General features: G+C 72.0%; 43 protein-coding genes and 1 pseudogene. 13 read left to right on the top strand and 31 right to left on the bottom strand.

Translation table 11 applies throughout. The annotated features are described in order from the left end of the window. On the bottom strand, nucleotides 1-240 hold a 240-nt coding region (locus MKK60_RS11390), incomplete at its 3' end, for a transposase (protein ID WP_409567389.1). Nucleotides 241-408: 168 nt separating this feature from the next. Between MKK60_RS11390 and MKK60_RS11385 the strand changes: the two genes are divergently transcribed. Beyond that, entirely contained in the window at nucleotides 409-1,377 is a 969-nt protein-coding gene (locus tag MKK60_RS11385; RefSeq protein ID WP_243985827.1) for a TniQ family protein, read from the top strand. Between the two features lie 45 nt (nucleotides 1,378-1,422). Then, nucleotides 1,423-2,238 carry a hypothetical protein gene (locus tag MKK60_RS11380; protein WP_243985825.1) on the top strand — a complete coding sequence of 272 codons (816 nt, stop codon included), beginning with the start codon at nucleotides 1,423-1,425 and terminating at the stop codon, nucleotides 2,236-2,238. Between the two features lie 374 nt (nucleotides 2,239-2,612). Here MKK60_RS11380 and MKK60_RS11375 read toward each other — a convergent pair whose 3' ends face one another. Next, on the bottom strand, nucleotides 2,613-3,503 hold the full coding sequence (locus MKK60_RS11375) for a LysR family transcriptional regulator (RefSeq protein WP_243985823.1): 891 nt from the start codon (nucleotides 3,501-3,503) through the stop codon (nucleotides 2,613-2,615). A gap of 108 nt (nucleotides 3,504-3,611) precedes the next feature. Between MKK60_RS11375 and MKK60_RS11370 the strand changes: the two genes are divergently transcribed. Continuing rightward, nucleotides 3,612-4,496, top strand: coding sequence for an SDR family oxidoreductase (locus tag MKK60_RS11370; protein WP_243985821.1), 885 nt, complete (start codon nucleotides 3,612-3,614; stop codon nucleotides 4,494-4,496). Nucleotides 4,497-4,505: 9 nt separating this feature from the next. On the opposite strand, the gene MKK60_RS11365 is transcribed toward MKK60_RS11370, so the two are convergent. The 4 genes from MKK60_RS11365 to MKK60_RS11350 all read right to left on the bottom strand — a co-directional run bounded on the left by MKK60_RS11365 (nucleotide 4,506) and on the right by MKK60_RS11350 (nucleotide 9,798). Next, nucleotides 4,506-5,390, bottom strand: coding sequence for an MBL fold metallo-hydrolase (locus tag MKK60_RS11365; protein WP_243985819.1), 885 nt, complete (start codon nucleotides 5,388-5,390; stop codon nucleotides 4,506-4,508). A 97-nt stretch (nucleotides 5,391-5,487) separates the two neighbouring features. Beyond that, nucleotides 5,488-6,093, bottom strand: a complete 606-nt coding sequence (locus tag MKK60_RS11360) for a cyclase dehydrase (protein WP_243985817.1) — start codon at nucleotides 6,091-6,093, stop codon at nucleotides 5,488-5,490. After that, on the bottom strand, nucleotides 6,090-7,262 hold the full coding sequence (locus MKK60_RS11355) for a zinc-dependent alcohol dehydrogenase (protein ID WP_243985808.1): 1,173 nt from the start codon (nucleotides 7,260-7,262) through the stop codon (nucleotides 6,090-6,092). The genes MKK60_RS11360 and MKK60_RS11355 overlap by 4 nt, the downstream gene beginning before the upstream one ends. 439 nt (nucleotides 7,263-7,701) lie before the next feature. Further along, nucleotides 7,702-9,798: an OPT family oligopeptide transporter gene (locus tag MKK60_RS11350; protein WP_243985806.1), complete on the bottom strand. Its 2,097-nt coding sequence runs from the start codon at nucleotides 9,796-9,798 to the stop codon at nucleotides 7,702-7,704. A gap of 394 nt (nucleotides 9,799-10,192) precedes the next feature. Here MKK60_RS11350 and MKK60_RS11345 point away from each other — a divergent pair, with 394 nt between their 5' ends. Genes MKK60_RS11345 through MKK60_RS11335 form a run of 3 tightly spaced genes read left to right on the top strand, consistent with a single transcriptional unit; the run spans nucleotide 10,193 to nucleotide 12,335 of the window. Next, nucleotides 10,193-10,453, top strand: a complete 261-nt coding sequence (locus MKK60_RS11345; RefSeq protein ID WP_243985799.1) for a hypothetical protein — start codon at nucleotides 10,193-10,195, stop codon at nucleotides 10,451-10,453. Continuing rightward, the gene (locus MKK60_RS11340) at nucleotides 10,450-11,400 is read left to right on the top strand and encodes a methyltransferase (protein WP_243985796.1); all 951 of its coding nucleotides are present in this window, start codon (nucleotides 10,450-10,452) and stop codon (nucleotides 11,398-11,400) included. Before MKK60_RS11345 ends, MKK60_RS11340 begins: the two co-directional genes overlap by 4 nt. Further along, nucleotides 11,397-12,335 carry an L-histidine N(alpha)-methyltransferase gene (locus tag MKK60_RS11335; RefSeq protein ID WP_243985794.1) on the top strand — a complete coding sequence of 313 codons (939 nt, stop codon included), beginning with the start codon at nucleotides 11,397-11,399 and terminating at the stop codon, nucleotides 12,333-12,335. Before MKK60_RS11340 ends, MKK60_RS11335 begins: the two co-directional genes overlap by 4 nt. Here MKK60_RS11335 and MKK60_RS11330 read toward each other — a convergent pair. Continuing rightward, the gene (locus MKK60_RS11330) at nucleotides 12,310-12,600 is read right to left on the bottom strand and encodes a hypothetical protein (RefSeq protein WP_243985792.1); all 291 of its coding nucleotides are present in this window, start codon (nucleotides 12,598-12,600) and stop codon (nucleotides 12,310-12,312) included. The two genes, MKK60_RS11335 and MKK60_RS11330, sit on opposite strands and share 26 nt — an antisense overlap. Before the next feature lie 63 nt (nucleotides 12,601-12,663). Beyond that, nucleotides 12,664-12,846, bottom strand: coding sequence for a hypothetical protein (locus MKK60_RS11325; protein WP_243985790.1), 183 nt, complete (start codon nucleotides 12,844-12,846; stop codon nucleotides 12,664-12,666). Nucleotides 12,847-13,006: 160 nt separating this feature from the next. Here MKK60_RS11325 and MKK60_RS11320 point away from each other — a divergent pair, with 160 nt between their 5' ends. Continuing rightward, nucleotides 13,007-13,180 (top strand): hypothetical protein, encoded by a 174-nt coding sequence (locus MKK60_RS11320; RefSeq protein ID WP_187274918.1) that lies wholly within the window; start codon nucleotides 13,007-13,009, stop codon nucleotides 13,178-13,180. A gap of 471 nt (nucleotides 13,181-13,651) precedes the next feature. Here MKK60_RS11320 and MKK60_RS11315 read toward each other — a convergent pair whose 3' ends face one another. Continuing rightward, the gene (locus tag MKK60_RS11315) at nucleotides 13,652-14,146 is read right to left on the bottom strand and encodes an Hsp20 family protein (protein WP_243985788.1); all 495 of its coding nucleotides are present in this window, start codon (nucleotides 14,144-14,146) and stop codon (nucleotides 13,652-13,654) included. Nucleotides 14,147-14,295: 149 nt separating this feature from the next. Here MKK60_RS11315 and MKK60_RS11310 point away from each other — a divergent pair, with 149 nt between their 5' ends. After that, on the top strand, nucleotides 14,296-15,300 hold the full coding sequence (locus MKK60_RS11310) for an alpha/beta fold hydrolase (RefSeq protein WP_147860009.1): 1,005 nt from the start codon (nucleotides 14,296-14,298) through the stop codon (nucleotides 15,298-15,300). Between the two features lie 200 nt (nucleotides 15,301-15,500). Here the strand turns inward: MKK60_RS11310 and MKK60_RS11305 are convergent, their stop codons facing one another. The 11 genes and pseudogenes from MKK60_RS11305 to MKK60_RS11255 form a co-directional block, all read right to left on the bottom strand. After that, complete coding sequence (locus tag MKK60_RS11305; protein ID WP_147729250.1) at nucleotides 15,501-15,929, bottom strand: hypothetical protein; 429 nt, start codon at nucleotides 15,927-15,929, stop codon at nucleotides 15,501-15,503. 205 nt (nucleotides 15,930-16,134) lie between these two features. Next, on the bottom strand, nucleotides 16,135-16,395 hold the full coding sequence (locus MKK60_RS11300; protein WP_243985779.1) for a hypothetical protein: 261 nt from the start codon (nucleotides 16,393-16,395) through the stop codon (nucleotides 16,135-16,137). Between the two features lie 111 nt (nucleotides 16,396-16,506). Continuing rightward, nucleotides 16,507-16,833, bottom strand: a complete 327-nt coding sequence (locus MKK60_RS11295; protein ID WP_147729248.1) for a DMT family transporter — start codon at nucleotides 16,831-16,833, stop codon at nucleotides 16,507-16,509. Then, complete coding sequence (locus MKK60_RS11290; protein ID WP_243985777.1) at nucleotides 16,830-17,984, bottom strand: SDR family oxidoreductase; 1,155 nt, start codon at nucleotides 17,982-17,984, stop codon at nucleotides 16,830-16,832. The genes MKK60_RS11295 and MKK60_RS11290 overlap by 4 nt, the downstream gene beginning before the upstream one ends. Nucleotides 17,985-18,165: 181 nt before the next feature. Further along, complete coding sequence (locus MKK60_RS11285; RefSeq protein ID WP_243985774.1) at nucleotides 18,166-19,065, bottom strand: MipA/OmpV family protein; 900 nt, start codon at nucleotides 19,063-19,065, stop codon at nucleotides 18,166-18,168. 426 nt (nucleotides 19,066-19,491) lie between these two features. Next, a complete protein-coding gene (locus MKK60_RS11280) occupies nucleotides 19,492-20,646 on the bottom strand; it encodes an endo-1,4-beta-xylanase (RefSeq protein WP_243985766.1) in 1,155 nt (384 codons plus the stop codon). Nucleotides 20,647-20,708: 62 nt separating this feature from the next. Continuing rightward, the gene (locus MKK60_RS11275; RefSeq protein WP_147860278.1) at nucleotides 20,709-21,029 is read right to left on the bottom strand and encodes a nitrile hydratase accessory protein; all 321 of its coding nucleotides are present in this window, start codon (nucleotides 21,027-21,029) and stop codon (nucleotides 20,709-20,711) included. Then, on the bottom strand, nucleotides 21,026-21,691 hold the full coding sequence (gene nthB / locus MKK60_RS11270; protein ID WP_147729730.1) for a nitrile hydratase subunit beta: 666 nt from the start codon (nucleotides 21,689-21,691) through the stop codon (nucleotides 21,026-21,028). Before nthB ends, MKK60_RS11275 begins: the two co-directional genes overlap by 4 nt. Further along, entirely contained in the window at nucleotides 21,688-22,317 is a 630-nt protein-coding gene (gene nthA, locus MKK60_RS11265) for a nitrile hydratase subunit alpha (protein ID WP_243985764.1), read from the bottom strand. Before nthA ends, nthB begins: the two co-directional genes overlap by 4 nt. A 17-nt stretch (nucleotides 22,318-22,334) precedes the next feature. Then, the gene (locus MKK60_RS11260; protein ID WP_147729728.1) at nucleotides 22,335-22,520 is read right to left on the bottom strand and encodes a hypothetical protein; all 186 of its coding nucleotides are present in this window, start codon (nucleotides 22,518-22,520) and stop codon (nucleotides 22,335-22,337) included. 999 nt (nucleotides 22,521-23,519) lie between these two features. Then, nucleotides 23,520-25,208: pseudogene (locus MKK60_RS11255) on the bottom strand (methyl-accepting chemotaxis protein). Between the two features lie 422 nt (nucleotides 25,209-25,630). Between MKK60_RS11255 and MKK60_RS11250 the strand changes: the two are divergent. Both MKK60_RS11250 and MKK60_RS11245 read left to right on the top strand, forming a co-directional pair. Further along, nucleotides 25,631-26,128 carry an Hsp20 family protein gene (locus MKK60_RS11250; RefSeq protein ID WP_243985762.1) on the top strand — a complete coding sequence of 166 codons (498 nt, stop codon included), beginning with the start codon at nucleotides 25,631-25,633 and terminating at the stop codon, nucleotides 26,126-26,128. Nucleotides 26,129-26,249: 121 nt separating this feature from the next. Next, nucleotides 26,250-26,783: a hypothetical protein gene (locus MKK60_RS11245; RefSeq protein WP_243985754.1), complete on the top strand. Its 534-nt coding sequence runs from the start codon at nucleotides 26,250-26,252 to the stop codon at nucleotides 26,781-26,783. Nucleotides 26,784-26,829: 46 nt separating this feature from the next. On the opposite strand, the gene MKK60_RS11240 is transcribed toward MKK60_RS11245, so the two are convergent. Beyond that, nucleotides 26,830-27,669, bottom strand: coding sequence for an SDR family NAD(P)-dependent oxidoreductase (locus tag MKK60_RS11240; RefSeq protein WP_243985752.1), 840 nt, complete (start codon nucleotides 27,667-27,669; stop codon nucleotides 26,830-26,832). 139 nt (nucleotides 27,670-27,808) lie between these two features. On the opposite strand from MKK60_RS11240, the gene MKK60_RS11235 reads away from it, so the two are divergent. After that, nucleotides 27,809-29,317, top strand: a complete 1,509-nt coding sequence (locus MKK60_RS11235; RefSeq protein ID WP_243985742.1) for a serine protease — start codon at nucleotides 27,809-27,811, stop codon at nucleotides 29,315-29,317. 151 nt (nucleotides 29,318-29,468) lie between these two features. Here the strand turns inward: MKK60_RS11235 and MKK60_RS11230 are convergent, their stop codons facing one another. From MKK60_RS11230 to MKK60_RS11215, 4 genes are all read right to left on the bottom strand, one after another. Beyond that, nucleotides 29,469-29,624 carry a DUF3309 domain-containing protein gene (locus MKK60_RS11230; RefSeq protein ID WP_147729453.1) on the bottom strand — a complete coding sequence of 52 codons (156 nt, stop codon included), beginning with the start codon at nucleotides 29,622-29,624 and terminating at the stop codon, nucleotides 29,469-29,471. Between the two features lie 113 nt (nucleotides 29,625-29,737). Beyond that, complete coding sequence (locus MKK60_RS11225; protein ID WP_147844572.1) at nucleotides 29,738-30,796, bottom strand: cysteine synthase A; 1,059 nt, start codon at nucleotides 30,794-30,796, stop codon at nucleotides 29,738-29,740. A gap of 95 nt (nucleotides 30,797-30,891) precedes the next feature. Continuing rightward, a complete protein-coding gene (locus tag MKK60_RS11220) occupies nucleotides 30,892-32,889 on the bottom strand; it encodes a PAS domain-containing sensor histidine kinase (protein ID WP_243985739.1) in 1,998 nt (665 codons plus the stop codon). A 4-nt stretch (nucleotides 32,890-32,893) separates the two neighbouring features. Further along, nucleotides 32,894-33,694 carry an alpha/beta fold hydrolase gene (locus MKK60_RS11215; RefSeq protein WP_243985737.1) on the bottom strand — a complete coding sequence of 267 codons (801 nt, stop codon included), beginning with the start codon at nucleotides 33,692-33,694 and terminating at the stop codon, nucleotides 32,894-32,896. A gap of 266 nt (nucleotides 33,695-33,960) precedes the next feature. On the opposite strand from MKK60_RS11215, the gene MKK60_RS11210 reads away from it, so the two are divergent. Continuing rightward, nucleotides 33,961-35,436, top strand: coding sequence for an amino acid permease (locus MKK60_RS11210; RefSeq protein WP_147727626.1), 1,476 nt, complete (start codon nucleotides 33,961-33,963; stop codon nucleotides 35,434-35,436). Nucleotides 35,437-35,674: 238 nt separating this feature from the next. On the opposite strand, the gene MKK60_RS11205 is transcribed toward MKK60_RS11210, so the two are convergent. The 5 genes from MKK60_RS11205 to MKK60_RS11185 form a co-directional block, all read right to left on the bottom strand. After that, nucleotides 35,675-36,658, bottom strand: coding sequence for a sulfate/molybdate ABC transporter ATP-binding protein (locus MKK60_RS11205; RefSeq protein ID WP_243938825.1), 984 nt, complete (start codon nucleotides 36,656-36,658; stop codon nucleotides 35,675-35,677). Between the two features lie 58 nt (nucleotides 36,659-36,716). Further along, on the bottom strand, nucleotides 36,717-37,589 hold the full coding sequence (gene cysW, locus MKK60_RS11200; RefSeq protein ID WP_243985735.1) for a sulfate ABC transporter permease subunit CysW: 873 nt from the start codon (nucleotides 37,587-37,589) through the stop codon (nucleotides 36,717-36,719). Continuing rightward, nucleotides 37,582-38,436 carry a sulfate ABC transporter permease subunit CysT gene (gene cysT, locus MKK60_RS11195; RefSeq protein WP_147727628.1) on the bottom strand — a complete coding sequence of 285 codons (855 nt, stop codon included), beginning with the start codon at nucleotides 38,434-38,436 and terminating at the stop codon, nucleotides 37,582-37,584. The genes cysW and cysT overlap by 8 nt, the downstream gene beginning before the upstream one ends. Before the next feature lie 125 nt (nucleotides 38,437-38,561). Then, nucleotides 38,562-39,572, bottom strand: coding sequence for a sulfate ABC transporter substrate-binding protein (locus MKK60_RS11190; protein WP_147727632.1), 1,011 nt, complete (start codon nucleotides 39,570-39,572; stop codon nucleotides 38,562-38,564). A 411-nt stretch (nucleotides 39,573-39,983) separates the two neighbouring features. After that, a complete protein-coding gene (locus MKK60_RS11185) occupies nucleotides 39,984-40,187 on the bottom strand; it encodes a hypothetical protein (RefSeq protein ID WP_243985733.1) in 204 nt (67 codons plus the stop codon). A 108-nt stretch (nucleotides 40,188-40,295) separates the two neighbouring features. Between MKK60_RS11185 and MKK60_RS11180 the strand changes: the two genes are divergently transcribed. Further along, on the top strand, nucleotides 40,296-40,505 hold the full coding sequence (locus tag MKK60_RS11180) for a hypothetical protein (RefSeq protein ID WP_147844814.1): 210 nt from the start codon (nucleotides 40,296-40,298) through the stop codon (nucleotides 40,503-40,505). Nucleotides 40,506-40,525: 20 nt separating this feature from the next. Here the strand turns inward: MKK60_RS11180 and MKK60_RS11175 are convergent, their stop codons facing one another. Next, nucleotides 40,526-41,809, bottom strand: coding sequence for a hypothetical protein (locus MKK60_RS11175; protein WP_243985731.1), 1,284 nt, complete (start codon nucleotides 41,807-41,809; stop codon nucleotides 40,526-40,528). Nucleotides 41,810-42,662: the final 853 nt, after the last annotated feature.

The raw sequence follows: 42,662 nt of genomic DNA, 5'->3' as shown, positions 1-42,662 counted from the left end.
CTTGTCCAGCGTCAAATCGGCGATGGCTTTTCGAAGCCAAGCATTCTCGCGCTCCAGACTCGTCCTCCGTCGGACTTGATGCGACTTCAGGCCGCCAAACTCCCGCCGGCACTGGTAGTACGTCACCGAGCTCAAGCCGCGCGCGCGGATCGCATCGGCCACGGCCTGGCCCTGTGACATCAGCGCGTCCGCCTGACGGAGCTTGGCGACGATCTCCTCGGGCCTCGGGTGCTTTGCCATCTCGTCCGGCCTCCAGGCTCAAAGGCCATACCAAAGGGCGGACCACTTCAATGGGGGCTGACCAGTCGATGTCTGGCGCATGATTGTGGTCCGCGACAAGAAGGAGGCCAGCGACGAGCGGACCAAGCCCTCGATCAAGGGGAAGGACAGGTGATGACGTCCCTTCGCATGACCGTCCCCTACATGCCCTGCGAGACCCCAACCAGTTTCGTGTCGCGACTCGCCGCGCGCAACGGCATCCCCCTGGCGGGCTCGTTCTGCGAGGACCAGGGTATGCTGTTCCGCCAGGTCATCGACGGCGAGCCGGCCGCGATCCAACGTCTCGCAGAGCTCGCCGGTGTCGATCCGAACCTGTTGTTCGCGTCAACCTTCCGCAAGATCGACGAAAACGTTCGGCTCCTGGGCACCGAACGCTTCGATCGACAGTGGATGTCCCGCGCGCGGCTACGGGTGTGCCCTGCCTGTCTTCTGCGGGATGCGGAGGGCTCGACACTGCCGCCGGATGCCGCGATGTACTGCCGGACCTGGTGGCAGATCTCGTTCATCCGGACCTGCCACCTCCACGGCACTCCCCTGGCGATCCTCCCCTCGGAGCAGAGGACGGTTCACGACTTCGCGGCTTCCGTTCGACCACACGCTTCGGATCTATCCCGGCTGGTCGACACCACCGCGCCGGTGGAGACGACGAGGCTGGAGGATTACCTGCTCCGGCGCATCATCGGTGATGGCGGTGGGATACCATTGCTGGATGGTCTCGCGACCGGCGTGGCCGCGCGCTTCTGCGAAGTACTGGGAACGGTCCGGCTGCATGGCCGCAGCCAGCGGTCGAGCAAGCTGGACGAGAGCCAGCTCAGGATCGCCGCCCAGTTCGGGTGCGACCTGGCGACGGCCGGTGAGGACGCGATCCGGACCTTCATCCTCGATCTCGTTCGCGGCGACGTCACGAGGTCGGCCAACGGAGGGCCGCAAGCCGCCCTCGGCAGCCTCCATGCCTGGTTCTCCGACAACCGGGACACGCAGGACATGGAACGGCTTCGCGGCCTGGTTCGAGATGCCGTCGCAGCATCCCTGCCCATCGGCTCGGGTAAGGTATGCCTGGGACAGTCGGTTGATGAACGACAGGTCCACTCGATCTGATCCGCATCACGCGAAACGGGCGTCCATCCCAAGCGGCTCCGCAAGTTGCTGCGGGAAGCCGGATTCATCGGCGACGAACATGCCGACCTTGCGGATAACCTCGTGATGTTTTCGGCGGAGGCCAGCGCCCCGTTCCTGGCCGAGCTCTGCGGGACCAAGGGGCTGACGAAGGTGTCCGCCTATATCAACGCCCCGCGTGTCCAGGCCCAACTCCTGTTCCGTGCCGGCTTCCTGCGCCCGGTGTACCCCAACGGCGGCTCGACGAAGCGGCTGCTCGCGTTCAACATGAAGGAGGTCGATGCGCTGATGTTGTCGCTCTCGGACGGTGCCGAGGTTCTCGATCGCGAGGTCGAGGGGGCATTCTCCATTCCACGCGCGGCGAAGAGGGTGCCATGCGGTGCGATGGACATCGTCAGCCTCATCCAGAACCATCGACTTCCGTGGGTCGGTCGTCGCTCGGACGAACTCGGTTACATGTCGATACGGGTCAGGCCAGAGCAAGTGCGGCCCGCCCTGTTTTCAGGCGTCGGGATCAGCGTGGATCAAGCAGCCCGGAAGCTGAACCTACATTATGCATCGGCGCGCAGGATCATTAGATTGGGACTGATCAACGAGATACCTGCAGAATGCCCTCAGTATTATCATGAACGATACAATGTTAGCTCAGAGTCTGTTGATAATTTTATAAAGAATTATATCGCTCTCAGCGAAATTCAAATTGCATCCGCTACGAAAAGAAATCCGGTGAAGTCCATTTTAAGGAGAAATCAAATTCATCCCGTTACGTCTTCATATGATGTAGGTAAGGTTTATTACAAAAGAGATGAAGTTGAAGCGCTGCTAAATTCGAAGCTTCGATAAGTTTTTCGATTACGAAAATGCCCTGGTTATGCCGGGGCATTTTTTTGCCTTGTGGTCCAATGTCTATAATTGCACTATCAACCCCCCCCCTTCACTGCAACCGCACTCTATTGAAGATCAGGTAAAAAGCCAAGCAATTTCAATGTTTTAGACGTCGGCTTGCAACCAAACTCACCTGCTCTCTACAGCAGGGGACGGAACGCGGGACGATCGTCCCTCGGGTCGGGGCGGATGCGGGGGAACCCGTGCCCGCCCCGTCTTCGTTTTCGGAAGCGCCCCCGTCCACGTGAGCCTCGGCGACGATCGACCGGGCACGGCGGCCCGCGCGCGGTGGCCGATTCCGACGCGAAGGGCGGCGACCCGGCGGATCGACCTCAATCGGCGATGTAGGCCGCGAGCTCGTCCGGCGTCCCGCCGGGAAACGCCTGCTTGAGGTGGTCCAGGAAGGCCGACACGCGCGTGCTGAGCAGCCGGCGCGTCGGGTACAGGGCCCAGAGCACGATCTCGGGCGCGTCGACGTCGCCCCAATCGACCAGCCGGCCGTCGCGCAGATCGTGGCTCACCAGCGAGATCGGCAGCCGGCCCGCCCCGACGCCCGCCCGCACCGCGTCGCGGACCATGATCAGCGTCGACAGGCGCAGGACCGGCTCGACCGCGATCGCGGCCGGGCCGCCCGGCAGCCTCACCCGCCACGCCGCGTGCGCGCCGCTCCCCCGCACCACGGCCGGAACCGCCGCGCCGCCGACGGGCCGGGCGAGGCCGGGGCTCGCCACGACCACCAGGCGGTCGCGCAGGAACGCGCGGCCGACGAGACTCGCGTCCGGAGCGGGGTCGACCCGGATCACCAGGTCGAAGCCCTCCTCGATCATGTCGACGGTGCGATCCTCCGTCGTCACCTCGAGCCGGATCTCCGGGTACTTCAGGGCGAAGCGCGCCGCGAGCTTGCCCATCGCCGATTGCGAGAACAGCAGCGGAGCGTTGATCCGCAGCCGGCCCCGCGGGCGCTGGCCGCCGGAGGCGATCGCCGCGGCGGTCTCGGTCAGCTCGACGAGCAGCGCGCCGGCCCGCTCGAACAGCGCCCGGCCCTCCTCCGTCAGCTTCAGGGCGCGCGCGCCGCGCTCGAACAGGCGCAAGCCGAGGCTGGCCTCCAGCTCCGCCACCCGCCGGGACAGCGTCGCCTTCGGCCGCCCGGCCGCGTGCGCCGCCCTGCCGAACCCGCCATGGCGGGCGACGAGGGTGAAATCCTCCAGGGCGAGCAGGTCCATGGCGTTCCACCCGTGAGACGGTCCGTCCAGATATAGCGCCTATTGGCTCGAAAGTGGATCGCACATCTTGGGGTCAGCCGAACGGCGCAACCCACAGGAGCGACTTCCATGACCATTCTCGTCACCGGTGCCACCGGCCGCGTCGGCCGCCACGTCGTCGAGCAGCTCGTCGCGCGGCAAGCCCGGGTGCGGGTGCTGACCCGCGATCTCGCCAAGGCCGAATTCCCCGCCGGGGTCGAGGTCGCGACGGGCGACCTTCTCGACATCGACGCGCTGCGCCGGGCCTTCGTCGGCGTGCGCACGCTGTTCCTGCTGAATGCGGTGACCGGCGACGAGTTCACCCAGGCGATCGTCACCCTCAACCTCGCGCGCGAGGCCGGCGTCGAGCGGGTCGTCTACCTGTCGGTGTTCGGGGCCGACCGCGCCGTTGAGGTGCCGCACTTCGCGGTGAAGTTCGGGGCCGAGCGCATGCTGCGGCAGATGGGCTTCGGCGCCACGATCCTGCGCCCGACCTACTTCATGGACAACGAGGCGATGATCCGGGACGTGATCGTGGACCACGCGGTCTACCCGATGCCGATCGGCGGCAAGGGCGTCGCCATGGTCGACGCGCGTGACATCGCCGAGATCGCCGCGATCGCGCTGATCCGCCGCGACGCGGCGCCGGGCCCGCTGCCGGTCGAGACCATCAACCTCGTCGGGCCGGACACGCTCACCGGCGCGGGCCTCGCCGCGATCTGGAGCGCGGTGCTCGGCCGCCCGGTCGCCTACGGCGGCGACGATCCGAGTGGGTTCGAGCAGGCCATGGCCGGCACCATGCCGCGGTGGATGGCCTACGAGATGCGCCTGATGGCCGAGCGCTTCGTCGGCGACGGCATGATCCCGGAGGCCGGCGACCGCGAGCGGCTGACCGCGATCCTGGGCCGCCCGCTGCACGCCTACCGCGACGCCGCCGCCGCCCTCGCCGGTCCGGCCGCGCGGGCCGCCGGCTGAGCGGCCGGCTCACGGCGCGCGATAGGCCGATCCGTCGCCGGCGGTCGCCGGGTGGTCGACGTAGCGGCCGTGCCGGGGCACCGCGACGGTCTCGAAGTCCCGCGCCAGGACGTCGAGGCCGCGGCGCATCTCCGCCCCTTCCAGGGCGCGGCCGTGGCCGGTGACGACGCGCTCGGGCTGCAGGGCGGCGAGGCTGCGGACCGAGGCGGCGGCGGCGGGCCAGTCGATCGTCAGGTACATCGGCGGCCCGTGGATCTCGAGCTCCTGGACCGCGACCGCGTAGATCGATTCCTGTGCCGTCGTCACGAAGGCGTCGCCGGCGATCAAGGACCGGTCGCCCGGGCGCCAGAGCGAGACGTGGCCGGGGCTGTGGCCGGGGGTGTGGATCCAGCGCCAGCCCGGCATCGGCGGCACCGTCCCGTCCTCCGGCAGGGTGACGAGGCGGCTGGCCACGTCGACCGGCTTCGTCGGGTAGAACGGCGACAGCAGCGCCAGCGCGCCGCCGCCGACATTCGGATCGGGCCGCGGGTAGGCGGCGCTGCCGTCGAGGTAGGGCCGCTCCAGCGCGTGGGCGTAGACGGGCGCGTCCCATTCCGCAGCCAGATCCTCCAGCACCCCGACATGGTCGAAATGCCCGTGGGTGAGGACGATGGCCGCCGGGCGGGCGCCCGGGCCGAAGCGTGCCTCGGCCGCGCCCTCGATCAGGCCCTTCGTGCCGGGAATGCCGGCATCGACCAGCACCCAGCCGCGATCCCCGGCGCCGGGCGTGCCGACGAAGACGACGTTGACCATCATCAGGCGGCGATAGGCGAGATCGCCGGCGAGCGTCCTTGTGCCGTCCTCGGCGGCCTTGCCCGCCTGCGCCTCCGGGTCGACCGAAACCTGTTGGACCATGGCCGCGCGTCCTTTCGATGGGGGGCGATGACCGCCTGCCTGCCGACGCGGATCCGATCGGGCACGCGTCTCGCCTACCGTATCATTTGCCGGCAAATCAGATATTTTCCGCTGGCAAGGTTCTTGGCATGCCGCGCGACCCGGAGGCGTCGCCGGACCAGGGCCGCAGGGCCTCGGGAGTTCGGAAATCGTGCGGGACCGCGAAGTCGGCCGCCGCCCCGCGCATGGCCTGCGGCGGACGGGGGAAGCCGCTGCGGCCGCCGTAGTCGAAGGCACCGGGCCGGGAGAGGCGCTTGGCGGCGATCAGCCCCTGGGCACAGACGACGTCGAGCACCGTCACGCCCGCCACCGCCGCCGTCGCGGCGACGCGGTTGGCCCTCTGCCCACGATCGCCCTCGAAGCCCTGGGCCAGGGTCGCGAGGTCGAGGGCGTCGCCGACGACGCGGCCCAGGATCCACGGCGCCGGATCGTGGCTCGTCAGGATGGCGACGCCGGTCGCGACCTCGCGCACGCCGTAGCTGCGCACCAGCGTCTCCCGGCCCTCGAGGCCGAGGGTCCGGCACAGGCCCCGCGCCGCCGCCGTCTCCAGCAGCCCGAGGCCGATCGAGAACCAGCCGAGGCCGCGCGCGAGCGCGTGGTGGCCGGTCCGCGCGCCGCGGCCGGGCGCCGGGCGCGTCGGGGGGGAGGGACGCGCGCCGCTCATGGCCGGATCACCACCTTGATGCAGCCGTCCTGCTTGTCGCGGAAGGTGCGGTACATCTCGGGGCCGTCCTCCAAGCCGACCGTGTGGGTGATGACGAAGGACGGGTCGATTTGCCCCTCCTCGATCCGGCGCAGCAGGTCGTCGGTCCAGCGCTTCACGTGCGTCTGCCCGGTGCGGACGGTCAGCCCCTTGTTCATCAGCGCGCCGATCGGGAACTTGTCGATCAGGCCGCCATAGACGCCCGGCACCGAGAGGATCCCGGCCGGCCGGCAGACCATGATCATCTGGCGCAGGACGTGGGCGCGGTCGGTCTCCAGCATCATCGCCTGCTTGGCCCGGTCGTAGACCGCGTCGACCGCGCCGAGCGCGTGCGCCTCGAGCCCGACGGCGTCGATGCACTTCTCCGGCCCGCGGCCGTCGGTCATGTCGTTGAGCCGGGCGACGATGTTCGATTCGGCGTGGTAGTCGAGCACCTCGGCGCCGCCGGCATGCGCCATCGCGAGACGCTCGGGCACCCGGTCGATCGCGATCACGCGCTTGGCCCCGAGCAGAATCGCGGAGCGGATCGCCATCTGCCCGACCGGCCCGCAGCCCCAGATCGCGACCGTGTCCTCCGGCTGGATGTCGCACTGGACCGCGCCCTGCCATCCCGTCGGGAAGATGTCGGACAGGAACAGCAGCCGCTCGTCGGGGATGCCGTCCGGCACCTTGATGTGGGTCGAGTCGGCGAACGGCACACGCAGGTACTCGGCCTGGCCGCCGGCATAGCCGCCGGTCAGGTGGGTGTAGCCGAACAGGCCCGCCGTGGTGTGGCCGAAGGCGGCGTCGCCGAGCGCCTTGTTGCGGTTGGTGCGCTCGCAGACCGAGAAGTTGCCGCGCCGGCATTGCGGGCACTGGCCGCAGGTGATCGTGAACGGGACGACGATCCGGTCGCCCACCTTCAGCGCGGTGTTGTCCTTCCCCACCGCGACCACCTCGCCCATGGTCTCGTGGCCCATGATGTCGCCCGCCTTCATGCCGGGCATGAAGTGGTCGTAGAGGTGCAGGTCGGAGCCGCAGATCGCGCAGCTCGTGACCTTGATGATCGCGTCGCGCCCGTCCTCGATCGTCGGATCGGGAACCGTGTCGCAGCGGATGTCGGTGGTGCCGTGCCAGACGAGGGCCTTCATGGTGCGAAGCTCCCGGCCGCTGCTCGGACGATGCGGCGCATACGGGAGCAACTGCGGTCCCCGGGGTTGGTTCTGTCGGGTTTCGGACCGAACCGGTCGGGCGGCCGGCGAGATACGGGCGGCGGGCCGACGTTTTCATGCCGGCTCCGGCGACCGAGGCGGACGGGCTTCGGATGCCGCGGCGACCTGGGCGGGTCACGCTTCCTCTCCGGGCTCGGACCTCATCCTGAGGCGCCGCGCGAGCGGCCTCGAAGGAGCCCTCACGGGATCTCGCGCGCTGGAGGGCTCCTTCGAGGCTTCCGCTGCGCGCAAGCACCTCAGGATGCGGATGCGGGTGGGATCGGGGATCGAACGGGGCCGCATGCCCTGCCGGGCAATGGCTGATCGGCCACCGGAAACCTGCTCTCCCAAAACACCGCCCGCACCGGCGCGGCCGTGCCTACGCCGCCGCTTCGTCCGGGTCCGCCCGCGCGGTGAGCCGGTAGAACACGGCGAGGCCGCACCCGAACACGGCCGCGCCGAGCCAGGTCGCGTAAGGGGCGAAACCCGGCCCGACGAGGGCGAGGGACGCGCTGCGCCCGGCCAGGGTGTCGGCGACGGCCAGGATCACGCCGACGAAGCTCTCGCCGACCAGGAATCCGGAGGCGAGGAGGACGCCGCGGCGGCGCGCGGCCTCGGTCGCCGCGCCGGCATCGTCCCCTTGCGCCGCGGCGCGTGCCCGGATCGTCCGCTCGGCGAGCCAGCCCAGGACGCCGCCGACCGCGATCGTCATCTCGACCGAGAGCGGCAGGTACATGCCGATGCCGACGGTGAGCGCGGGGAAGGTGAGGTCGCGCCGCCGCAGCCACGCCTCGACCGCGACCAGCACGGCCCCGAGCCCGGCGCCGATCAGCACCATCGTCCACGGCAGGGTGCCGTGGACGATGCCGCCGGCGATCTGCGAGGTCAGCGCCGCCTGGGGGGCGGGCATGGCGTTGGCCGCCTCCATGCCCTCGCGCGGCAGGGCGCCGACGAAGCCGTAGGCCTCGTAGAGCAGGGACAGCAGCGGCCCGATGACGGCGGCGCCGACCGCGACGCCGATCAGCAGCACCACCTGCTGGCGCCAGGGCGTGGCGTCGACGAGCTGGCCGGTCTTCAGGTCCTGCAGGTTGTCGTTGGCGATCGAGGCCATCGTGACGATGACCGCGGCCACGAGCAGCGCCATCGCGATGACGAAGCGGTCGCCCTCCGGTCCGGCGGAGCGGCCGACCAGCAGCGGCAGCAGCACCGCCGCGGCCATCGCGGTAAGGATGCCGATGCCGGAGATCGGGCTCGAGGACGAGCCGAGGAGGCCGGCCAGATAGCCGCAGGTGGCGGCCATCAGGAAGCCGAACAGCACCGCGAACACGGTCGCGGCCGCGACGAGCCCGTACAGCCCGCCGCCGAGCTCGGCGCCCGATGCGAAGCCGGCGAACAGCCACGCCAGCGGCAGGGTCAGCGCCAGCACCGCCGCGCCGACCCAGGTGATCGGCAGGTCGCGCTCGGCCCGCGGATGGTCCGGGCCGGGCAGCCGCGAGCCGCTGGTCCGGACCGAGGCCAGGGCGGTGGCGATGCTGCCGAGGATCGGGCGGGCGAGCGACCCGACGGTCCAGAGGCCCCCGACCGCGATGATGCCCGCCCCGATCAGGCGGACCTGCCCGGACCACACCGCCTCGGCCATCTCCGACGGCGAGGCGCCCTCCCCCTGCCCGAGCGCGGTCAGCAGCGGCACGGCGACGCCCCAGGCGATCGCGACGCCGGTGAGCAGCGCCAGGCACGCGCCGATCCCGACGAGGTAGCCGACGCCGACGAGCGCCAGGGAGAAGCCGGTGCCGAGGCGGAACACCGCGCTCCCCGCCGCGAGCGTCCCGTGCATCCCCTCGGCCAGCAGCCGGAACCCGGTGGTCGCGAGCCCGATCGCGCCCGCGCCGGCGGCCGCGCCGAGGAGATCGCGCAGGCCCTTCGCGCCGGCCTCGCCCTCGCCGGTGCGCAGCACCTCGGCGGCAGCGACGCCCTCCGGGTAGGGCAGGCCCGCGCGGGTGACGAGCGCGCGCCGGAGCGGGATCGAGAACGCGACGCCGAGCAGGCCGCCGAGGGCGCCCACCGCGCTGGTCTGCCAGAACGGGAAGCCGTGCCAATGCCCGATCAGCACCAGGCCGGGCAGGATCAGGATGACGTTGCACAGCGTGCCGGCGGCGGAGGCCTGCGTCTGCACGATGTTGTTCTCGAGGATGCTCGAGCCGCCGAGCAGCCGCAGGCAGCCCATCGAGATCATCGCCGCCGGGATCGAGGACGAGAACGTCATCCCGGTCTTCAGGCCCATGTAGACGTTGGCGGCGATGAACACGACCGTGATCGCGGCGCCGAGCGCGATCCCGCGCGGGGTGATCTCCCGCGCACGCGGCGCGCCCTTGCGTGAAGGCGGTGCATCCTGGCGTGCACGCGGGGCATCCTGGGCCTTCGTCACCTGGTTCGCCGCGTCCATCGTGCCCCCGGTCCCGGCCGTCCCGCGCGACATCGACGCGTCGTCCCGAGCGAAACCCGAGCGGCAGGGCGTTTTCTCCCGCCGCGACGCTTTGCCGTCGCGGCCCGGCATGGACGGGATCTGCATTCGCCGCGCCGGGCGCGGCCCACGACGATCCTCGCAAGGCTCGCCGCGCGACGGCCGTTCGCGTCGACCTCGGCTAGTCTGTCGATCGATGCGACGGGCCGAACCATAACCTGCGTTAAGCTTGATTTTTGTCGGCCGCGTCGCGGAACAAGGAATTCGAGCCGAGGTTTCCCCGGCAGGTCGGCGGGCTCGGGCCCGATGGGCGCTCCGCCCCGCCGCGCTTCGACACACACAGCCGGGCCTCGGACGGTCGCCGCGCGGGACGCGACGCGGCGCGCCCGAGCGATCGTGACAGGTGCGCATGGATTTCCCCACGGACGATGCCAGCCCCCCGCTGGCCGAGCGCTTCCGCGCCTTCCTTCAGACCCCATCCTTCCCTCGCGTCGGCGCCGAGCCCGCCCCGACGCGCGGGCCGATCCGGTCCGTCGTCGGCCGCGACCGGGCGCGCCCGGCGCCGTCTCAGGGCCTCCCGGCGATCCCCGGCCAGCCGGGCACGCCGTCGGAGGAGGGCTTCGCGGCGGCCCATGAGCGCCGGCGCCGCGCCGCGGAGCCGGCGCGATGACCGGCCGGCCCGACCCGAACCCCGCCCTGATCGCCCTGGTCGAGCGACTTCGCGCCCTCGGCTACAGCTTCACCACCGTGACGCCCGCCACCCATGCCCGCGTCAACGCCCGCCCGCAGGCGGCGCGGGCCCGCAATCTGCGCGACGTGTTCGGCTGGAGCCGCCCCTTCGCCGAGGACCTGCTGCCGGCCGACCTCTTCGCGGCGATGCGCGCGGCCGGCGTGCTGGTGCGGGACGGCGACGCCTGGCGCTCGGCGATCCGGGTGTCGAGCCTCGACGGCGAGCTGTTCGTCCATTCCGCCTATCCGCCGAGCACGACCGACGTGGTGTTCTTCGGCCCCGACACCGCCCGCTTCGTCGCCGCCGTGGTCGATCACCTCGCGCACCGTACCGCGCCGGTCCGCCGCGCGGTCGACATCGGCTGCGGATCGGGCGCGGCCGGCATCGCCATCGCCAAGCGCGCACCCGACGCCGAGATCGCGCTCGTCGACATCAACGACGCGGCGCTCGCGGCCGCCGCCACCAACAGCCGGCTCGCGGGCGTCCACGCCACGGTGCCGCGCCGCAGCGACCTCCTCGCGGACGTCGCGGGCGCCTTCGACCTCGTCGTCTCGAACCCGCCCTTCATGCTCGACCGCGCCGGGCGGACCTACCGCGACGGCGGCGGGACCTACGGCGAGGGCCTGTCGCTCGCCGTGGTCGAGGCCGCCCGCACCCGCCTCGCCCCCGGCGGCAGCCTGGTGCTGTTCACCGGCTCGGCGATCGTGGACGGCGCCGACCCGTTCCGGCGGGCCGCGACCGCCGCCTGCGAGGCCGCGGGGCTGGGCTGGACCTATCGCGAGCTCGACCCGGACGCCTACGGCGAGGAGCTCGACGCGCCGGCCTATGCCGAGGCGGAGCGCATCGCCCTCGTCGTGCTCACCGCGACCCGCGGGGCGCCGCGATGACGCCGGCGGACATCGCGGAGCGGGACGCGTTCCGGCGGGACGTGCTCGCCGGCCTGTCCGAGGTGCCGAAGCGCCTGCCGGGCAAATACCTGTGGGACGAGACCGGCTCGATCCTGTTCGACCGGATCTGCGACAGCCCCGACTACTATCCGACCCGGCGCGAGATGGCGCTGCTGCCCGCGATCGTGCCGGAGCTCGCCGCCCTCGTCGGAGCGGGCGCGACGATCGTCGAGTACGGCAGCGGCGCGAGCCGCAAGATCCGCACGCTGCTCGACGGCCTCGACCGGCCGCGCCGCTACGTGGCGATCGACATCTCGCGCGCCTACCTCGAGACCTCGGTCGGCACGCTGGCGCGGGACTATCCCGGCATCGCGATGATCCCGGTCGGCGCCGACTACGCCGCGCCGATCCGGCTTCCGGTCGACCTCGGCGGCGGGCCGGTGCTCGGGTTCTTCCCCGGCACCAGCATCGGCAACCTCGCGCCGGCCGAGGCGGAGGCCTTCCTGGCGCGGGCCCGCGACACGCTCGGGCCGAGCCATCTCCTGGTCGGCGCCGACCCGACGCAGGACGCGGACCGGCTGCGGCGGGTCTATGGCGGCTGCGACGGCCTGATGCCGGCCTTGCACCTGAACTACCTGACGCGCCTGAACCGGGAGCTCGGCGCCGGCATCGACCGCGACGCCTTCCGCCACGCGGTCCGCATCCTGCACGATCCGCTGCGGGTCGAGGCCCATCTCGCCGCCGACCGTGCCGACACCTGGCGCTTCGGGACGGACGCGATCCGGTTCGCGGCCGGCGAGAGCGTCCGCACCGACATCTCGCACAAGCATGCGCCGGAGGCGTTCCAGGCGATGGCGGCGCGGGCCGGCTGGACGCCGAAGCGCCTCTGGCTCGACCCGGAGGGCCTGTTCAGCCTGCACCTCCTGAGCCGCTGACGCGTGCCGCCCCGCCCTTCGCCGGATCGGGCATGGCAGGATCGGGCATGGCGGGCTCGAGCATGGCGGGATCGCGGGCGGGCCACGCGCCGGCTTCGCTGTCCGGCCGCGACCGGGCGATCATCGCCCGGACCTGCTCGACCACGGCGCGGGCCGCCGCCCGTTGCAGCCGCGCTTCCTCCCGCGCCGCGCGCGATCGCGCGATCACGTCCTGAGACTCGGCGATCACGGCATCCGCGGAATCGGGTTCGGGCACATCGCGCATGAGGCGGGTCTATTCGACCCGAAAAAATCCGCAACCACCTAGGTTAAGTGCAGCCGAATTCCATCAAGACTGTGTCGATTTTACAGCGACGGCTCGAATATAATCGAGAACGCCCCGGCGCTCGCGTGCATCTTCGAGAGCCGCCCAGAACGACAGCAAGTCGACCGTTTCACCGGTCGGGTTCGATTTGGCATCGAAGAAGTCGTCGACCGGACAATCGAGAGCTTCGGCGATCTTGGCGATCATCGCTTCGTTGCTGTGACCAGCCCCGCCGATATTTGAATTTTGCATACTTTGATGCCCGGTTGACCTATGTTATTGTCCGGCCCGGACCAGCGATCTATCGGGAACGGGGGCGTGGCATCGATTGCGCGCAACTTTTGCTCAAATCGATGCGAGGGTCAACGTGACGACGGACAAGCTCGACCGCATGGCCGAGGTCTGCCTCGAAGCGCATGCCCTGATCGATGCCGGCGGCACGCCGGCGATGCGGGCGATGATCCGGCTCCTGCTGCTTCAGATCGGCCGGGAGATGGCCCGCCGCCAGGCCGAGCCGCGGGGGAAGCCCCAGGAGCATTGAGGCGGCGCCGCGGGGAAGACGGTCGGATCATCCCGCGCAAGCAGGAAGCCGACATCCCAGCACCCGAGGTCGCGTCGGACGAAGCCGTTCCGGCCTCAGGTCGCGTGGGCCGGATGCGCCGTGCCCCCTTACCTTCCAGCACAGCCGCGCCGAACCGCTCGCGGGTCCCCTCTCCCGGACGGGAGAGGGGGCCGCGGCGGTGCTTCGCGCGATCGAGCCGGCGACGTGGGGTCCGGCCGCCGTCACCCCACCCCGAACGACCGGTGCGCGGCGGCGCGGCAGCGCGGCGATCCCGAAGATGCCAACGCATCATGGCGCGAAGGGCAACGTCACGGGCGCCTCGCGGCGCCCCTCGCCCGCCGACGCGAAACCGCCGAGATCCGTTCCGCCGGCAGCATCCCCGACGCCGGCCACGACGAAAAACGCCCCGGCCGGCGGCCGGGGCGCTCCCACGCTCTGCGACGGCGCGGTTTACGCCGCCTTCTGGACCTCGGCCGGGACCTCGGTGGCCGCCCCCTCGATCGCCGGCGCGCGGCTCTTGCCGCCGATGGCGATCTCGATGCGGCGCGGCTTCTTCGCCTCCGGGATCTCGCGGATGAGATCGACGTGGAGGAGGCCGTTCTCCAGCGCCGCACCCGTCACCTGGACGTAGTCGGCGAGCTGGAACCGGCGCTCGAAGCCGCGGGCGGCGATGCCCTGGTGCAGCACCTCGGCGCGACGCTCGGGATCGGGCTTGCGCTCGCCCTTCACGGTCAGCGCGTTCTCCCGCACCTCGATCGACAGGTCGGCCTCGGTGAAGCCGGCCACGGCCACCGTCACGCGGTAGGCGTTCTCGGCGGTGCGCTCGATGTTGTAGGGCGGGTAGGTCGGAACCGCGTCGGACGCCACGAACTGGTCGAGGGCCGAGAACAGGCGGTCGAAGCCGACGGTGGAACGGTAGAGGGGAGCGAGATCGAACTGACGCATAGGACACATCCTCCGTGGAGCAACATGCAGGTTTGAGTCTATGGTCCGCCGCGTGGGCCGGACCGGGCTCGTACCGCCTGACGGCCGGTACGATCGTGATATTGGAGGGGGGCGAGGTGCGTTCAAGACCCGGCCGGACGACGGGAACGATGCGGCAGGACGCCGCACTTCTGAGCCTGCACGACACGCCCGGGAACCCGGTCCCACCCGGCGCCGTGGTGATGGCGGTCGGCACCGCGGACGACTGCACCCTGCGGGCGGCGCGCTGGGCCGCGACGACGCGGACCTGCAAGGGCACGGTCTGCCTTCTCCAGGGCCGGGCCGAGTTCATCGAGAAGTACTACGAGACCATCCGCGAGCTGCGCGCCCGGGGCTTCGCCGTCGTCGCCTTCGACTGGCGCGGGCAAGGGGCGTCGGACCGGCGGGTCGACGACCCGCACAAGGGCCACGTCGCCGCCTTCGACGATTACCGCCGCGACCTGCTGGCGATCCGCGACGCGGTGCTGGTGCCGTTCATGCCCGATCCGCATGTCTGCCTCGCCCACTCGATGGGCGGCTGCGTCGCGCTGACCGGGGCGCTGGACGGCTGGCTGCCGTTCCGGCGGATCGTCACCGTGGCGCCGATGCTGTCGATCCGGATGGTGCGCTCGCCCGCCTTCGCCTCGGTCGCGACGCGGCTGCTGCAGCGCCTCGGCCTCGGCAGCCGCTACGTGCCCGGCGGCGGCCCGGTCTCGATCGCGACGAAGCCCTACCCGAACAACCGGCTGACCCGGGACCCGGCGCGCTACGCCCGCAACGCGGCCGCCGCGCTCGCGGTCGGCGCGGGCGCCGTCGGCGACCCGACCATCGCCTGGACGGCGGAGGCCTTCCGCGCGGTGGCGCGCCTGCGCGACCCGCGCGTGCCGCCGCGGATCGCGACCCCGACGCTGATCCTCGCCGCCGGCTCCGACCCGGTCTGCGGCACGCCCGCGGCCGAGCGCTTCGCCGCCCGCCTCAAGGCCGGCCACATCCTGGTCCTGCCCGACGCCCGCCACGAGATCCTCTCCGAGCGCGACGCGATCCGCGCCGACTTCTGGGCCGCCTTCGACGCCTTCGTGCCGGGCTCGACCGTGCGGGAGACGAAGACGGAGCGGGAGCGACTGGCGACCGCGTGAGGCTGCGCGCGGGCGGGGCGCCGGTCGCGCCGCGAGGCCGGCCGCCGGCGCTTCCCGATGCGGCCGCTCCATGGCCGTCCGACGGCTTCGGGTCGGGGTTGTCGGCGGTCCCGCAGAGTTCGCCATGATCCGCCGTCGAAGGACCGGATCGGGCACATCCGTTCCGGGACACCGCGCCACGACCGGCCTTCGACCGCCCCCTATCGGCGACGGATCTCGAACGTCTCCCAATCGTGTACGACGGTACAGCTCACGGCGAGCGCGTCGTCCGTCGTCGCCGCGCCATCCATGCCGTGCCGCCGAGCGAGGCGCGCGCACTTGTCCAGGGCGCTTCGCGCGACGTTTTCGGGTACGTCGAGGGCGAGGCTGGTCGCGCGCTCGAGCGTTCGGCCGAACTCCCCCATGTCGGTGCCGAAGCCCGCATCCCCCGATACCATCGAGGGCTGCCCGTCTGCGCATTCCAGCGTGTAGTGAAAGGTCCGGCGGCCGCGCTTGATGGTAATGACCGGACCCGTCCGGATCGCGTACGCGTTTCCGACCTCGGTCGCGATGCGTTGAGCTGCGTCGTCACAGGCGTCGGCCAGGGCCGGTGCGGCCGCGATGACGAGCAGGAGGGGCAGGCGTTTCATCGTTGGCCGCCATCGTGAAAGGCCGGGTTGCAACGGTTTGGCGGCGCAGGATCGCAAACGCCTGGGATCGCCAGACGGCGCGGATTGCGCACGTCCCCAGCCTGTCGGCTGGGCTCTGCTTCGTCGGGGGCAGCATCGGCCCCCCGAGCGCCAACCCGACGCCTGTCGCGGAACGCCGACACCGGCCCCTCCGTGCGCCGGCCGCTCAGAAGCGCGTGCCACCGGGGAAGCTGAACACCGGCATCGAGTCTTGCTGCACGTCGCGCACGTCGGGCGCCATGCCGGTGCGCCCGTCCTGCTTCGCCGCGTTGCCGGGCGGGGCCTCCACCGGCTTGCGATCCTGGGCGCCGATCTCGCCGGACCCGGCCGCATCCCCGGGTTTTCCAGGCGTGTCGTCGGCCCGGGCCAAGGCTCCGAAGGCCAGGAGACCGGCGGCGGCGAGCAGGATGCGGGATCCGACCATCATGCGCGTGGAACCTTCCGACGTTGCAAGCCGGGCTCCCGAATCCCTCGGTGCCCCGCTTAGGCAAATCGTCTTATCAGCTGCCGTCCGCGCGGTCCAGCGCCGGGCGCGGCCTCAGGCCTCGACCCGCGCGCTCGCCAGGATCGCCACGCCGCAGGCGATGACCGCGATGCCGGCGATCATCGGCAGGGTCACCGGCTCGCCGAACAGCAGCGCGCCGCCGAGCGCGGCCCCGACCATGCCGACGCCGGCCCAGATCGCGTAGACGACGCCGATCGGCAGCATGTCCATGCTCGAGGACATCAGCCACAGGGCCGTGCCGTAGCCGAGCGCGACGATCAGGGTGGGGACCGGCCGGGTCAGGCCGTCGGCCGCCTTCAGCGCCAGGGTCGCGGAGATCTCGGCGCCGATCGCGATCGCCAGCGTCAGGTAGGGGCTCATGCGCTGGCCGCCAGCGCGGTGCCGGCCGCGTCTTCCGGCACCGGGGGCGGCACGGCGAACATCTCGATGTCGTCGGCGAACTGCTCGACGATCGTCCCCGCGTTCGCCAGGCACACCGGCAGGTAGGCCGGCAGCCGCGGCGCCGGCGCGAACCCCTCGGCGAGCAGGCGGTCGTTGGCGAAGGTCACGTCGAGGGCGCAGAACGCGTAGTAGGCGCGCACCGCGCGGAGCATCGCCTGCTTCAGCGGCCCGTCGAGGCCGAACACCTCGGCGAAGCGGCGGCGCAGCACGGTGCGGTCGGCGGCGAGGTCGAACGGCCGGAAGGCGCGCACGCCGTCGCTCGGCTCGGCCGCCTCGAAGGCGGCGATGACCTCGGCCCAGGTGGTGCGGCCGCCCATGCCGGCCGAGAGGTGGTAGAGGTCGTGCCGGAGCGTCGGCTTCGTGAGGAGCCCGACCAGCATCTCGGCGACCCAGTCGGCCGGGACGACGTCGACGTGGCTCTCGGGCGCGCAGGGCAGCATGCGCAGGGCGTCGGCGGCGCGCAGCACCCAGAGGATGCTCGAGCTCGGCCCCGCGCCGAGGCTGGCATGGCCGACGACGATCGAGGGCCGGGCGACGACGATCGGCAGGTCGGGGAACCGCGCCGCCAGCGAGGTCTCGGTCGCGGCCTTGGACACGGTGTAGGCGACGATGTGCCGGGCCTCGGCCGCCGGGTAGTCGCTCTCGGCGACGATCGCCGCGGCGTCGGCGCCGCAGATCATCGCGGTGCCGACGTGCAGGAACCGCCGGAGCTTCGGCATCGCCTGCGCCCGCCGCGCCAGCGCCAGGGTGCCGTCGTGGTTGGTGCGGTAGACCCGCTCGTCGCCCCACCACGAGGTGTCGGCGGCCAGGTGCAGCACGTGGGTGCAGTCGTCGAGGCGCGGATCGCGGTCGAGGTCGGCCCGGGTGAAGTCGCCGGGGACGACCTCGACCTTGCGGGCGAGGCGCTGGGCGGTGAAGGCGTCGGTGAACCGGGCGAGCCGCGCGGCGATCCGCTGGCGGCCCTGCTCGACGCCGGCGCAGCGCACGAGGCAGACCCAGGTGGCGTCGTCGCCCGCCTCGAGCGCCCGGTGCAGCACCGCGCCGCCGATCAGCCCGGTCGCCCCCGTCAACAGAATCCGTGGCACAGTCCGCCTCCCGCTCTTTGCGGCGAGACATAGACAGAAACGTTCGGATATAATCCCCGCATCGCGGCGCAGGCGGTGATTAAAGATCGGCCGTGCTCGACCGGCAACATTCACGAATTCGTGAACGACATCTTGGCGTTGCAGTCCCGTTGCTTGCACTGCAGCCTCATGGGTCGACCCGGACCGAGTAGATCGCCCCGAAGCCGACCGTGACGTCGTTCGGCGTGCCGAGGCGCCGGACGATCGGGCTTCCCGCGGCGGCGGCGACGAGGCGGTCGTAGCGGACCGAGCCGATCGTCTGCCACGCCTCCGACCAGGCGTAGGCCAGGGCCACGATCGCGCCGACGGAGCGGGGCCCGCCCGCGGCGCGGTAGGGCGTCAGCCGCGGGTCGGCGATCGCGGCGACCGGCACGTCGAAGTCGAGACGCATCGCGGCGGCGTCCCCCAGCACGAGGCGGGGGCCGCCGCTCAGAGTGACGCGGCCGGCGGTGCCGACGAGGTCGGCGCCGAGCTTGGCCATGAGGCCGTCATGCGCGCGCAGGCCCTGCGTGACCTCGGCACGCAGCCGCAGCACGTCCTCCACCGGCCAGACCGCGCCGAACAGGCCGAGCCCGGCCGCGACAGGGCGGCGCGGCAGCCCGGCGAGGCTGCGGTCGTCGTGCGCCGCGCGGCCGCTGCGGACATCGAGGACGGCGCCGGCCTGCACCGCGCGCTCGTCCACCAGGGCGGCGTCGAGGGCGTCGTCGGGCGAGAACCAGCCCGGGCGCTCGTCGGCCTTGCGGAACGAAGCGTAGGGCAGCCCCCACAGCCCGGCCGCCCGCGCGCCCTGGAAGCGCCCGCCGGCGCCGGCGAACCCGCCGACGGACACCACGGTGCCGGGGTCGAACAGCGCCGAAAGGTCGCCGGCGCGGGCCGGCGCCGGATCGAGCGCGGCCGAGGCGAGCACGGCCAAGGCGAGCACGGCCAAGGCGGGCGCGGCCAGGAAGAGCGCGGCCACGGCGGGCGCGCGGACGGCCGCCGCGCGGGTCGCCCGGGCTCGGGCCCCTGTCTCGTCGATCGCGCCCAAGACCCGGCCTCCAGCGGCGCGACCGCCGTGCGCACGCCCCTCGGGCGAGACAGGATGCCTAGCAGATCCGCCGCCCGGGGAACGGTCCCGCCGGCGGATTTCGGGCGATGCCGACCGCCCCGCCCGTCACGCTTTCGTGTCGAACGCGTCGCCGGAACGGGGGCATGCTTGTCCGATCGGCCGGGCGAGCGACGCCAGGCGGAAGCGGATGCCGGAGCCGTCGCTCGGCGGCATCCGGACGCACGCCGAGGTGCTGCGGAGCCCGATCCCGGCCAAGGGCGGCGAGACCAGGCCGGAGCATTGGCCGGAGCATCGCAAAGGCATGGAAGGCCTCGTCGCGAAGGCGCGGAAGCACGGCATCGAGGAGGCGCCGCGCGACGGCGAGCTGCGCGACGTCAAGATCCTGGCCCCTGGGCCCGAGGGGCGCTACCGCAGCTTCGCCCGCGCCGCCGCATGGTCCGGCGCCTGGGCGAACACCGCCCGCATCGCGTGCCAGAGCGGCTTGCGCCCAAACTGCGCATCGAGCGGCAGCGCGCGCTGGGGCAGGCCGTCGGGGCGCTTGCGGTAGGGGTGGTCGTTGAGCCACGTGTCGGGGTCGTAGAGGTCCCACGACATCACGGTCAGCACCGCGGGCTCGGCCGCCACGACCTCGAGATAGGATCTGGCGAGGTCGGCGACCTTGCGGTCGCGGGTGGCGATGTCGGCCGGGAACGCCCGGTCGTCGATGTCGAACTCGGTGATCTCGATGCCGAGCCCCATCCTGCCGATCTCCGCGAGGAAGCGCCGAAGCTGGCCCTGGTCGATCGGCACCGTGCTGGTGATGTGCGATTGCAGGCCGAAGCGGCGGATCGGCACGCCGCGCGCCAGCATCCCCTCCAGGCGCTTGAGCACGCGGGTGCGGCGCGCCTCCATCCACGGCACGCCCTGCTCGACCGCGTCCTCGTTCCAGCAGCCGGCCGCCGTCGGGTCGACCTCGTGCAGGATGCGGAAGGCGAGGTCGACGTAACCGGGGCCGAGCGCGGTGAGCCACGGGCTCTCGCGCAGGCCCTCCGGGCCGCCGCCGTCCTGCGACAGCACTTCGTTGACCACGTCCCAGGAGGCGATCTGCCCGCGGTAACGGCCGGCCACGGTCTCGATCCAGCGGCGCAGGAAGTCCTCGGCCTGGGGGGCGGCGGCCCGCGCCAGCAGCGGGCGCACCCAGGGCGGCAGCGCCTCGTGCCAGACCAGCGTATGCCCGCGCATGCGCTGGCCGTTGCCGCGGGCAAAGCGCACCAGGGCGTCGGCTTGCGCGAAATCGGTCTTGCCGGGCTCGGGCCGCACCACCTCCATCTTCATCTCGGTGCCGCAGACCAGCATCCCGGCCTCGCGCGCCACCGCCTGCCGGTAGGCGGGATCGCGCGCGAAGCGGAAGCCGGGCACCTCGGTGCCGTAGGTCAGCCCGGTGCGGGCGGCCGCCGCCTGCAGGCTGTCGGCCGACCACGACGGCCGGCCCGGCGGCCCGAACGGCGCGGGCGCGGCGCGGACGGGCGCGGCCAGGGCGCAGGCGGCGCCGGCGAGGAGGGTGCGGCGGGTGGGGATCATGGCCTCCCCTCGCGGGGCGGGCGCCGGAAGCGCACCACGGTCGCGGTCGTCCTCCTGCGGCGTCATCGCCGGAACAGCGGGTCGTTCTCCAGCACGATCGGCAGGCCGTGCGGGGTCGCCTCCGCGGCGCGGAGGAAGGCGTCGCGGCGGGCGTCGAGGGCGGGGCCGTCGGCGATGCCGCGGGCGGCGAGGATCGTCTCCAGGGCGGCGAGCCAGCGGCCGTAATCGGCCGGCGCCTCCGGGCCGTCGGCCGGGCGGATCGCGGCGCCGAGCGCGTCGGCCCACTCGGCCCCGGTGAACAGCCCCGAATCCTGCAGCGCGACCACCATCGCGAAGACCTGCGCCTCCCAGGGTGCCGAGAACGGGGCGACGGGCTCGCTCATGCGGCCCCGCCCGCGATGTAGCGCTCGAACACCGCGACGGTGACGCGCCCGTTCGGGTCGGCATCCTCGCCCCAGAGCTCGGCGGCCGGGAAGGCCACGGTGTAGAGCCAGTCCGGGTTCTCGCCCTGCCCGCAGGCGTTGGTGTCGGGCAGGACGAAGGCGCCGTGGACGCGCAGCACGGTGCCGCTTTTGGCCCGGACGTAGCGCGGCAGGCGGGTGTGGGTCGGCGGGTGGATGTTGCGCATCGTCACCGCGTCGCCGACCGCGAAGCGCGCCGGCGCGGGCGCGGGCCGGTCGCTCGGGAAGCCGGCGCGGTAGCGCGGCTCCAGGATGTCGGCGGTGAGCACCCGCGCCACCGGCGCCGGATCGGGATCGGCGACGCCGCGGGCGATCTCCTCCGGCCGCGCGAGGCCGTGGGCGGCGAGCTGGCGCTCGAGGGCGTCGAGCCAGATCGCGTAGTAGCTGGCGCGCAGGTAGTCGGCCGGCGGCATCGACTCGCGGGCGGCGCGGCTGCCGTCGAGGGTCCAGGCACCGGTGAAGCCCATCGCCATGGCGAGCGCGAAGACGCGCTTCTCCCAATCGGCGTGGAACACCGGCTCGTTCGGCTCGGGGGCGACCGGGCCGAGGCCGTGCATCCCGCCGAGGTCCTGGCCGCCGTTCATGCCGGGACGCCCGGCAGGCCGGTGCCGATCATCGCGTCGCGGGTGACGAGGCCGGCGAGCCGGCGCTCGTCGAAGGCCTCGGTGCCGGCGGGCCGCATCGGCAGCACCATGTAGCGCAGCTCGGCGGTCGAATCCCACACGGTGATCCGCGTCGTCTCGGGCAGGCGCACCCCGAACTCGGCGAGCACGCCGCGCGGGTCGATCACGGCGCGGGCGCGATAGGGCGGCGCCTTGTACCAGACCGGCGGCAGGCCGAGCACCGGCCAGGGGTAGCAGGAGCACAGGGTGCAGACGACGAGGTTGTGCGCGTCCGGCGTGTTCTCGACCACCACCATGTGCTCGCCGCCGCGCCCGCCGATCCCGAGCTCGGCGATCGCCGGCGTGGCGTCGGCCAGCAGCCGCGCGCGATAGGCCGGATCGACCCAGGCGCGGGCCACCACCTGCGCCCCGAGATGGGGCCCGACCCGGGTCTCGTAGCGCTCGACCAGCGCGTCGAGCGCCGCCGGCTCGACGTAGCCCTTTTGCACCAGGATCGATTCCAGCGCCCGCACCCGCGCCTCGACGGGGGACAGCGCGCCGTGGTCGTGCCCGTGGTCGTGATCCGGGTCGTCGTGACGATGGGCCATCCGCGCCGCCGCCCGCCTCAGGCCAGGTCGAGCGAGCGCTCGAAGGCGGCCGCGTTCGAGGCGTGGCCCTTCGGGTCGGTCACGACGATGTCCTTGAAGCCGCGCCGGGCCAGCTCCCAGGTCTTCTCCAGGGCCTGGTCGGCGGTCCCGCACGCGAACGTCGCGGGGCGCCCCGCATGGTCGTTCGCCTTCACAGTGTACACGGCACGTCCTCCCGATCGCTCGAATCGACCATACCCGGATGTGGCGTCGGCCGCGAGGATCGGGAAGGGGTTCGGTGAATCGGGTGCAGCGCGGCGCGGATTTTGCCCGGCGCGGAACGCGGCGGGCGGCAGCCGGACCCTCGGGCGGGGTGGACGATCCGCGTCCGAACTTTGCGGAACCTCGGACGGTCCGCCGACCGGTAGCCCGGCACGTCAGGCCGGGTCGGGCGGAAAGCAGCCGTCGCGATGACGTTGCTATGCGTTCGGGGTAGAAGCACTGTGATACATCCCCTTTCGAACTCCCGGGCGTGGTCGGCCGCTTTGATCCTTGCGTGGCTGAGCCTTCTGATATCGTCGGCCCTCCCCTCTAAATCGGAGGCATCGTCCTATCGTCTGAAGCATCTGTTCTACGGATGCTGGACCCGTAAGGCGACGCATCCCGAACGCTCGCGCTGGCAGACCTCATTCTCGACGTGGTGCTTCGAACACGGTCGAATGCTCGGCGGCTTGACGTTCGATGCAGGCGACGGCTGGGACTACTGCGAACGCTGGCATCTGCACGGACAGCGGCTCGCGGTTTCTGGTACCCATGACGACGACAGGGCTTGCCTCTACGCCTTCTCGGAGGACCGACAGACGCTGATCCTGCGCGATTGTGCGGCGGCCGGAGATTGGCGGCGGGATGACCCGGCGACCGAGGCCCGTAGGGGCGATCGGACATGCCGGACGCAGGGGCGTCCTGAGCCCGAAAAACAACCGTAGAGCTTGATCGGTTTCGCGTCCGCTTCGGGCGACACCGGGCCGTCCGCGTCAAAGCGAGAGGTCGGGACCCGCTTCCCTCCCACACCGGCCATGGGCCAAACGGGCGCACATCGTCGTCTGCCTGGCAGGCGCCATCGCTCGCGCCACCGGAGCGCCACCGGCCCGGCCTCGGCCGCGCTCGGGCACGGGCGTCGCGCCCCGAGGCCCCGCCCGGAGGGGCGCCGCGGGGCCGGGCGGTCAGGCGGCGCGGACCGTCGCCAGGAAGCGGGCGACCTCCGCGGTCAGGTGCTCGGACTGGCGCGACAGCTCGGAGGCGGAGGCGAGCACCTGGCTGGCGGCCGCCCCGGTATCCTCGGAGGCGCGCGCCACGCCGGCGATGTTGCTCGTCACCTCGTTCGTCCCGCTGGACGCCTGCCCGACGTTGCGCACGATCTCCTGCGTGGCCGCGCCCTGCTGCTCGACGGCGGCCGCGATCGTCGTCGCCACCATGTCAATCTCGCGGATGCGCGCCGCGATCGAGCCGATCGCGTGCACGGCCTGCCCGGTGGCGCCCTGGATCTGGCCGATCTGGTCCGAGATCTCCTGCGTGGCCCGCGCGGTCTGGGCGGCGAGCTCCTTCACCTCGACGGCGACCACCGCGAAGCCGCGGCCGGCCTCCCCGGCCCGCGCCGCCTCGATCGTCGCGTTGAGCGCCAGCAGGTTGGTCTGGCTCGCGATGTTGGAGATCAGGCCGATCACGTCGCCGATCTTCCCGGCCGCGGCGCTGAGGTCCTGCACCAGGGCGGCGGTGTCGTCGGCCTCGGAGACGGCGCGCTGCGCCAGGTCGGCCGATCCCGAGACCTGCCGGCCGATCTCCTGGACCGAGGCGCCGAGCTCCTCGGCGGCGGCGGCCACGGTGTTGACGTTGACGGCCGCCTCCTCGGCGGCGGCGGCCACCGTCGTCGACTGGCTGGCGGTCTCGGCCGCCGTGGCCGTCATGGTCCGGGCGGTGGCCTGCAGCGCGCCGGCCGAGGACGACACCCGCCCGACGATGCCGCCGACCGCCTGCTCGAACCCGTCGGCCATCTGGCGCATGCCGGCCTTGCGCTGCTCCTCGGCCGAGGCGCGGGCGAGCGCCGTCTCGGCCTCCAGCGCCTGGGTGCGGATCAGGGTATCCTTGAAGACCTGGACGGCGCCCGCGATCGCCCCGACCTCGTCGCGGCGGTCCCGGAACGGGATTTCGGCGCCGGTGTCGCCGCGCGCGAGGCGGCCCATCAGGTCGGTGATCGCCCGGATCGGGCGCGAGACCGCCCAGTTCACCAGGAGCGCGCCCATGGCGGCGGCGGCGAGCATGGCGAGGAGCCCGACGAGGACGGCCTGACGCGAGCCGGCGCCGGCGGCCTCGGCGATCCGCGCCCGGTCGTCGAGCAGGCTCCGCTCGATCGTCGCGATCTCGGCGGCCTTCAGGCGCAGCCGGTCCATCGCCGCCTTGCCGGCGCCGGAGATCGCGAGCTGCCGCGCCTGGCCGCGCGTCGGCTCGTCGCGCATCAGCGCGATCTAGCGCTCGGCGATTCCGTCGTGCCAGGCCTGGGCGTCCTGGTCGAGCGCGCCCAGGCGCTGCAGCTGCGCCGGGTTGTCGGAGACCAGCGCGCGGATCCGGGCGAGGGCATCGGCGTAGGCCTTGGTGCCGGCCCGGTAGGGCTCGAGGAAGTTCGGCTCGGCGCTCAGCAGGTACCCGCGCAGGCCGGTCTCCTGGTTGACCATGGCGGTGGTCAGCGCCTCGACCTGCTCCAGGACCCGGTAGGTGTGATCGCGCCACCGTTGCGCCTCCTCGACGGAGCCGAGGCCGCGCCAGCTCACCAGCGCGGCGAGGCCGGCCGCGCCGATGATGACGGCGAAGACCAGCAGGAGCTTGGTCATCAGGCGTAGATCGACGACGGCACGCATTCGAAAGCCCCGGGATGACGGCGCAAGACCGAGTTTTTCCTCTCGGGCGCGGTGTTCATCCTCTACGCGGCAAGCGGTTAAGCCCGCGCTACCGACGAAGTGTTGCGCGCACGCCGAAGCGGCCGTGCGAATACGGATGCCGTCACCTGCTACAACCTATCGGTTGCATCGGTGGAAGCGCATGCCAGCGACCCCGACCTGCCGTCCCGCGGCTCGTCGGCGGGCCCGCGCGAGGCCCGGCGTTCGGGCCCCCTCCCCCAGCATCGCACGCCGGAACGCCGAGAAAATTTTTCGGAGCCGGCCGGGAACCGGATCGCGGTGTTCGCATTTTCTGCGCGCGAGGCCGTTCGAAGGCTCGCCCACGGGCGCCGGAAGGCATCCGGCGACCCTTGTCATCACGTTGCTCCCAGGAGGATGTGGTCATGAGGACCCTTGATTTCGCACCGCTCTACCGATCCACCGTCGGCTTCGACCGCCTGTTCGCGATGCTGGACCGAGCCGCGCAGGCCGAGGCGTCGTCGACCTGGCTGCCCTACGACATCGAGCGGGTGGCCGACGACGCCTATCGCATCACCATGGCCGTCGCCGGCTTCGCGCCCGGCGAGATCGAGCTGACGCAGCACGGCGCCAGCCTTCTGGTCGCCGGCCGGCGAAAGGCGCCCGAGGACGAGCGCCGGATCCTGCATCGCGGCATCGCCACCCGCACGTTCCGCCAGACCTTCGAGCTGGCCGACCACGTGACAGTCGTCGGCGCGAGCCTCGAGCACGGCCTGCTCACCGTGACCCTCAAGCGCGAGGTGCCCGAGGCCCTCAAGCCGCGGCGCATCCCGATCGGCGGGACGGTGCCCGCCGTGAGCCGGGACGCGGTCAGCCATGACGACGCGCCGAGCCGGATCGAGACCGGGCGCAAGGCGGCCTGAGCCCCTGGCGCGCGCCTCGATTTCGACGGCCGTGAACCTTGTGCCGCGCGGGCCTGCGGGCCCGCGCGGGGGCTCCGGCCCGTGTGTCCATCCCATCGCGCAGCAGGAAGGAGGATCATCGATGAGGGAGACGCAGCTTTTCCGTTCCGGCGCCATGAATTTCGGTTCCGGCGCCATAAACCCCGATGGCGCGCATGATTCCGGCGGCGCCCATCCGGCCTCGTTCGAGGCCTGGCAGGCGCTCGTCGCCCCCGGCGACGTGTTCCGCCACCCGCGGGAGGTCCTGGCCCACCCCGCGCTCTCACGGGCGGACAAGCGCGCGATCCTGGCGTCTTGGGCGTCGGATGCCTGCGTGCTCGCGGATTCGCCCGGCATGCGGTGCCTCGTCGGCAGCCGGGCCGAGCCGGTCTCGGTCGACGCCGTCCTCGCGGCGCTGGGCGAGCTCGACCGGGCGGTCCGCCGGGCAGGCCCGGCTCGGACGAGGCGCGCCGCGCCACGCCACCTGCGCCGCCTGCGCCGCCTCGCGGACCTGCACACGTATGTCCGCCCGAAGCGGCGCGACGACGACGACGATCCGCCGCCCTGCCCGGCGAGCGTCATGCCGCGCCCGAAGACGCCCCCGAGCACGGCGCTGACCGCCGCCATCCCGGCCTGAGGGCCGGGCCGCGCGGAGGATGCGCCGGGGCGCGCCGGCCCGGGCCCTACCCGTCCATCGCCCGCCGGAACGCCTCGGAATGATCCGGGTGCCAGCGCGAGAGCGCCGGGCGGTTCTCGATGATGTCGCCGGCCGCCCACGCGATCCGGCGCTCGTCCTGGGCGCGGGTGGTCTCGTTGTCGGGGCAGAGGATGTAGAAGTCGCCCTGCGCCATCCGCTCCAGCAGGAAGGCCACCGTCTCGTCGGGCGTCCAGGCGCCGGGCGGCTTCTCGGCGACGCCGCGGGCCCTGGCCAGCCCGGTATAGACGAAGCCCGGGATCAGCAGGTGCGCCGAGATGCGGCAGCCGTCGCGGCTGCGCAGGTCGTGCGCGAGCGCCTCGGTCGCCGCCTTCACGCCCGCCTTCGAGACGTTGTAGGGCGTGTTGCCCGGCGGCGTGGTGATGCCCTGCTTCGAGCCGGTGACGATTACGGCGCCGGGTTTCTGGCCCGCGATCATCGCCTGCGCGAAGGCGTGGATGCCGTTGATCACCCCCCACAGGTTGGTGTCGAGGATCTTGCGCCAGGTGGCCTCCTCGGAGAACAGCGTGCCGCCCGCCTCGATGCCGGCGTTGAGCATCACCAGGGCGGGCGGCCCCCCGGCGGCGACGGCCTGCGCGAACGCCTCCATCGCCGGGCGCTGCCCGACGTCGAGGGCGAAGGCGCGCACCTCCACGGCGGCGAGCCTCGCCACCGCGGCGCGGGCGGATTCGAGCGCCTCGCCCGGCAGGTCGGCGAGCCACACGTTCATGCCGGCCCGCGCGAAGGCCTGCGCCGCCGCGAGCCCGATGCCGCTGGCCGCCCCGGTGACGACGGCCGTCCGGCCAGGTTCGATCGCTGGGTGGGTCATCGGCGCCTCTCGCTGCTTTCGCGTCGCGGTGAGGGTGGGGCGGCGGCCGGGATTGTCGAGGGCGCGGCCGCCCCGCCCTGGCCTTCGGCCGCCGCCTCTGCCACCGTCCGGCACGCTCACGCTTCCGGGAATCGCCCGCATGCCCGCCCGCGCCACAGGCCGACCGCGCGTCCCCCCGCTCCGCGACCGGGCTCCCGCCCCCGCGCGCGGGCCGGCCTCCGCCTGCGATCCGGCCCGCGGCGTGATCCTCGCCCTCGCCCTGACGCTGGCCGCCGCCGCCTCCGCCGCCGCGCAGGCGCCGAAACCGCAGCCGCCGCGCCCGCCCGCCGCCGCGCCGGACCCGGCCTTCGAGGCGATGCGGGCCGGGTTCGAGGCCCTGCCGGAGGCCGAGCGCAAGGCGCTGCAGGACGCGCTGGTCTGGACCGGCGACTACAACAGCGTCGTCAACGGCGCCTTCGGCCGGCGGACCTTCGAGGCGCTGAGCGCCGCCCGCGCCCGCACCGACGCCGGCGACCCCCTCGATCCGCGCAGCCGCGCCGCGATCCTGGCGGCGGGCGAGGCGGCGCGGAAGGCCGTGCGCTTCACCGTGCAGGCCGATCCCGCCAGCGGCGCGGTGCTCGGCGTGCCCGAGCGGATGCTGCCCAAGCGCAGCGCGGTCCCCGGCGGAACCCGCTGGCAGAGCGCCGACGGGCGCCTGACCCTGGAGAGCCGGTCGTTTCCCGCCGGCGGCACCGACCTCGACGCGCTGTTCACCCGCGCGACCGCGCCGCTCGCCGACCGCAAGGTGACGTACAAGCTCAAGCGGCCGGACTTCATCGTCGTCACCGGCGAGACCGCCTCGGGGCGCTCGTACATGCGCTACGCCGCCGGGCCGGAGGGCATCCGCGGCTTCGCCATCGGCTACGAGGCGGCGCAGGCGGGCGAGATCGACCGCCTCGTCATCGCCATCGCCAACAGCTTCGTGCCGTTTCCCGGGACGCCGGGCGAGGCGCCCCGGATCGCGACCGCGCCGGCCGCCGCGCCACCGGCGTCGGGCGCTCCGCAGAGCTCGGGTGCTCCGCAGGTCGCCTCGGCCCCGAACGTCGTCGGCACCGGCCTCGTCGTGGCGCCGGGGCGGGTGCTGACCGCGTCTTCGGTGCTGGAGGCGTGCCCGGCCCCGCGGATCGGGAGCGCCCCGGCCAGGGTGTTGCGCAGCGAGCGCGGCCTGGCGCTGCTGGAGGCCGCCGGGCTGCCGGCGCCGCGCCTGCCGGGCATCGTCGGAGCGTCGGCGTCCGAGGATCGCGTCGTGGTCGCGGCGCAGGAGGCGCGCGAAGGAGCGAGCGGGGATGCGGGCGTGTCAGTCGCGCCGGGCGCGATGGTGGGCGCGGCGCGGGTGACGGCGCCGTTGCAGCCCGGGTCGGCCGGCGCGCCGGTGCTCGACCGGGCGGGCGGCCTCGCGGGGCTCGTGGCGTCCTATCCGGCGGCGCCGCGGCTGATCGCGGGCGTGATGCCGCCGGCGAGCTTCCCGGTGATCCCGGGGACGGTCGTGGCCGCCGTCCGGGGCGAGGCCGGCATCGCGACGCGGCCGTCGACCGCCGGTGCCGGCAGCGTCGGCGCCGCCGCCTCTGCGGTCGGCGGCGCCGTGATCGGGATCGTCTGCGCCCGCTAGAGCGGTTTCGAGCGCGGTGGATCCCGGCTCGCGTGAAGAAGATCAGACCTCACGGAAAACAGAGCCCCCTCCGCGATCCGCAGATCGCGAAGGGGGCGTCGGGAGCCGGTCCCCGATCGCGGATCGCGGAACCGGCCCCCCGCGTCCGGCGTCAGAGCCGGCCGGTGACCAGCAGCACGATCAGGACGATGATCAGGATGCCGCCGAGGCCGAAGCCCGGGCCGCGATAGGCGCCGCCGCCGAGGAAGCCGCCACCACCGAAGGCGAGAATGATCAGGATGATGAGCAGAATGGTGACGAGCGACATGGAAGAAAGTCTCCGCGGGAGCGCACGGGTCGTGAGCTTGACCGTTCAAACGCCGCGACAATCCGTTCCGTTCAAATAATTCGCACGCAAACGTGACGGACGGTTTTGCCGGCTCAAGCGTGCCAGTCCGGCAGCGGCGCGCCGGCTTCGTCCAGCCAGTCCGGCGTCGGCAGGCCGCGCTCGCGCAGGAAGGCGGGGTTGAACAGTTTCGAGGCGTAGCGCGCCGCCCCGTCGCAGAGGATCGTCGCGATGGTGTGGCCGGGGCCGAGCACCCGCGCCAGCCGGATCGCGCCGGCGACGTTGATGCCGGACGAGCCGCCGAGCGACAGCCCCTCCTCCCGCATCAGCCCGAACACGATGTCGAGCGCCTCCGCGTCGGGGATGCGGAAGGCGTGGTCGGGCGCGAACCCCTCGAGGTTCCGGGTGATCCGCCCCTGGCCGATGCCCTCGGTGATCGACGAGCCCTCGGCCTTGAGCGTCCCGGCGGTGTAGTGCGCGTGGAGCGCCGAGCCCTCGGGGTCGGCGAGCGCGATCGCGACCTCGGGGTTGCGCGCCCGCAAGGCGAGCGCCGTCCCGGCGAGCGTGCCCCCGGTGCCGGCGGCGCAGACGAAGCCGTCGAGGGTGCCGCCGGTCTGGTCCCAGATCTCGGGGCCGGTGTGCCGCTCGTGCGCGCCGCGGTTGGCGACGTTGTCGAACTGGTCGGCGAAGAACGCGCCGGCGGGCTCGGTGGCCGCGAGCCGCTCGGCGAGGCGGCGCGCCACGTGGACGTAGTTGTTCGGGTTGGCGTACGGCACCGCCGGCACCTCGACGAGGCGGGCGCCGGCGAGCCGCAGGGTCTGCTTCTTCTCCTCCGACTGGGTGACCGGGATGACGATCACCGTGCGGTAGCCGCGCACGGAGGCCACCAGCGCCAGCCCGATCCCGGTGTTGCCCGCCGTGCCCTCGACGATGGTGCCGCCCGGCCGGATCAGCCCGCGCGCCTCGGCGTCCTCGACGATCGCGCGCGCCGCCCGGTCCTTCACCGAGAGGCCGGGATTGAGGAACTCGGCCTTGCCGAGGATGGTGCAGCCGGTCTCCTCCGACGCCCGGCGCAGCCGGATCAGCGGCGTGCCGCCGATCGCCGCCAGCACGTCGGGGCGGGTGCCCCGCTCCGGATCCGTCGCCACGCCCATGCCGGTGCCTCCGCATCGCGCGCCTCCCGGGGCGCCGCCCTCCGCGATAGATCAGAAGGCGGCCCATCGGAAGCCGGGGGGCGGCGCCCCGGCGATCAGGCCGGGCGCGGCGCCTCGATCATCGCGCGGACGCGCTCGGCCATGGCGTCGACGGAGAACGGCTTGGTCACCACCGCCATGCCGGGGGCCATGTGGCCTTCGCCGAGCGCGGCGTTCTCGGCGTAGCCGGTGATGAACAGCACCTTCAAGTCGGGCCGGCGGGCGCGGCCGGCATCGGCCATCTGGCGCCCGTTCATCCCGCCCGGCAGGCCGACATCGGTCACCAGCAGGTCGATGCGCACGTCCGATTGCAGCAGCTTGAGGCCGGCGGCGCTGTCGCTCGCCTCGATCGCGGTGTAGCCGAGGTCCTCCAGGATGTCGGCGAGCAGCATCCGCACCGTCGGCTCGTCGTCGACCACCAGCACCGTCTCGCCCTGCCCGGAGCGCGGCCGCGCCGGGCCGGCCGCCACCTTGCCCTCGGCCTCGGCGTCGCCGTGGTGGCGGGGCAGGAAGAGGCTCACGCGGGTGCCGGCCCCGACCTCCGAGCGGACCCGCACCTCCCCGCCCGACTGCTTGGCGAAGCCGTAGATCATCGAGAGCCCGAGGCCGGTGCCCGCCCCCATCGGCTTCGTCGTGAAGAACGGCTCGAACACCCGGGCGACCACCTCCGGCGGCATGCCGGTGCCGGTGTCGGCCACGCACAGCGCGAGGTATTGCCCCTCCGGCATGTCGTGCTGGCGGGCGGCGCGCGCGTCGAACCGCGCGTTGGTGGTCTCGACCGTGATGCGGCCGCCGTCCGGCATCGCGTCGCGGGCGTTGATGCACAGGTTCAGCAGCGCGTTCTCGAGCTGGGACGCGTCCACCAGGGCGGTCCACAGCCGCGCGCCGGCGACGACCTCGACCGGGATGCCCGGGCCGACGGTGCGCTGGATCAGCTCGTGCATCCCCGCCACGAGGCGGTTCACGTCGGTGGGCCGGGGATCGAGGGTCTGCCGGCGCGAGAAGGCCAGCAGTCGGTGCGTCAGGGCCGCGGCGCGGCGCGCGGCGCCCTGGGCGGCGGCCATGTAGCGCGCGACGTCCTCGACCCGGCCCTGCCGCATCCGGGTCTGCATCATCTCCAGCGAGCCGGCGATGCCCGCGAGCAGGTTGTTGAAGTCGTGCGCGAGGCCGCCGGTGAGCTGGCCCACCGCCTCCATCTTCTGCGACTGGCGCAGGGCGTCGGCCTGCTCCCGCTCGAGCGTGGTGTCGCGCCCCGAGGCGTAGACGCGGCCGTCCTCGAACGCGGCGGTCCAGGCGAACGACCGGTACGAGCCGTCCTTGTGGCGGAAGCGGTACTCGTACGGAACCGTGAGCGGCCGCTCCAGGATGGCGGCGAAGGCCGCCAGGGTCGCGGCGAGGTCGTCCGGGTGGGTGTAGGCGGCAAACGACCGGCCGATCAGCTCGTCGTCGCGCCAGCCCAGCAGCTCGGCCCAGGTCGGGTTGACGCTCTCCAGGGTGCCGTCCGGCAGCGCCACGATCAGCAATTCCTGCGACAGCCGCCAGGCCCGGTCGCGCTGGGCCGTCCGCTCGGCGACCCGCGTCTCCAGGGTGAGGTTGAGCTCCCGCAGCGCGGCGGTGGCCTCGTCGGCGGCGCGCCGCGCCGCGAGCAGGTCGCGCTCGTAGCGCCGGCGGTCGGAGGCGTTGAACACGGTGATCCGGATGAAGCGGGTCTCGCCCGCCTCGTCCCGGCGGACCACCGCGTTGACCAGCACCGGCAGCGTCCGGCCGTCCGCGCGCACGAGGTCGAGGGCGACCTCGTTGAAGAAGCCCTGCATCCGCAGCAGCGGCGCGAAATGGGTCTCGTAGTAGATCTTGCCGGCGATGGTCAGCAGGTCGAGGAAGCGGCGCCCGACGAGGTGGCCGGCCGGGTATCCGGTCCAGGTCGCCAGCGTCCGGTTGACCTTCGACAGGCGCCCGCTCGGCAGGGCCGAGGCGTAGCCGCAGGGCGCGTTCTCGAACAGGTCGGCGAGGTCGTCGGCCTCCTGCACCCCGGAGGTGGGCGTCGCCTCGTCCACGTCATCACCCTCGGAGAAACGCCTCGATCGCCGCGACCGTCGCCTCGGGCGCGCTGAGGTTCGGGCAATGCCCGGTCGCGTCGAGCAGGACGAGCGCGCTGCCCGGCAGGTTGCGGTGGACGTACTCGCCGACCTCCCGGGGGGCGATCACGTCCTCCGCGCACTGGATCACCAGGCAGCGGGCGGCGACGTTCTCGAGGTCGGCGCGGTTGTCGGACAGGAAGGTGGTCCGGGCGAAGCGCTTGGCGATGTCCGGATCGGTGCGGCAGAAGCTGTTGGTCAATTCCGCGCCGAGCTCGGGGTGGTCGGCGTTGCCCATGATCGTCGGGGCCATCGCCTGGGACCAGCCCATGTGGTTGCTGTCGAGGAAGTTGAGCAGTTCCTCCACCTGCGCCGCGGTGAAGCCGCCGACGTAGCCGTCCTCCGCGTCGTCGACGTAGCGCGGCGAGGGGCAGACCAGGACGAGGGTGTCGAACAGCTCGGGCGCCGCCTTCGCGGCGAGGATGCCGACCATGGCGCTGACCGAGTGGCCGACGAAGACGCCGCGCCGCACGCCGAGGGCGCGGGCGAGCGCGACCACGTCGTCGGCGTAGCCGTCGAGCGTGGCGTACCGCGCCGGGTCGTAGGCCGACAGGTCCGAGCCGCCGGCGCCGACATGGTCGAACAGCACCGTCCGGTAGCGATCCTCGAAGGCGGGCGCCACGAAGCGCCACATGTTCTGATCGCAGCCGAAGCCGTGGGCGAAGACCATCGCGGTCTCGCCGGCCCCGGCGATCTTCGTGTTGTGCCGTTGTACGACCGACAAACCCGCGTTCCCCCGCCGAAAACCGGTCTAGCACGCATCGCCGTGCCGTGCGCGGGGCCCGGATACCGGTCAAACCCGGCCGGCGGGCTCACGAACTCGACAGCCCGGCCGAGGCGCCGCCGGGACGGCACGCTCCTTGCCGTGCGGGGGCGGGCCGAACGTCACCGGGGGCCGAGCGAAACCGGGGGATCAGTCGCGTCGCCGGCTGGCATCCCCGAGAGCCGCCCGACATGGTGCCGGATGCCGCCGCGCGGATCGGAGCGACCATGGCTGACACGGATCAACCCTCCGGCCTGACGGGGCGCAAGACCGTCGAAGACATCCTCGCCGGGGGCGAGAGCGACGGGCATCAGCTCTCGAAATCGCTCGGCCTGTTCTCGATCATCGCGATGGGCATCGGCGCGGTGATCGGCGCGGGCATCTTCGTGCTCACCGGCACGGCGGCCGCGCAATATGCCGGGCCGGGGATCATGCTGTCCTTCGTCGCCGGCGGCATCGCCTGCGCCTTCGTCGGCCTGTGCTACGCCGAGATGGCCGCGCTCATCCCCGTGGCGGGATCGAGCTACACCTACACCTACGCGACGCTGGGCGAGTTCTTCGCCTGGATCATCGGCTGGGACCTGATCCTCGAATACGCCATGGGCGCGGCCACCGTGGCGGTGGGCTGGTCCGGCTACGTCGTCAGCCTGCTCAAGGATGTCGGGCTCGTCATCCCGCCCCGCTTCACCGCCGCGCCCGGCACCGCGGTGAAGCTCGCCGACGGGTCGGACGCCACCGCGCTGATGAACCTGCCGGCGGTGCTGATCGTCGGGCTGCTCACGCTGATGCTGGTGCGCGGCACCAAGGAATCGGCCCGGCTCAACAACGTCATGGTGGCGGTGAAGCTCACCGTGGTGCTGGCCTTCATCGTGCTCGGCTACGGCTACATCAAGCAGGCCAACTGGACCCCGTTCATTCCCGACAACGACGGCAGCTTCGGCCATTTCGGGTGGAGCGGCGTGCTGCGCGGCGCGGGCGTGGTGTTCTTCGCCTTCATCGGCTTCGACGCGGTCTCCACCGCCGCGCAGGAGGCGAAATCGCCCCAGCGCGACATGCCGATCGGCATCCTCGGCTCGCTCGCGATCTGCACGGTGCTCTACGTGCTGGTCGCCGCGGTGCTCACCGGCGTGGTGCCCTACAAGGACCTCAACGTCCCCGACCCGATCGCCAAGGGCGTCGACGTGATCGGCATCGCCTGGTTCTCGGCGCTGATCAAGCTCGGGGCGCTCACCGGGCTCACCACCGTGATCCTGGTGCTGCTCTACGGCCAGAGCCGGATCTTCTACACCATGGCCAACGACGGGCTTCTGCCGCGCCTGTTCGCCCACGTGCACCCGACCTACCAGACGCCCTATCGCAGCCAGATCCTGATCGGCGCGGCGGTGGCGATCGTGGCGGCGCTGGTGCCGATCGGGATCCTCGGCGAGATGGTCAGCATCGGCACGCTCGCCGCCTTCATCCTGGTCTGCGGCTCGGTGATCTACCTGCGCCGCTCGGACAAGGAGATGTACCGGCCGTTCCGCGTGCCGGGCGTGCCGACGGTGCCGATCCTCGGCATCCTGTCCTGCCTGTTCCTGATGGCGGGCCTGCCCCTCGACACCTGGCTGCGGCTCGTCGTGTGGATGGCGATCGGCTTCGCGATCTACTTCTTCTACAGCCGCAAGCACTCGGTGCTCCGCCGCCGGGACGGGACCACGGCGTGAGGGGTGGCCGTGCCGCTCCGATCGCGCGATGTCGGACGCCTCGGGGCAAGCGGTTCGCTGAAATCGCATCGATCTGCCGACCGATCGCCGCCGTGCACGGATGATCGGAGGCGCAAGCGCGGGCAACGAGGCGCGAATTCGATCGCTTGTTCGCGACAGGGGCCAGGCGCCGCTTCCGACGAGCCATCCGGTACCGTCAGGCAGAGATGCGTGAGCCCGACGCCCTCGTGGAGGAAGCTTACCCGAACACGTACCCCCCGTTGATCCGCAGGCCGACCTCGCGGCCGGCGGCGTAGCGCTCGCCGTCGGAATCCTCGACGATCAGCAGGCCGCCGTCGGGGCGGCCGACCTCGATGCGCTGGCGGCCCTGGCTGCGGTAGGACGAGCGGACGGTGCCGGTGAGGTGGGCGGTGGCGGGCTCCACCAGCTGGAGCTGCCAGGGCCGCACGAACAGCTTCACCGGGCCGATGAGGCCGGCGGGCGCGGCGACCGGGGTCGGCTTGCCGTCGACGCGGACCCGGCCGCCCTCGGCGATCGCCTCGACCTCGATGGCGTCGCCGAGGAAGCGCAGCACGGTGGCCGAGGCCGGGTTCTCCTGGACCTCGTCCGGGGTGCCGACCTGCTCGAGCCGCCCCTTGTCGAGCACGGCGACGCGGTCGGAGAGCTCCAGCGCCTCGTCCTGGTCGTGGGTGACGAAGATCGTGGTCTGGCCGGTGCGGTCGTGGATCTCGCGCAGCCAGCGGCGCAAGTCCTTGCGGACCTGCGCGTCGAGCGCCCCGAACGGCTCGTCGAGGAGCAGGACGCGCGGCTCGACGGCGAGCGCGCGAGCGAGCGCGATGCGCTGGCGCTGGCCGCCCGAGAGCTGCGAGGGATAGCGGTCGGCGAAGCCCGACAGCCGGATCAGGTCGAGCAGCTCGCCGACGCGGCGCTTGATCTCCGGCGCCGGCGGCCGCTCCGCGCGCTTTCGCGCGTTCAGCCCGTAGGCGATGTTGTCGGCCACGCTCATGTGCTTGAACAGCGCGTAGTGCTGGAACACGAACCCGACCGCGCGCTGCTGCACCGGCAGGAAGGTGGCGTCGTCGCCGCCGAACAGGATGCGGCCGCGGTCCGGCGTGTCGAGCCCGGCGATGATGCGCAGCAGCGTCGTCTTGCCCGAGCCCGAGGGGCCGAGCAGGCCGAGCAGCTCGCCCGCGCGCACGTCGAGGTTGAAGTCGTGCAGCACGGCGGCCGTGTCGAAGGTCTTCGACAGGCCCTCGACGCGGATCGCGGTCGAGTTCGCGTTAATGCCGTGCCCGCGACCCGAGCTCCGCCCCGTAGCGCCATTCGAGGAGGGATTTGAGGGCGAGGGTGACAAGGGCGAGTCCGGCAAGGAGCGAAGCGACGGCGAAGGCGGCGACGAAATTGTACTCATTGTAGAGGATCTCCACGTGGAGCGGGATGGTGTTGGTCAGGCCGCGGATATGCCCGGACACCACCGAGACCGCGCCGAACTCGCCCATGGCGCGGGCGTTGCAGAGAAGCACGCTGTAGAGCAGGCCCCAGCGGATGTTGGGGAGCGTCACCGTGCGGAAGGTGTGGAGGCCGGTGGCGCCGAGCGTCAGCGCCGCCTCCTCCTCGGCGTTGCCCTGCTCCTGCATCAGCGGGATCAGCTCGCGGGCGACGAACGGGAAGGTGACGAACACCGTCGCCAGCACGATGCCGGGCAGCGCGAACAGGATCTGGATGCCGTGGTCCTGCAGCCAGCCGCCGAACAGGCCGCGGCTCCCGAACAGCAGCACGTAGATCAGCCCCGAGACCACCGGCGAGACCGAGAACGGCAGGTCGATCAGCGTGATCAGCAGGCTCTTGCCGGGAAACTCGAACTTGGCGATGGCCCAGGCGGCCGCGACCCCGAAGACGAGGTTGAACGGCACGGCGATCGCCGCCACCGTCAGCGTCAGGCGGATCGCGGTCCAGGCGTCGGGCTCGGAGAAGGCCTCGAGATAGGCGCCCACGCCGCGGGAGAGCGCCTGGGCGAACACCGTGAACAGCGGCAGCACCAGGAACAGCGCCAGGAACACCACCGCGGTGCCGATCAGCAGCCCGCGCAGGAGGCGGCCCTCGCTGGCGGCCTCCTCCTGCGCCGGCGCGGCCGTCAGGCTCAGATCAGACATAACCGAACCTCCGGCGGCTCCAGGCCTGGATCAGGTTGATCGCCAGCAGGGTCAGGAACGAGATCCCGAGCATGATTGTGGCGATGGCGGCCGCGCCCCCGTAATCGAACTCCGAGAGCTTGATGACGATCAGCAGCGGCGCGATCTCGGAGACGTAGGGCAGGTTGCCGGCGATGAAGATGATCGAGCCGTACTCGCCGACGCCGCGGGCGAAGGCCAGCGCGAAGCCGGTGAGCACCGCCGGGATCAGCGGCGGCAGCACCACCTTGATCAGCGTCGTCCACCGGGTGGCGCCCAGCGTCGCGGAGGCCTCCTCGACCTCCTTGTCGATCTCGGCGATCAGCGGCTGCACGGTGCGCACGGCGAACGGCAGGCCGATGAACACCATGGCGATGAAGATGCCGACCGGCGTGTAGGCCGCCTGGATGCCGAGCCGCGCCAGCTGCGCGCCGACGAGGCCGTTCGGGGCATAGAGCGAGGCCAGCGCGATGCCCGCCACCGCGGTCGGCAGGGCGAAGGGCAGGTCGACCACGGCGTCGACGAGCTTGCGGCCCGGGAAGCGGTAGCGGGTCAGCACCCAGGCGACGAGGAAGCCGAACACCGAGGCGGTGAGCGCGGCGAGCAGCGACACGCCGAAGCTGATCCTAAGGGCGCTGGCCACGCGCGGGTCGGTGGCGACGTACCAGATTCCCGAGAGGCCGAGGCCCGAGGCCTTGGCGACGAGGGCGGCCAGCGGCAGCAGCACCACCAGCCCGAGGCAGGTCAGCGTGTAGCCGAAGGTGAGCCCGAAGCCGGGGATCACGCTGGCTTGTCGGAAGCGCCGCTTCGGGCGGGGTGGGGCGACCATGGGAAGTCTCTCGAGAAACGTTCGGATCGGTCGACGCGGCCGGCCCGATCGCGGGTCCCTTCTCCCGGCGACCTCGGGCCTGCCCGGGATCGGCTGCGCGGATGGGGAGAGGGGGTCGGTCGGCGCTACCGCCCCTGGCGGCTCAGCTGGTCGAACAGGCCGCCGGTGTCGAAGTTCCGCTTCTGGATCTCGTCCCAGTTGCCCTGGAGATCCTCGATCTTGAACAGCTTGATGTCCGGCAGCTGCTTGAGGTCGGCCTCGGCCGCCGCGGCGGGCTTGAAGGGGCGGTAATGGTGCTTGGCGAAGATCGCCTGCGCCTTGTCGGTGTAGAGGAAGGCCAGGTAGGCCTCGGCCTGCTTGCGGGTGCCCTTGCGGTCGACGTTGGCGTCGACCAGCGCCACCGGCGGCTCGGCGTAGATCGAGGTCGGCGGCACGACGATGTCGAACTTGTCGGCGCCGAACTCCTGGAGCACGAGGTAGGCCTCGTTCTCCCAGGTCGGCAGCACGTCGCCCAGGCCCCGCTGGGCGAAGGTGACGGTGGAGCCGCGGGCGCCGGTGTCGAGCACCGGCACGTTCTTGTAGACGGTGCCGACGAAGGCGTCGGCCTTGGCCGCGTCCTTGTCCTGGTTGTAGGCGTAGCCCCAGGCGGCGAGGAAGTTCCAGCGCCCGCCGGCCGAGGTCTTGGGGTTCGGGGTGATGACCTTGATGTCGGGCTTGGCGAGGTCGCCCCAGTCCTTGACGCCCTTCGGGTTGCCCTTGCGCACGAGGAACACCACCGTCGAGGTGTAGGGCAGGCCGGCATTCGGCTGCTTGCCGCGCCAATCCTCGGGGATGCGCTTGGTGAGCTTGGCGATCGCGTCGATGTCGGAGGGGATGCCGAGCGTCACCACGTCGGCGTCGACCCCGTCGATCACCGTGCGGGCCTGCGAGCCCGAGCCGCCATGCGAGGCGCGCACCGTCACGGTCTCGCCGGTCCTGGCCTTCCAGTCCTCGGCGAAGGCCGCGTTGATGTCGCGGTAGAGCTCGCGCGTCGGATCGTACGAGACGTTGAGCAGGGCCGTCTCGGCGTGCGCGCCGACCACCGTGAGCAGGCCGCCGGCCAGGCACAGCCCCGCCAAGGCCGCCCGCCGCCCGATCCGCCCCGTCCGCCGTGTTCCGTGCCGCTCGCTCACGCCGATCCTCCGGTCATCACCGCGGGATGCGCGCCGGCCTCGGCCCGTATCCCTTACGAAGAGACCGGGTTTTCGTTCTTTTTACAGAACGTTGTCAACTGGTCGAGCGGCGTTGCACGACCGGAACACGGCGCTTCGATGCGCCATCGCTTGCCGAGCCCGCTGGTATTTCACACGCGAAAAACCGGATCTTCTCCGAACCGTCCCATCCGAAGAAGATATTTGCGGTGACCAGCCCGTTTCTTAGAACGAACGTTTTAGCGTCTCGGGCCGAACGGTGCCGCGCCTGCGAGGCGATGACGGACAGGCGACGGCGCAGCCGCGATCCCGTCCAGGCATGCATGGACGCGGAGGAACCGCGGGGCCGCGGACGCCCTAGCTGTCGAGGTATCCCGCCTCGGCCAGCGCTTCGGCCACGGCCTCGAACCAGGGATCGCCGGGGGCGGGGCCGTCGGCCTGCGGGGCGAAGGCGTCGTCGGCCGCCGGGCGGGCCGCGGGCGCGTCGGCGCGCAGGCGGCCGCCGAGGCCGAAGAAGCCGGACGCCGCCGTCAGGGCCCCGCCGATCGCTGTCATCGTCATGCCGCACCCCGTTCGCGAACCGATCGTTAACGATGGTGTGGGGAAAGCGTTGCACACGCAAGGCGTGCACGTTCGAACGCGCCGTCGGCGCTTGCGTGCGGCTCCGCGGTGACGTGGCCGGCCTGCATCGCCGGCGGGACTTTTCGCGCTTCGCCGGCGGCCCCGCGGACAGCGCCCGGGCGCCCGGGCTATGGACGGCGGCGCGCCGGACCGGCCGCCCCAACCGACAAGATGTCCATGACCGTCATCGCCCTCGTGCTCGTCGCCAACCTGCTGCTCGCCGGGCTGTTCTCCCTCGTCGCCATCGCGGTCGACTGAGGAGGGCCCGGCGCCGGGCGTCAGCGGCCGAGCGGGCGATCGAGGGGGCCGTTCAAGGGGCCGTTCAAGGGGCCGTCGAGCGGATGGAGCCGGTCGGCCGCGACCGGGCCCGCGCCCCGCAGGCGGACGGGGCGCGACAGCCGGCGGGCGAGCGCCCGGAGGTCCGGCGCCGCGGCACCGCCCGGCGCGTAGAGCGCGCGGTCGAGGCCCGCGAGGCCTGCGGCGGTATCGGGGTCGGCGCGCCAGGCCCGGGCGAGGTCGGGCTCGGCCGAGAGCGTCGCGGCGCGGAAGGCGGCGGCGTCGTTCGCGGCCGCCGCGCGGCGCAGGGCCGCCCGGGCGCCGCGCGGCAGCCGCAGGCGCCCGGCGCCCGTCCCGAACCCGATCAGCGCCAGCCCGAGGCCGAAGGCGGCGAGCCCGGCGGCGGCCGCGACCCACGGCGCGGTGGCGAGCGGGGGGGCGAGGTCGCCTTCCCGGTCGGGCAGGCCGCCGCCGATCTGGCGGGCGGGGATCTCGGCCTCGCGCATCGTGCGCGACACCGTGTCGAACCACGGGATGACGATCGCGTCGAGGGGGATGATCTCGGGCACGCCGGCCTTCACGTCCCACTGGTAGGTGGCGCGCGCCACCGGGCCGGCGGGGGTGATCAGGGTCTCGCGGGTGACCGGGCCGGCGAAGGTGAGGATGCCGCGGGTGCGCATCACCGGGCGCGGCGGCAGCCCCTCGGCGACCATGCCCTGCGCCTCCACCGTCACGATGCGCCGGGTGGTGTCGCCGAGCTTCACCGTCTCCGGGTCGGGCGACCAGGAATCGGTGATCGTCACGTCCTTGGCCGGCAGCCACCACGGCTCCTTGGCGTCCGGGCCGCCGCCCTCCTTGGTCCAGGTCGCGACCGGCAGCGCGACCGGGCCGGAGCGCACGTCGATCACCCGGCGCTGGCCGTCGTCGTTGATCGTCAGGCGGTGGTCGAACGGCTCGATCGTGAAGTCGCCGGCATGGTGCGGGAACACCGCGATCACCCGGTCGAAGGCGATGGCGCTCTGGCCGTCCTTCAGCTTGGTCCTGCTCCAGCGGTCGCGGCCGAGCTGGCTCCAGCTGAAGTTGGCCAGCGTCGGCTGGATCACCTCCTCGAGCAGGATCTGCTGCTTGTAGACCCCGTGGATGCGCAGCAGCACCATCTCGCGCACGAACGGCGCGGCGTTGCCGTTCAATTCGGGCGTGACCGTGAGGGTGAGGTCGCCCGGCTCGACCTCGGCGCGGGCGGGCTGGGCAAGGAGGAGGGCGGCGAACAGGACGGTCCATCGCATGCGACCCGCCCTTTCCTCCCCCCTTTGCGGGCCACGGTGTTCATGCCTCGCATCGGAGCCGTATCGATCGCGCTTGGATCCGCGCCACCCCGTCATCCCGGGGCTGCGCAGCAGAGCCCGGGATCCAGAACCGCAGGGCGTTGGTCGTCATGCGCCGTCGGCGGCTCTGGATCCCGGGCAGGAGCGAAACACCTTGGCCGTGAGCCGAGTGAATCACCCTCTGACCTCGCCGTCGAGAGCATTACTCGGACGGGCTCCTAGATGTTTGGTCCCGCCGTATGGCGTTACATCTGACGCCACATAGAGGGACCAAGCATCTAGCGGTGGTGAATGAGCAAAAGCTACCAACCTAAATTATGTTCTTCGCCAACAATTCTATACGAAAAACCGTCGTTTTATCCACAGAAGGACGAAGCGCTTATCAGTGACAGATGAATGGACCAAAATTAGAGCTTGAAGCAAGCAACTTATTATTGTGGTCCAAGCTGCACAAACTTCATGAAGCATCTCGGAAAACGACCTCATATCTTAGTAAAACTAGCAGAAGTATCTTAACTATTATTCTAATTTCAGACGAGTTTTCTGGAACCTGTTTATATTTACTAGACGAATCGCTCGTATCCTTTCCCACTGCAGCGATGATGATCACCGCGAGCGATCAATAGCAGGTCTTTGGATACGGGGCTTTTCAGTGACTCAGACCGGTGTTTATGTCGGCGATGATCCTTCGGTTTTAGCATCCTACACGAACTGGGCTGGCAACACCCCCAGCAACGTCCTCCACTTCCTGAACAATGACAGCTGGGCCGGCTTTGACAGTTCCGTCCCGTGGGCTGCTGGCCTGTGGAAGGGG

This window comes from Methylobacterium sp. J-092 (assembly GCF_022829325.1).
In the GTDB taxonomy this organism is placed as follows: Bacteria; Pseudomonadota; Alphaproteobacteria; order Rhizobiales; family Beijerinckiaceae; genus Methylobacterium.
The sequence above is the reverse complement of the archived record's forward strand: the minus strand, read 5'-3'. Positions and strand labels throughout refer to the sequence as shown.

What these genes read in the sequence shown, in the direction of transcription:
- MKK60_RS11385 (WP_243985827.1), top strand. Translation starts at nt 409, where the DNA reads ATGACCGTCCCCTACATGCCCTGCGAGACCCCAACCAGTTTCGTGTCG.
- MKK60_RS11375 (WP_243985823.1), bottom strand. Translation starts at nt 3,503, where the DNA reads ATGGACCTGCTCGCCCTGGAGGATTTCACCCTCGTCGCCCGCCATGGC.
- MKK60_RS11370 (WP_243985821.1), top strand. Translation starts at nt 3,612, where the DNA reads ATGACCATTCTCGTCACCGGTGCCACCGGCCGCGTCGGCCGCCACGTC.
- MKK60_RS11365 (WP_243985819.1), bottom strand. Translation starts at nt 5,390, where the DNA reads ATGGTCCAACAGGTTTCGGTCGACCCGGAGGCGCAGGCGGGCAAGGCC.
- MKK60_RS11360 (WP_243985817.1), bottom strand. Translation starts at nt 6,093, where the DNA reads ATGAGCGGCGCGCGTCCCTCCCCCCCGACGCGCCCGGCGCCCGGCCGC.
- MKK60_RS11355 (WP_243985808.1), bottom strand. Translation starts at nt 7,262, where the DNA reads ATGAAGGCCCTCGTCTGGCACGGCACCACCGACATCCGCTGCGACACG.
- MKK60_RS11350 (WP_243985806.1), bottom strand. Translation starts at nt 9,798, where the DNA reads ATGTCGCGCGGGACGGCCGGGACCGGGGGCACGATGGACGCGGCGAAC.
- MKK60_RS11345 (WP_243985799.1), top strand. Translation starts at nt 10,193, where the DNA reads ATGGATTTCCCCACGGACGATGCCAGCCCCCCGCTGGCCGAGCGCTTC.
- MKK60_RS11340 (WP_243985796.1), top strand. Translation starts at nt 10,450, where the DNA reads ATGACCGGCCGGCCCGACCCGAACCCCGCCCTGATCGCCCTGGTCGAG.
- MKK60_RS11335 (WP_243985794.1), top strand. Translation starts at nt 11,397, where the DNA reads ATGACGCCGGCGGACATCGCGGAGCGGGACGCGTTCCGGCGGGACGTG.
- MKK60_RS11330 (WP_243985792.1), bottom strand. Translation starts at nt 12,600, where the DNA reads ATGCGCGATGTGCCCGAACCCGATTCCGCGGATGCCGTGATCGCCGAG.
- MKK60_RS11325 (WP_243985790.1), bottom strand. Translation starts at nt 12,846, where the DNA reads ATGATCGCCAAGATCGCCGAAGCTCTCGATTGTCCGGTCGACGACTTC.
- MKK60_RS11315 (WP_243985788.1), bottom strand. Translation starts at nt 14,146, where the DNA reads ATGCGTCAGTTCGATCTCGCTCCCCTCTACCGTTCCACCGTCGGCTTC.
- MKK60_RS11310 (WP_147860009.1), top strand. Translation starts at nt 14,296, where the DNA reads ATGCGGCAGGACGCCGCACTTCTGAGCCTGCACGACACGCCCGGGAAC.
- MKK60_RS11305 (WP_147729250.1), bottom strand. Translation starts at nt 15,929, where the DNA reads ATGAAACGCCTGCCCCTCCTGCTCGTCATCGCGGCCGCACCGGCCCTG.
- MKK60_RS11300 (WP_243985779.1), bottom strand. Translation starts at nt 16,395, where the DNA reads ATGATGGTCGGATCCCGCATCCTGCTCGCCGCCGCCGGTCTCCTGGCC.
- MKK60_RS11295 (WP_147729248.1), bottom strand. Translation starts at nt 16,833, where the DNA reads ATGAGCCCCTACCTGACGCTGGCGATCGCGATCGGCGCCGAGATCTCC.
- MKK60_RS11280 (WP_243985766.1), bottom strand. Translation starts at nt 20,646, where the DNA reads ATGATCCCCACCCGCCGCACCCTCCTCGCCGGCGCCGCCTGCGCCCTG.
- MKK60_RS11275 (WP_147860278.1), bottom strand. Translation starts at nt 21,029, where the DNA reads ATGAGCGAGCCCGTCGCCCCGTTCTCGGCACCCTGGGAGGCGCAGGTC.
- nthB (WP_147729730.1), bottom strand. Translation starts at nt 21,691, where the DNA reads ATGAACGGCGGCCAGGACCTCGGCGGGATGCACGGCCTCGGCCCGGTC.
- nthA (WP_243985764.1), bottom strand. Translation starts at nt 22,317, where the DNA reads ATGGCCCATCGTCACGACGACCCGGATCACGACCACGGGCACGACCAC.
- MKK60_RS11250 (WP_243985762.1), top strand. Translation starts at nt 25,631, where the DNA reads ATGAGGACCCTTGATTTCGCACCGCTCTACCGATCCACCGTCGGCTTC.
- MKK60_RS11245 (WP_243985754.1), top strand. Translation starts at nt 26,250, where the DNA reads ATGAGGGAGACGCAGCTTTTCCGTTCCGGCGCCATGAATTTCGGTTCC.
- MKK60_RS11240 (WP_243985752.1), bottom strand. Translation starts at nt 27,669, where the DNA reads ATGACCCACCCAGCGATCGAACCTGGCCGGACGGCCGTCGTCACCGGG.
- MKK60_RS11235 (WP_243985742.1), top strand. Translation starts at nt 27,809, where the DNA reads ATGCCCGCCCGCGCCACAGGCCGACCGCGCGTCCCCCCGCTCCGCGAC.
- MKK60_RS11230 (WP_147729453.1), bottom strand. Translation starts at nt 29,624, where the DNA reads ATGTCGCTCGTCACCATTCTGCTCATCATCCTGATCATTCTCGCCTTC.
- MKK60_RS11225 (WP_147844572.1), bottom strand. Translation starts at nt 30,796, where the DNA reads ATGGGCGTGGCGACGGATCCGGAGCGGGGCACCCGCCCCGACGTGCTG.
- MKK60_RS11210 (WP_147727626.1), top strand. Translation starts at nt 33,961, where the DNA reads ATGGCTGACACGGATCAACCCTCCGGCCTGACGGGGCGCAAGACCGTC.
- cysW (WP_243985735.1), bottom strand. Translation starts at nt 37,589, where the DNA reads ATGTCTGATCTGAGCCTGACGGCCGCGCCGGCGCAGGAGGAGGCCGCC.
- cysT (WP_147727628.1), bottom strand. Translation starts at nt 38,436, where the DNA reads ATGGTCGCCCCACCCCGCCCGAAGCGGCGCTTCCGACAAGCCAGCGTG.
- MKK60_RS11185 (WP_243985733.1), bottom strand. Translation starts at nt 40,187, where the DNA reads ATGACGATGACAGCGATCGGCGGGGCCCTGACGGCGGCGTCCGGCTTC.
- MKK60_RS11175 (WP_243985731.1), bottom strand. Translation starts at nt 41,809, where the DNA reads ATGCGATGGACCGTCCTGTTCGCCGCCCTCCTCCTTGCCCAGCCCGCC.